At 41.9% G+C, this 57,671-nt stretch carries 57 protein-coding genes, 2 tRNA genes and 2 rRNA genes (2 of these 61 running past the window's edge); 35 read left to right on the top strand and 26 right to left on the bottom strand.

Annotated elements, in window-relative coordinates; all coding sequences use genetic code 11:
* Window positions 1-175 carry the 5' portion of a DMT family transporter gene (locus IT970_RS00500; RefSeq protein WP_036974404.1) on the bottom strand. The gene continues 143 nt to the left of window position 1, outside the view, so the window shows 175 of its 318 coding nt (coding positions 1-175); it begins with the start codon at window positions 173-175; its stop codon lies beyond the left edge, outside the window.
* Window positions 175-1,707 (bottom strand): carbon-nitrogen hydrolase family protein, encoded by a 1,533-nt coding sequence (locus tag IT970_RS00495; protein WP_036974402.1) that lies wholly within the window; start codon window positions 1,705-1,707, stop codon window positions 175-177. Before IT970_RS00495 ends, IT970_RS00500 begins: the two co-directional genes overlap by 1 nt.
* Window positions 1,708-1,967: 260 nt before the next feature.
* Between IT970_RS00495 and IT970_RS00490 the strand changes: the two genes are divergently transcribed.
* Window positions 1,968-3,068, top strand: coding sequence for a GGDEF domain-containing protein (locus tag IT970_RS00490; RefSeq protein WP_231387302.1), 1,101 nt, complete (start codon window positions 1,968-1,970; stop codon window positions 3,066-3,068).
* On the opposite strand, the gene IT970_RS00485 is transcribed toward IT970_RS00490, so the two are convergent.
* Window positions 3,061-5,343, bottom strand: a complete 2,283-nt coding sequence (locus tag IT970_RS00485; RefSeq protein ID WP_196857503.1) for a penicillin acylase family protein — start codon at window positions 5,341-5,343, stop codon at window positions 3,061-3,063. The genes IT970_RS00490 and IT970_RS00485 overlap by 8 nt on opposite strands.
* Window positions 5,344-5,518: 175 nt before the next feature.
* Between IT970_RS00485 and IT970_RS00480 the strand changes: the two genes are divergently transcribed.
* From IT970_RS00480 to nadE, 3 genes are all read left to right on the top strand, one after another.
* Window positions 5,519-8,893, top strand: coding sequence for a response regulator (locus IT970_RS00480; RefSeq protein ID WP_196857502.1), 3,375 nt, complete (start codon window positions 5,519-5,521; stop codon window positions 8,891-8,893).
* 4 nt (window positions 8,894-8,897) lie between these two features.
* The gene (locus IT970_RS00475; RefSeq protein WP_180311280.1) at window positions 8,898-9,524 is read left to right on the top strand and encodes a YceH family protein; all 627 of its coding nucleotides are present in this window, start codon (window positions 8,898-8,900) and stop codon (window positions 9,522-9,524) included.
* A gap of 68 nt (window positions 9,525-9,592) precedes the next feature.
* Complete coding sequence (gene nadE, locus IT970_RS00470) at window positions 9,593-10,429, top strand: ammonia-dependent NAD(+) synthetase (RefSeq protein ID WP_180311279.1); 837 nt, start codon at window positions 9,593-9,595, stop codon at window positions 10,427-10,429.
* Here nadE and IT970_RS00465 read toward each other — a convergent pair.
* Complete coding sequence (locus IT970_RS00465) at window positions 10,426-11,220, bottom strand: sulfite exporter TauE/SafE family protein (protein ID WP_230237323.1); 795 nt, start codon at window positions 11,218-11,220, stop codon at window positions 10,426-10,428. The two genes, nadE and IT970_RS00465, sit on opposite strands and share 4 nt — an antisense overlap.
* Window positions 11,221-11,535: 315 nt before the next feature.
* On the opposite strand from IT970_RS00465, the gene folM reads away from it, so the two are divergent.
* Genes folM through folX form a run of 3 tightly spaced genes read left to right on the top strand, consistent with a single transcriptional unit; the run spans window position 11,536 to window position 13,190 of the window.
* The gene (gene folM / locus IT970_RS00460) at window positions 11,536-12,255 is read left to right on the top strand and encodes a dihydromonapterin reductase (protein WP_036974391.1); all 720 of its coding nucleotides are present in this window, start codon (window positions 11,536-11,538) and stop codon (window positions 12,253-12,255) included.
* An 18-nt stretch (window positions 12,256-12,273) separates the two neighbouring features.
* Window positions 12,274-12,828, top strand: coding sequence for a GTP cyclohydrolase I FolE (gene folE, locus IT970_RS00455; protein ID WP_036974389.1), 555 nt, complete (start codon window positions 12,274-12,276; stop codon window positions 12,826-12,828).
* A 2-nt stretch (window positions 12,829-12,830) separates the two neighbouring features.
* Window positions 12,831-13,190, top strand: coding sequence for a dihydroneopterin triphosphate 2'-epimerase (folX, locus tag IT970_RS00450; RefSeq protein ID WP_036974387.1), 360 nt, complete (start codon window positions 12,831-12,833; stop codon window positions 13,188-13,190).
* Here the strand turns inward: folX and IT970_RS00445 are convergent.
* Both IT970_RS00445 and IT970_RS00440 read right to left on the bottom strand, forming a co-directional pair.
* Window positions 13,187-13,621, bottom strand: a complete 435-nt coding sequence (locus IT970_RS00445) for a YqaA family protein (RefSeq protein ID WP_036974386.1) — start codon at window positions 13,619-13,621, stop codon at window positions 13,187-13,189. The two genes, folX and IT970_RS00445, sit on opposite strands and share 4 nt — an antisense overlap.
* 62 nt (window positions 13,622-13,683) lie before the next feature.
* The gene (locus IT970_RS00440; RefSeq protein WP_036974384.1) at window positions 13,684-14,055 is read right to left on the bottom strand and encodes a DUF4870 domain-containing protein; all 372 of its coding nucleotides are present in this window, start codon (window positions 14,053-14,055) and stop codon (window positions 13,684-13,686) included.
* Window positions 14,056-14,137: 82 nt separating this feature from the next.
* Between IT970_RS00440 and IT970_RS00435 the strand changes: the two genes are divergently transcribed.
* From IT970_RS00435 to IT970_RS00415, 5 genes are all read left to right on the top strand, one after another.
* Window positions 14,138-14,653: a TlpA family protein disulfide reductase gene (locus IT970_RS00435; RefSeq protein WP_075594415.1), complete on the top strand. Its 516-nt coding sequence runs from the start codon at window positions 14,138-14,140 to the stop codon at window positions 14,651-14,653.
* 81 nt (window positions 14,654-14,734) lie between these two features.
* A complete protein-coding gene (locus IT970_RS00430) occupies window positions 14,735-15,436 on the top strand; it encodes a spondin domain-containing protein (RefSeq protein WP_075594395.1) in 702 nt (233 codons plus the stop codon).
* A gap of 9 nt (window positions 15,437-15,445) precedes the next feature.
* On the top strand, window positions 15,446-16,153 hold the full coding sequence (locus tag IT970_RS00425) for a spondin domain-containing protein (RefSeq protein WP_075594396.1): 708 nt from the start codon (window positions 15,446-15,448) through the stop codon (window positions 16,151-16,153).
* Window positions 16,154-16,212: 59 nt separating this feature from the next.
* Window positions 16,213-16,941 (top strand): response regulator transcription factor, encoded by a 729-nt coding sequence (locus tag IT970_RS00420; protein WP_074989615.1) that lies wholly within the window; start codon window positions 16,213-16,215, stop codon window positions 16,939-16,941.
* Complete coding sequence (locus tag IT970_RS00415) at window positions 16,941-18,401, top strand: sensor histidine kinase (RefSeq protein WP_180311278.1); 1,461 nt, start codon at window positions 16,941-16,943, stop codon at window positions 18,399-18,401. Before IT970_RS00420 ends, IT970_RS00415 begins: the two co-directional genes overlap by 1 nt.
* 32 nt (window positions 18,402-18,433) lie before the next feature.
* Here IT970_RS00415 and IT970_RS00410 read toward each other — a convergent pair whose 3' ends face one another.
* Window positions 18,434-20,608, bottom strand: coding sequence for a S9 family peptidase (locus IT970_RS00410; RefSeq protein ID WP_118843877.1), 2,175 nt, complete (start codon window positions 20,606-20,608; stop codon window positions 18,434-18,436).
* A 129-nt stretch (window positions 20,609-20,737) separates the two neighbouring features.
* Entirely contained in the window at window positions 20,738-24,718 is a 3,981-nt protein-coding gene (locus IT970_RS00405) for a S8 family serine peptidase (protein WP_075594399.1), read from the bottom strand.
* A gap of 238 nt (window positions 24,719-24,956) precedes the next feature.
* Here IT970_RS00405 and IT970_RS00400 point away from each other — a divergent pair, with 238 nt between their 5' ends.
* Both IT970_RS00400 and IT970_RS00395 read left to right on the top strand, forming a co-directional pair.
* Window positions 24,957-25,427, top strand: a complete 471-nt coding sequence (locus IT970_RS00400) for a DUF2721 domain-containing protein (protein ID WP_036974373.1) — start codon at window positions 24,957-24,959, stop codon at window positions 25,425-25,427.
* A 103-nt stretch (window positions 25,428-25,530) separates the two neighbouring features.
* Window positions 25,531-25,983: a c-type cytochrome gene (locus IT970_RS00395; RefSeq protein ID WP_036974371.1), complete on the top strand. Its 453-nt coding sequence runs from the start codon at window positions 25,531-25,533 to the stop codon at window positions 25,981-25,983.
* Between the two features lie 61 nt (window positions 25,984-26,044).
* On the opposite strand, the gene IT970_RS00390 is transcribed toward IT970_RS00395, so the two are convergent.
* Window positions 26,045-26,695, bottom strand: coding sequence for a cytochrome b/b6 domain-containing protein (locus IT970_RS00390; RefSeq protein ID WP_036974369.1), 651 nt, complete (start codon window positions 26,693-26,695; stop codon window positions 26,045-26,047).
* A 153-nt stretch (window positions 26,696-26,848) separates the two neighbouring features.
* Between IT970_RS00390 and IT970_RS00385 the strand changes: the two genes are divergently transcribed.
* Window positions 26,849-27,556 carry an AzlC family ABC transporter permease gene (locus IT970_RS00385; protein ID WP_036974367.1) on the top strand — a complete coding sequence of 236 codons (708 nt, stop codon included), beginning with the start codon at window positions 26,849-26,851 and terminating at the stop codon, window positions 27,554-27,556.
* Window positions 27,553-27,852: an AzlD domain-containing protein gene (locus tag IT970_RS00380; protein WP_036974365.1), complete on the top strand. Its 300-nt coding sequence runs from the start codon at window positions 27,553-27,555 to the stop codon at window positions 27,850-27,852. Before IT970_RS00385 ends, IT970_RS00380 begins: the two co-directional genes overlap by 4 nt.
* Before the next feature lie 6 nt (window positions 27,853-27,858).
* On the opposite strand, the gene IT970_RS00375 is transcribed toward IT970_RS00380, so the two are convergent.
* Complete coding sequence (locus tag IT970_RS00375; protein ID WP_036974363.1) at window positions 27,859-29,013, bottom strand: iron-containing alcohol dehydrogenase; 1,155 nt, start codon at window positions 29,011-29,013, stop codon at window positions 27,859-27,861.
* Between the two features lie 157 nt (window positions 29,014-29,170).
* On the opposite strand from IT970_RS00375, the gene IT970_RS00370 reads away from it, so the two are divergent.
* The gene (locus IT970_RS00370) at window positions 29,171-30,037 is read left to right on the top strand and encodes a LysR family transcriptional regulator (RefSeq protein WP_196857501.1); all 867 of its coding nucleotides are present in this window, start codon (window positions 29,171-29,173) and stop codon (window positions 30,035-30,037) included.
* 67 nt (window positions 30,038-30,104) lie between these two features.
* Complete coding sequence (locus tag IT970_RS00365; protein WP_196857500.1) at window positions 30,105-30,587, top strand: glutathione peroxidase; 483 nt, start codon at window positions 30,105-30,107, stop codon at window positions 30,585-30,587.
* Window positions 30,588-30,641: 54 nt separating this feature from the next.
* Here the strand turns inward: IT970_RS00365 and IT970_RS00360 are convergent, their stop codons facing one another.
* Complete coding sequence (locus IT970_RS00360; RefSeq protein WP_036974357.1) at window positions 30,642-30,830, bottom strand: PA3496 family putative envelope integrity protein; 189 nt, start codon at window positions 30,828-30,830, stop codon at window positions 30,642-30,644.
* 391 nt (window positions 30,831-31,221) lie between these two features.
* Between IT970_RS00360 and IT970_RS00355 the strand changes: the two genes are divergently transcribed.
* A complete protein-coding gene (locus IT970_RS00355; RefSeq protein ID WP_036974355.1) occupies window positions 31,222-32,022 on the top strand; it encodes a YggN family protein in 801 nt (266 codons plus the stop codon).
* 63 nt (window positions 32,023-32,085) lie between these two features.
* On the opposite strand, the gene IT970_RS00350 is transcribed toward IT970_RS00355, so the two are convergent.
* Window positions 32,086-33,519, bottom strand: a complete 1,434-nt coding sequence (locus tag IT970_RS00350) for an aminotransferase-like domain-containing protein (protein ID WP_036974457.1) — start codon at window positions 33,517-33,519, stop codon at window positions 32,086-32,088.
* Window positions 33,520-33,629: 110 nt separating this feature from the next.
* On the opposite strand from IT970_RS00350, the gene IT970_RS00345 reads away from it, so the two are divergent.
* Window positions 33,630-34,559 (top strand): DMT family transporter, encoded by a 930-nt coding sequence (locus IT970_RS00345; RefSeq protein ID WP_036974353.1) that lies wholly within the window; start codon window positions 33,630-33,632, stop codon window positions 34,557-34,559.
* A gap of 55 nt (window positions 34,560-34,614) precedes the next feature.
* Here IT970_RS00345 and IT970_RS00340 read toward each other — a convergent pair whose 3' ends face one another.
* Complete coding sequence (locus IT970_RS00340) at window positions 34,615-35,463, bottom strand: diacylglycerol/lipid kinase family protein (RefSeq protein ID WP_036974456.1); 849 nt, start codon at window positions 35,461-35,463, stop codon at window positions 34,615-34,617.
* Window positions 35,464-35,785: 322 nt separating this feature from the next.
* Between IT970_RS00340 and IT970_RS00335 the strand changes: the two genes are divergently transcribed.
* The 6 genes from IT970_RS00335 (at window position 35,786) to IT970_RS00310 (ending at window position 39,340) form a co-directional block, all read left to right on the top strand.
* A complete protein-coding gene (locus IT970_RS00335) occupies window positions 35,786-35,926 on the top strand; it encodes a hypothetical protein (RefSeq protein ID WP_162898013.1) in 141 nt (46 codons plus the stop codon).
* Between the two features lie 224 nt (window positions 35,927-36,150).
* Window positions 36,151-36,241: transfer RNA gene (locus IT970_RS00330), tRNA-Ser, on the top strand.
* 53 nt (window positions 36,242-36,294) lie between these two features.
* Window positions 36,295-36,387: transfer RNA gene (locus IT970_RS00325), tRNA-Ser, on the top strand.
* A gap of 293 nt (window positions 36,388-36,680) precedes the next feature.
* On the top strand, window positions 36,681-38,036 hold the full coding sequence (locus tag IT970_RS00320; protein WP_036974351.1) for a BNR-4 repeat-containing protein: 1,356 nt from the start codon (window positions 36,681-36,683) through the stop codon (window positions 38,034-38,036).
* Window positions 38,033-38,512: a DUF4124 domain-containing protein gene (locus tag IT970_RS00315; RefSeq protein ID WP_196857499.1), complete on the top strand. Its 480-nt coding sequence runs from the start codon at window positions 38,033-38,035 to the stop codon at window positions 38,510-38,512. Before IT970_RS00320 ends, IT970_RS00315 begins: the two co-directional genes overlap by 4 nt.
* 63 nt (window positions 38,513-38,575) lie before the next feature.
* Window positions 38,576-39,340 (top strand): MBL fold metallo-hydrolase, encoded by a 765-nt coding sequence (locus IT970_RS00310; RefSeq protein ID WP_196857498.1) that lies wholly within the window; start codon window positions 38,576-38,578, stop codon window positions 39,338-39,340.
* Here IT970_RS00310 and IT970_RS00305 read toward each other — a convergent pair.
* Both IT970_RS00305 and IT970_RS00300 read right to left on the bottom strand, forming a co-directional pair.
* On the bottom strand, window positions 39,312-40,430 hold the full coding sequence (locus IT970_RS00305; RefSeq protein ID WP_065978867.1) for an aminotransferase class V-fold PLP-dependent enzyme: 1,119 nt from the start codon (window positions 40,428-40,430) through the stop codon (window positions 39,312-39,314). The two genes, IT970_RS00310 and IT970_RS00305, sit on opposite strands and share 29 nt — an antisense overlap.
* Window positions 40,430-41,599, bottom strand: a complete 1,170-nt coding sequence (locus tag IT970_RS00300) for a PrnB family protein (RefSeq protein ID WP_036974345.1) — start codon at window positions 41,597-41,599, stop codon at window positions 40,430-40,432. Before IT970_RS00300 ends, IT970_RS00305 begins: the two co-directional genes overlap by 1 nt.
* Window positions 41,600-41,712: 113 nt before the next feature.
* On the opposite strand from IT970_RS00300, the gene IT970_RS00295 reads away from it, so the two are divergent.
* The 3 genes from IT970_RS00295 (at window position 41,713) to IT970_RS00285 (ending at window position 44,744) form a co-directional block, all read left to right on the top strand.
* The gene (locus IT970_RS00295; RefSeq protein WP_036974343.1) at window positions 41,713-42,174 is read left to right on the top strand and encodes an Lrp/AsnC family transcriptional regulator; all 462 of its coding nucleotides are present in this window, start codon (window positions 41,713-41,715) and stop codon (window positions 42,172-42,174) included.
* A 63-nt stretch (window positions 42,175-42,237) separates the two neighbouring features.
* Window positions 42,238-43,608 carry an alpha/beta hydrolase gene (locus tag IT970_RS00290; RefSeq protein WP_180311272.1) on the top strand — a complete coding sequence of 457 codons (1,371 nt, stop codon included), beginning with the start codon at window positions 42,238-42,240 and terminating at the stop codon, window positions 43,606-43,608.
* On the top strand, window positions 43,605-44,744 hold the full coding sequence (locus IT970_RS00285; RefSeq protein ID WP_036974339.1) for a GNAT family N-acetyltransferase: 1,140 nt from the start codon (window positions 43,605-43,607) through the stop codon (window positions 44,742-44,744). The genes IT970_RS00290 and IT970_RS00285 overlap by 4 nt, the downstream gene beginning before the upstream one ends.
* Here IT970_RS00285 and IT970_RS00280 read toward each other — a convergent pair.
* Window positions 44,721-45,311: a DUF938 domain-containing protein gene (locus IT970_RS00280; RefSeq protein ID WP_065978864.1), complete on the bottom strand. Its 591-nt coding sequence runs from the start codon at window positions 45,309-45,311 to the stop codon at window positions 44,721-44,723. The genes IT970_RS00285 and IT970_RS00280 overlap by 24 nt on opposite strands.
* A 183-nt stretch (window positions 45,312-45,494) precedes the next feature.
* Between IT970_RS00280 and IT970_RS00275 the strand changes: the two genes are divergently transcribed.
* From IT970_RS00275 to IT970_RS00255, 5 genes are all read left to right on the top strand, one after another.
* A complete protein-coding gene (locus IT970_RS00275) occupies window positions 45,495-45,689 on the top strand; it encodes a hypothetical protein (protein ID WP_036974335.1) in 195 nt (64 codons plus the stop codon).
* A 145-nt stretch (window positions 45,690-45,834) separates the two neighbouring features.
* Window positions 45,835-46,161 carry a hypothetical protein gene (locus tag IT970_RS00270; RefSeq protein ID WP_196857497.1) on the top strand — a complete coding sequence of 109 codons (327 nt, stop codon included), beginning with the start codon at window positions 45,835-45,837 and terminating at the stop codon, window positions 46,159-46,161.
* 8 nt (window positions 46,162-46,169) lie between these two features.
* Window positions 46,170-47,546, top strand: a complete 1,377-nt coding sequence (locus IT970_RS00265) for a class II fumarate hydratase (RefSeq protein ID WP_036974332.1) — start codon at window positions 46,170-46,172, stop codon at window positions 47,544-47,546.
* 128 nt (window positions 47,547-47,674) lie between these two features.
* Window positions 47,675-48,142: a hypothetical protein gene (locus tag IT970_RS00260; protein WP_036974330.1), complete on the top strand. Its 468-nt coding sequence runs from the start codon at window positions 47,675-47,677 to the stop codon at window positions 48,140-48,142.
* A gap of 13 nt (window positions 48,143-48,155) precedes the next feature.
* Window positions 48,156-48,557: a hypothetical protein gene (locus tag IT970_RS00255; RefSeq protein ID WP_036974328.1), complete on the top strand. Its 402-nt coding sequence runs from the start codon at window positions 48,156-48,158 to the stop codon at window positions 48,555-48,557.
* On the opposite strand, the gene IT970_RS00250 is transcribed toward IT970_RS00255, so the two are convergent.
* The 8 genes from IT970_RS00250 to IT970_RS00215 all read right to left on the bottom strand — a co-directional run bounded on the left by IT970_RS00250 (window position 48,550) and on the right by IT970_RS00215 (window position 54,634).
* A complete protein-coding gene (locus IT970_RS00250) occupies window positions 48,550-48,735 on the bottom strand; it encodes a hypothetical protein (protein ID WP_036974327.1) in 186 nt (61 codons plus the stop codon). The two genes, IT970_RS00255 and IT970_RS00250, sit on opposite strands and share 8 nt — an antisense overlap.
* A 72-nt stretch (window positions 48,736-48,807) precedes the next feature.
* A complete protein-coding gene (locus tag IT970_RS00245; RefSeq protein WP_036974326.1) occupies window positions 48,808-49,125 on the bottom strand; it encodes a hypothetical protein in 318 nt (105 codons plus the stop codon).
* The gene (locus IT970_RS00240; RefSeq protein ID WP_036974324.1) at window positions 49,122-49,760 is read right to left on the bottom strand and encodes a hypothetical protein; all 639 of its coding nucleotides are present in this window, start codon (window positions 49,758-49,760) and stop codon (window positions 49,122-49,124) included. The genes IT970_RS00245 and IT970_RS00240 overlap by 4 nt, the downstream gene beginning before the upstream one ends.
* Before the next feature lie 72 nt (window positions 49,761-49,832).
* Entirely contained in the window at window positions 49,833-50,525 is a 693-nt protein-coding gene (locus IT970_RS00235) for a PspA/IM30 family protein (protein ID WP_036974322.1), read from the bottom strand.
* A 24-nt stretch (window positions 50,526-50,549) separates the two neighbouring features.
* On the bottom strand, window positions 50,550-50,963 hold the full coding sequence (locus IT970_RS00230) for a YjfI family protein (protein WP_036974320.1): 414 nt from the start codon (window positions 50,961-50,963) through the stop codon (window positions 50,550-50,552).
* Between the two features lie 79 nt (window positions 50,964-51,042).
* Window positions 51,043-52,764, bottom strand: a complete 1,722-nt coding sequence (locus IT970_RS00225; protein ID WP_196857496.1) for a polyamine aminopropyltransferase — start codon at window positions 52,762-52,764, stop codon at window positions 51,043-51,045.
* Window positions 52,765-52,768: 4 nt separating this feature from the next.
* Window positions 52,769-53,668, bottom strand: coding sequence for a DUF350 domain-containing protein (locus tag IT970_RS00220; protein WP_036974315.1), 900 nt, complete (start codon window positions 53,666-53,668; stop codon window positions 52,769-52,771).
* 30 nt (window positions 53,669-53,698) lie between these two features.
* Window positions 53,699-54,634 (bottom strand): hypothetical protein, encoded by a 936-nt coding sequence (locus IT970_RS00215; RefSeq protein ID WP_065978859.1) that lies wholly within the window; start codon window positions 54,632-54,634, stop codon window positions 53,699-53,701.
* Between the two features lie 573 nt (window positions 54,635-55,207).
* Between IT970_RS00215 and IT970_RS00210 the strand changes: the two genes are divergently transcribed.
* Window positions 55,208-56,228, top strand: a protein-coding gene (locus IT970_RS00210) for an IS630 family transposase (protein ID WP_374027195.1) whose coding sequence is annotated in 2 segments (ribosomal slippage) — window positions 55,208-55,660 and window positions 55,662-56,228 — 1,020 coding nt in all. Because the reading frame shifts where the segments join, the coding sequence is not laid out codon by codon here.
* Between the two features lie 178 nt (window positions 56,229-56,406).
* Here the strand turns inward: IT970_RS00210 and rrf are convergent.
* Window positions 56,407-56,521: ribosomal RNA gene (rrf, locus tag IT970_RS00205) — 5S ribosomal RNA — on the bottom strand.
* A gap of 120 nt (window positions 56,522-56,641) precedes the next feature.
* Window positions 56,642-57,671 (bottom strand): 23S ribosomal RNA (locus IT970_RS00200); it runs 1,857 nt beyond the window's last position.

Genomic DNA, 57,671 nt, shown 5'->3' with positions numbered 1-57,671 from the left:
ATGTCCCCATGGGTATTTGTTTTTGTGCAAGCCATAACATGAACCCGCTGGCGACCATAAACGCCACGGCAATCGAAATACCTAACCAGCGGCTTTCTTGATCTTGCGACATTTTAAGCCCAACAGGCCAGCCTATTTCTAATAACCCCGCCACAATTAAGTATAGCCATGCCATTAGTCGTCTCTCTTTTTCAGTATCACATCGTACAAGTCTTCACGACGGTCTTTTAAGTTACGCACGGTTCCTTCGCTGTGAAGAATCTTCAACTTATCCATGTCTAAATCACTGAATAACAGCATTTCGGTATTTGGGGTTGCTTCGTTTAATGTCGCATCGTGTGGAAATGAAAAATCTGACGGCGTTAATACTGCCGATTGTGAATACTGTACATCAAGGCTTTCAACTTCAGGTAAATTACCAACAGAGCCAGCAATAACCACGTAGCACTCATTTTCAATAGCACGCGCTTGTGCACAATGGCGCACACGTAAATAACTGTTTTTAGTGTCTGTCCAAAAAGGCACAAATAAAATATCTAGGCCTTGTTTTGCTAAAATACGCGACAACTCTGGAAATTCAACGTCATAACAAATTTGGATCCCCACACGCCCCGCGTCGGTTTCGAATACCGCAATTTTATCGCCGCCTTGAATAACCCAGTCGTTTTGTTCATGAGGCGTAATATGTATTTTACGCTGCTCATCAATTTTACCGCTTCGATGACACAAGTAGCTGACATTATAAATCTTATCGCCCTCTGCCAGTGGCATTGAACCGGTAATAATATTGGCATTGTATTCAACAGCCATACGTGACATCGCATCGCGAAAAGTTTCGGTGTACTCAGCTAAGTAACGGATCGCTTCTGTTTGATTGCTTTGCTCAGTTAAGCCCATTATTGGCGCATTAAAGAACTCTGGAAATAAAATAAAGTCGCTTTTATAGTCAGACACTGTATCCACAAAATATTCAACTTGTTTTAGCAGTTCTTCTACCGAGTCAACACAGCGCATTTGCCATTGTACAGCCCCTACACGCACTATAGATTTAGTTGATTCAAGCACAGTATCAGTGGGTTCAAACATAATGTTATTCCACTCTAACAACGTAGCGTAGCCCACTGACTCTTGGTCTTCAGGTAGGTATTTTTTTAGCAGTCGTTTTACCTGAAAATCATTCGAAAGCTGGAAACTGAGAATCGGATCATATAATTCTTTGTGATCAACTTTCTCAATGTATTCCATTGGCGACATATCACTGCTGTGATTGTAATAACGTGGAATACGCCCGCCCGCTAAAATAGCGCGTAAGTTATACTGACGACAAAGCTCTTTACGTGCGTCATATAAACGACGACCGAGTCGCATACCTCGGTGGGTCGATGAAATAACCACATCTAATCCGTATAACGCATCGCCTTCTGGATCACTAAAGACACGGTCATGACCATCAACAATATCTTCATAAGTATGGGGGTTAGAAAAACGCGCATAATCAACTTGCACACTCAGTGCTATCCCTACTAAAACGCCATCATCCACAATCCCGATTTGACCTTCAGGAAATTGATCAATCAGTCTGAAAATCGTATGGCTTGGCCACGCGCCCCCCAGCCCAGGATAGGCTTGATCCATTAAAGTTTTTATTTGTGGATACTGCTCTTTCGTTAAATTACAGATCGCTAAATGCGTTTTTTCTGCCGGCATACATACTCCTTTTAGGCACGAGAGGACAAACCAAGCTGCAATGTGCATACTATTCTCTCAACTAATTGATTCTAGTCTGCATCTTTTGCTTGTTATGCTAAACCCTAAGCTTAGCAAATATCAGGTGAACACGTGTTTAATCCTGCGCCCAAATTGTGAACTTTTTTACTGTTATCTATGTGAATAACCTAGAATAGCTGATCACTGCTGAAATTATCATCTATACTTACATTCTCCCTGTCTGTATCTATGAGGTTGGTTTGATAAAACATCTACTTAAACAACCTACGCAGTCTGGATTAGAAGAAATTGAACATGTAAAGTTTCTCATCATTTCTAGAATTGCTTATTTTGCGTTAGCAGTTCATGCCTTATTAATACCAGCCTTTGCCCACATTGGAGCCAATACGCTTGCCATAGTAAACGTATTAAGTGTTTTTGCTTGGGGCGGTGGCATCTTTCTTATAAACCAAGGATTAACCTCATTAGCGCTGAGAGTATTTTGCCTCGAAGTGCTCATTCATGCAGTGGTGGTATGTGCAACACTGGGACTCAGCGCAGGGTTTCAATTTTATTTATGGACAATTTCTTGTATTTTAATGATCGACTATCAATTGCCGTTAAAACGCGCTGCTATTTATAGCTTTTTAATGATCATCACCTTTGCTTTGTTATATGTCTTTTTTGCCGAAGTAACCTATACCTTCTCCTACCCTGAACTCATTCCTCATATCAATGTGATCAACATCATTATCGCTGGATTACCCATGGTATATGGCATTGGCTTAATTAGAGAAATAACGATATCACAGCGAATAGAGCTGACAGAAATGGCCTCTCGTGACCCACTTACAAAATTGTATAACCGTCGTTTTGCAAAAAAACTCATCCTAGCAGCCCATAAAAAAAGCATTGAGAACGCTGATAACCTCTGCTTAGTTATGGCTGATATTGATCACTTTAAAAATATAAATGACAGCTACGGCCATGATAAAGGCGACACCATATTGTTGAATATTTCTGCCGCTATTCGTGCTTTTTTAACTGAAAATGATATTGCGGTGCGCTGGGGAGGAGAGGAATTTTTGTTACTACTAGGGCACACCAATCAACAACAAGCCTTTGCCAAAGTCGAAGCATTACGCCAGCAAATTGCAGCCATTAAACCGCATCAAGACTTTCCTGAATTAACCGTCACGATGAGTTTTGGCCTTATTGAATGGCAACCGTTAGCGTCGCTTGAGTGCATGCTGCAACAAGCAGATGCCGCATTGTATAAAAGCAAGCACTCAGGACGAAATAAAACCACCATCGCGACCGGACAAAGTAGCGTATTTAATAACGTTGACGCCGTTAGTTAACCGCGTTAATCGTAATACTGTGTACGATATTTTGCGGCAACAGTGGCGTCAACTCGCTAGACACATAATCATTAAACCCTGCACGGTAAAACTCCGATAAAGGATGACCTGACTGACCTCCAGGAATCGCCATAATCGCATTTTCTAGATAACCTGGCTGTACGATAAAGCGCTGTGATGCGCCAAAACTTCGACCTTGTACTGCGGGCATAAAAGTATCGCCAAACCCCTTAGCCGTTGGCATATTCAACAGCTTTTTAAGCACTGGGATCTGCTTAGCGAATGGGTGTTCAATCACCAATTGATTCACTTTTCCCCACTCCCAACTATGTAAATTAATGCCATACTGCTTCGTTAATTTAGCGACGGTGTGATCGAATGCTGCCAACATTTGCTGCTGCCAATCGCTGTACTTTGGATTTAACCAGTGTGCCGGTTTTTCCTCAATCAGTTGCCAAAGCGCAGGCTCTAAATCACGCTTTACATATTTCAAGCTACCGCCGTCTAACTTAAGTGTGTTTTCAAGAGGACTAAATAGGCTATTAATAACTTCGTCTCGATAACGCTTCACTAAGGTATAGCCTATTGAGTCGCTACAAGCACAGGCTTGCCAGTTGTTAAGCGCTGTTAAGTAAACAGCATACTTATCACCGGCAGCAGTTAATTGATTAACAAGTAAATTATGCCAATCTTTTAAAAAGCGCGCTTCGTTATCGTGTTGTAAGTCATAAAAGTCTTGTTCGTTAAACTGTTGTTTTTCAAATAAGCGATCGCGAATTTGCGCTGAACGAGCCCCCATCGCATACGCTCCATTACCAAAACGCGCATGGTCTGCTGCAGAAACAACACGTGAATTACCCGTCCAAAGGCGACCACTCTCAGGGTTTTTAACAAAGGGGCGATCGGTTTCATTATCATGCCATTTGGGAGAGTAATCTTGCTCCGATACCGCAAGCTGATGAGGCACTTTACGTGCCGGAATAGCCCCCATATTTTTCCATGCCGCACTGCCCTTATCATCAACCACCATGAGGTTTTGCACCGGAATACCAACATACTCTGCAAGCGCTAAAGCGTCATCGACATTGCGCGCTTGCTCAAGCTTTAAAAGCGCCATGTTTACAGCATAATCATGATGGGCAACCCAGCTTAAGGCGTATGGCTTACCGTTAATCTCTGTCACAGGGCCATATTCACTCATCGTTAATGCATAATGCTCAGTGCTGCCATCATTTAAGAGTATGGGTTCGTCGATTTGCCATGTTTTTTCTTTTCCATCCAGTGCAATCCAGTCAGCAGTGTCGAGGTACCCATTGGTAAACCCCCAAGCGATTTTATTATTAGTGCCCACAACAATAGCGGGCGCTCCCGGTAATGATACCCCTGTAATTTGCTGCATTTCTCCCTTTAATGGGTAATTCAATTGCGCGCGATACCAAATGATTGGCACAGCAAACGACAAATGCATATCATCCGATAACATGGCCGACCCTGTGGCGGTTAAATCGCCTGTTACTGCCCAGTTATTACTGCCTACTTCTTGGTTTTCATCAATGTGAGTCATCGCCCACAGCGGCTCATTTAATGCGGGAATCTTGCCTGAATATGGGACTAATTTACTATTATCTAGCGCGGCTTGATAGGGACTCGGTTGAGTTATAAATTCAACCATTGCATTACCGTACCGTTGTTCAATTTCAATCAGTGTTTTATCACGCTCAAAGGTTGCCGTTTGCAAATCTAAGTACATACTAAAAATAATCAGTAAACTGTCTTCACTTTGCCAAGGCTTGGCCTCTGCGCCCGTTAAAATATACTCAAAACTGTCGAAACCAACTTGTGCATGCCCTTCATTGACTCCCGCTGTATAGGCTTTTAATAAAGCCTGATCTTTATCCGGTAACTGTGCGAGCATAATTTGGCTGCGTTGTCGCAATTGATGAAAGCGCATTTTTTTATCAAGGCCTAGAGCTGCTTTTCCAAATAGCTCACTCAGTTCCCCTGCTGCGTTTCGACGCAATAAATCCATTTGAAAAAAGCGATCTTGCCCATGCGCAAAGCCAAGTGCATAAGCGGCATCTAAACGGTTTTGAGCATGAATTACGGCTTGCCCCAGCTTATCGCGCTCAATTTTTACTGAGTGGGTAATTGCCGAGCTGGTTCCCCGACCATCTAAAGCAGGTAAACTTAAATTCAACACACCATAAGTGATCCCCGTAGCGAGTAGCCCCACTATAAGTAAGCTTATTAGTAACCATTTGATTATCTTAAACATGCCCAAATTCCTTGCGCGAAAGTAACAAATACATGGGTATAGTAACCCGTGCTTTGTGAAAAAATAGTGTTACGATACAAATAATTAAATTTAACGTGGACAGCTCAATTGTCCATTGTTAATTACGACAGAAATTGTCTATAGTAGGAAGATAGTATAATACGCAATAAGACTTATGCCGCTAGCGACTGAAAACGACAATAAAAAGCTAAGAAAACTCAGGCTCGCTTTCTGGTTTTCGCTCGCGCTAATTGTATTGATTGGTTTTGTATTAGATCACATAAATTACAACCGCGGAAAAGACGCCTTTCGCTCTCAAGAACTGGCGAAATTAAGCGCCTACCGTGCTGAACTTGAATCAATCCTCATTTCAAATATCCAGCTTGTTCGTGGCCTTGCTGTCGCGGTTGCTGCCGAGCCCAACCTTGATCAAACACGCTTTGCACAAATTGCAGCCCCTCTATTTGAGACCTCTTCAGAGCTTAGAAATATTGGTGGCGCGCCCGATATGGTTATTCGTATGGGCTACCCGCTAGAAGGTAACGAAAAGTCGATTGGCCTTAACTTTTTAGAGAATGCAGCACAGCGCGATGATGCCATTAAAGCACGTGACGAGAATACCATTGTCATGGCGGGCCCATTAGAATTGGTGCAAGGTGGCCACGCATTAGTCGCCCGAATGCCTGTTTTTATGCCACCTGACCATAAATTTTGGGGCTTACTCTCGGTGGTGCTTGATATTAATAAGATCTATACCAACTCTGGCTTGGTCTCATTAGGTAATCATTACGACATAGCACTACAAGGGCGAAACGGCAAAGGCCAACACGGTGAATTCTTTTATGGTCAAAAGCATATTTTAGAAAACACGCCACTCAGTTTCAGTATTACATTTCCGGGTGGTGAATGGCGCATGTATGCGGCGCCAAAAGCAGGTTGGAGCCCTCCTAGTTCAACAATATGGCCACTTAGGATAGCCATAATTTTGGTTTGTGCGTTATTTGCTAGCGCATCGCTATTTTTCTTAAAAATGCTAGAACGACAATACAAAAGCGAACGAATGCTTGAAACCATGAGCAGTCTTGCCAAAATCGGCGCGTGGTCTTTTAATCTTGAAACCAAAAGCATGTATTGGTCAGATATGACCAAGCAAATATTTAACTATCCGATAAATAAACAACCTGAATGGCCTACCAATTTTAACGGCTTTAAAGCGGGCTTTAGCCGCGACAAAATTCGCCACCTTTACGAGCAGGCGCTTAAACATGGCAAGAGTTTTGAAACACAAATTCAAATTATTAATGCAAAAGGTGATGCGGTTTGGGTTTTAGTCCACTGTGAGGCTGAGCATAAGAATGGTCGATGCATCAAGCTATTTGGCTCAATTCAAGATATAGATGCGCGCAAACTAATTGAACTTGAAAACCAGAAAATAGCACTACACAACGAAATTTTAGCATCTTTAACCGTGAATGATGCAGTCCTGACTGGCAACTTAAACCTGTCTAAGCATGTAATTGTGCAAGCAATTTGCCATGCGCTCAATGTCGACCGTGCAAGCATTTGGTTGTTTAGCGACGATAGGCAGTCACTCAACACTTTTGCTATTCATGATCAGAGCAACCCACAATTTAGTGACCCCATCTGTTTGCAGCAGATTGAGGTGCAAAACTATTTTGATGCCATTAACAATAATGCCGTTATTAACGCCAGCGATGCTCAACAACATCCCTTTACTAAAGACTTATACACGGATTACCTTGATAAGTTTGATATTCGCTCTCTGCTTACGGTGATTATTCCTACAGGCAGTAAAACTATGGGGGTGGTATGTGCTGAAAAGTGCCATAGTCGCCAGCAATGGAGTAAAAACGAAGAAAGCTTTTTAATTGCCGTGGCTGCTCTGATTGGTAGCCTACATGCCAGCCAACGTCGTATAGAAACCGAGCAACAACTGGTGCAAGCGAAAGAAGCCGCAGAGCAGGCTGTTAAAGCTAAAAGTGAGTTTTTAGCCAGTATGAGTCATGAGATACGCACGCCCATGAATGGCGTAATTGGGATGCTTAATATCATCAAGCAAACCAAGTTAGATAGCCAACAAAATCATCATATTCAATTAGCACAATCATCTGCTGAGTCGTTATTGCATATTATCAACGATATTTTAGATTTCTCGAAAATTGAAGCAGGCAAATTAGATATTGAAAATATTAGCTTTAATGTATCAAAACTACTGGGTGACACCGTTGAGTCATTTGCGATTAAAGCAGAGCAAAATAACACCAAGCTTGTGCTTGATGCCACCCAAATTACCCATGAATTTATTGTTAGCGATCCTAATCGTATTCGACAAATTATTAATAACCTACTCGGAAATGCGATTAAATTTACAAAAGATGGCGAAATAATCGTCATTGCGACGGTCAAACAGATTGACGATGCGATGTATTTAGATTGCTCTGTCGTTGATTCTGGGGTTGGTATTAAACCTGAAAAACAAGCCACATTATTTGATTCATTTACCCAAGCCGATGCTTCAACCACGCGCCGATACGGTGGCACGGGCTTGGGTCTTGCTATTGTAAAGCAGCTGTGTAAGTTGATGCAGGGTGATGTCAATGTGGTTAGTTCTTATGGCGAAGGCAGCACCTTTAACTTTTCCATTAAGGTAAAATTAGATTATAAAAAACAGTCCCTCGAGCCTAGCCATATCATTGATAAAAAACAGATATTAATTGCCGACAGCTGTACTCTAAGCAGTAATATTGCCAAAAAGCAGCTGCAATTATGGGGCGCAGAAGTCGAAGAAATAAACGACATGGCCAGTTTATTAAATCGCGCCAAACAACAAAATGGTCAACGTTGCGACGCCATTTTTGTTGATTATCAACTGTATATGCAAGCAAGTGCAGCCGAAAAACAGGCCTTTAAAACACATTTTAATGCAACCCGCTGTAAACGCATTTTAATGGCCCCGATGAGTCTGACAGAAAAACAAACAAGACAAACACTGAAAGTTGAGAGTATTATCTTTAAGCCATTAACGCCCTCTGATTTGTTTAACTCTCTTGCTAACGATAAATATATCGAGCAGCAACAAATCAATAAAGAAACCTTAGTAAAAAAAGTAGCAACGTACACTGTAAATTCGGCATCGCAAATATTGTTAGTTGAAGATAATAAAGTAAATCAGATGGTTGCAGGCGCGCTGCTAAAACAAGCCGGTATTAGCTTTGACATTGCCGAAAATGGCCTTGAGGCAATTGCAAAAATAGCAAACCGAGAACATATGCCCTACGAATTAATTTTAATGGATTGTCAAATGCCTGAAATGGACGGTTACCAAGCGACACGGGCAATTCGTAACGGCGATGCAGGCACAGCACATCGCGAAGTTAGTATTGTTGCGCTTACAGCTAATGCGATGCAAGGCGATAAAGAGCGCTGTTTAAACGCCGGTATGAATGATTATTTAACCAAGCCGCTAAACTTTGATTCACTTAATAAAAAACTATCCGTGTGGTTAGACACCCACCAAGAAAGAGAGTAAAACAATGCAATTATCTCCTAATCAACAACGCGTTATTGGCTGTTTACTCGAAAAACAAAGTACAACACCCGAACATTATCCACTGTCTTTAAATTCATTAACCAATGCCTGTAATCAAAAATCAAATCGGGAACCTGTGCTCTCTCTTACTGAAGCCGATGTGCAAGACACGCTTGATGAGTTAATTGCATTACGCCTTGTCACTGTTGATGAGGGGCTGTCGGGTCGCGTGAATAAGTACGCGCACCGTTTTTGTAATACTGAATTCGGCAGCTTGCAATTTACCGAGCAGCAACGCGCCATTATTTGCTTGTTATTACTACGCGGCGCACAGACGCCGGGCGAATTAAGAACGCGCAGTAATCGCCTTGCTGAGTTTGCAAGCGTCAATGAGGTCGAAAGCGCTTTAAACTATCTAATTGAGCAAGAGTATGTTACTCGCTTAGCGCGTGAGCCCGGTAAACGCGAAAGCCGTTATCAACATCTATTTGTTGATCCACAAAGTGTACATGAAATAACGCATTCAGCAGAGCCTGAACACGATCGTGTCGATGAAGTTGAGCAATTACGGGCTGAGATCGACGAACTTAAGCGACATATAGACACTATAAAAGCACATTTAGGGCTTTAATAAAAAGCACCCGTAACATAATACCCCTAGATTCAACGCCAAAAATAACATAAAATAGGAGCTCTACCATGCGTGCCGATATTCTGGCAGAAATGAAAGTCCAACCCACGATTGACGTAAAAGCGGAGATCACTCGACGCGTCAACTTTCTTAAAAGCCGACTGCTTGCTGCGCACTCGCGCTCGCTAGTATTAGGTATTAGTGGCGGTGTGGACTCTTCAACCTGTGGCCGTTTATGTCAATTAGCCGTGAATGAATTGAACCAAGAGCATAACACCAACGAGTATCAATTTATTGCTGTGCGCTTACCGTACGGTATTCAAGCCGATGAAGACGAAGCGCAAATGGCCGTTGACTTTATTCAACCCAGCAAGCGCATGACCGTTAATATTAAAGCCGCTGTGGATGGCATGCATGAGCAAGCTATGGCGGCTGTCATCGGCGCTGGGGGTGAATTGCCTGAACAAGCAAAAATCGATTTCATTAAAGGTAACGTTAAAGCTCGCCAACGTATGGTCGCGCAATACGAAATTGCTGGTTTTTGCCAAGGCCTCGTTGTAGGCACAGATCACAGTGCTGAAAATATCACAGGGTTTTACACTAAATTTGGTGATGGTGCATGCGACCTTGCGCCATTGTTTGGTCTGTCGAAACGTCAAGTTAGAGCGCTTGCCGAGCACTTAGGTGCCCCAGCACTGCTCGTACACAAAGTACCAACAGCCGACCTAGAATGTGACCGCCCAGGTTTAACCGACGAAGAGGCGCTCGGCTTAACGTATGAGCAAATTGATGACTTTTTAGAAGGGAAAGATGTGAGCAGTGAAGTAGAGCAAAAACTAACGGCGATTTACCTGCGTACACAGCACAAACGCCAAGCTATCCCCACTGTTTACGACGCGCTTTAAACTGCATTTAACAGCTCATAAACCGTAAATGACACTTCAAGGGCAATTAACAGCAATAAAAAGCCTATTAATTGCCCGCTTTTGACCCGCGCACACACATACGCCCCCAATGGCGCACCAAGCACAACCACAGGGATCGCGGCTAATAAATACGCTTCAACCTGCGCAGTAACTACGTTAAGAAAGAAATAGTTTACACAACTGGCCACCACCGAAGTCAACGCCATTATAATCACCGTGGTTGCTGTCGCACGTTGAATATTCGCATTGTATGCAATGACGAGCAGTGCAAATATGGCAATATCAGCCCCTGAACCAACTAACCCCGATGCAATGCCACCAATAACAGCCACCAGCGCCACTCGCGCTTTATTCACGGTAATATCAGTTTGACTGCAAATATGCTGGGCTCGTCGGTAAATACGCCACGCTAATGTGAGCGCAAAACACAACAGTAGTGAACTAAATACCCCTTTCACGACTAAGCGAGGCACGTAATCTGCAATAAACAGTAAGCTAAAAATAGCGCCCACAATTGCCAAAGGCGCAGCAATCAACACCACGTGCTTGTAATAGGCAATACGACCAAAAATAATTGTTAAAGCCGCGGCTGTCATACCAAAACTTTGAATCGCTAGAGAGAAAACTTTAGCTGTTGCAGGCTCTATTGCTAATACTTTGGTCATCACAGGAAACGCCACCGCCCCGCCCCCTAATGCCGTACCTCCGGCAACAAAGGATCCGAGAGCCATCGTGGCGGCAATACTCAATTGCGCCATAAAGTGACCCATTAGCCCGGTGGCTCCTTGAGAAAATAATAAGGAACAGTACACACTGATAATGAACAGCCATGGCATAAACCGTAACCAATGCCATGACCTTAAAAAAGCAAACATAAGCAGCTAGAAGAATCTCGAGTGCGATTATTATGCCTGACTCTTGAATTTCAGCAAATGATCTATATAGAGATTAGATACGTAAAAGTTTTGCTTACATGATTGCAGTAAAGATGAAATAGTTCTGTAATTTGGTTTATAGTTGTTACAGTAACGTACTCTTAATGCATACCTTATCGCATTAAAAAGTCTAAGGATTTATATTAATTTATGTCATCGCCCATTTTAATTACTGGTGCAGGTCAACGTATAGGACTTGCTTTAGCAGAGCACTTTTTAGCACAAGGGCAAGCAATCATTGTCACTTATCGCACACGTCATGAAGCGATTGATACACTTGCTGGAAAAGGGGCAACCTGCATTCATGCAGATTTTAATAACGACGAAGCAATTGCGCACTTTATTGAACAATTAAAAAGTCACACAAACCAGCTTAAAGCAATTATTCACAACGCTTCAAGCTGGGACTGCGAAGCAAATAATCACGATTATGCTGCCCTGTTCGACAACATGATGCGCATTCACGCGAAAGCCCCCTATTTAATAAATCTCGCTTCGGCAGACTTATTACTTAATTATCAAAAAAACACAGGACACCCTGCCGATATTATTCATCTTACTGATTACGTAGTTGAAAAAGGCAGCCCTAAACACCTTGCTTATTCTGCGAGTAAAGCCGCGCTTGATAACTTAACAAAATCATTTGCTGCAAAATTTGCCCCAGCAATCAAGGTCAATGCTATCGCCCCTTCACTCATCATTTTTAATGAACACGATAGCGACGAATACAAAGCCAAAACATTGAAAAAATCGTTGATGGGTATTGAGCCCGGCTGCGCCGAAATTATTAACAGTGTAGAGCTACTACTTAACAGTCATTACATCACAGGCCGTTCGATGCCCGTTGATGGTGGCAGACATTTAAAATAACGAATTATTGAGAAACCTATGCACGATGATTTAAAAAAGAGTTACCAAGGCATTATTAGCGCTGTAGGCGAAGACCCTCAACGCGAAGGCTTACTAGATACACCTAAGCGTGCCGCAAAGGCGATGGAATATTTAACAAAAGGCTATCGTCAAACGTTAGATGAAATTACCAACAACGCGGTGTTTACCTCAGATGCTGATGACATGGTATTAATTCAAGATATTGAACTTTACTCAATGTGTGAGCATCACTTGCTACCCTTTGTTGGTCGTTGCCACATTGCTTATATTCCAAATGGTAAAGTACTTGGTTTATCAAAGTTTGCACGTATTGTTGATATGTTTGCACGTCGCTTTCAAATCCAAGAGCAACTTACTCATCAAATAGCGAAAGCAGTTGAAGAAGTCACTGGAGCAAAAGGCGTGGGGGTGATTGTTGAAGCGAAACACATGTGCATGATGATGCGTGGCGTTGAAAAACAAAACTCAAGCATGCGCACCTCAGTGATGCTTGGCAACTTTAGGGCTGATCCAAAAACCCGTAACGAGTTTTTACAACTAGTTAGAGGGTAATTATGGCCAATGCAATTATTAATGTAACGAATTTAAGACTGAGAACCTTTATTGGTTTTAACCCAGACGAGCGGGAAAAAAAGCAGGATGTGGTGATCAACTTAGAAATTCACTACCCGGCTGACCAAGCATGTGAAACAGATGCCGTTGATAAAGCGCTCAACTATAAAACCATCACTAAAGAGGTGATCAGTCTTGTGGAGCAAGGGCATTTTTTACTCTTAGAAAAACTCGTTGCAGAGATACTGGCAATTTGCCATGAGCACCAGAGCGTTCATTACGCTAAAGTGCGCGTTGATAAACCTCATGCTCTTCGCTTTGCTGACTCTGTGTCACTCACACTTGACTGGCAAAAAGACTAAAGCAACCCTTCTAGCCCAACCGCAAAGGCAAGCACGGCTAAATAACGTGCGCCTTTGCCAAGGGCAACTAATATCAAAAACACAGAAAATTTAACTCTAAATATTCCCCCAACCACTGTCAGAGGGTCGCCCACAACAGGCAGCCATGCAAACAACAAACTGTATATGCCGTACTTGTTAAATTGCGTTTCTGCTTTTTTAATTGATTTTTCTGACACCGGAAACCATTTACGGTTTTTAAAACGTAAAACTTGTGTTCCTAACCAATAGTTTACACAGCTCCCTAACACATTGCCTAAGGTGGCACTAAGCCACAGTAACCATAAAACGTAGTTGCCTTTGGCTACCATCGCTGTCATGACTAATTCTGAGGAACTCGGTAATAAGGTGGCTGAAATAAAAGCAGTAAAAAAAAGTGATAAATAGGCCATTACACACCAAAAAAGACAAGCTCAGCACGGTTACTGAGCTTTAACAGTATATTGCAATCCCATTATTTTATAAATTCAATACTCAACGGGTAGTTAACGTCTTTACCATCATTGGCCTTAATTGCACTGACCACCACCATGATAAAAGCAAACACCGCAATCACAGGCAGTAAAATCACGCCAATCACTACAAAGATAAGTAAAAAACTCACGATGTAGGCGATCATCATGGTTAATTGAAAATTAAGTGATTTACGGCCATGCTCGGCGACTAATGGCATTTCATCCTTTTTAGCAAGCCACACTATAAGCGGACCAATCACGGAACCAAAGGGGATCAACAGCCCTGCAAACGAGCTTAAGTGGCATAACATCGCCCAAGTGCGTTGCTCTTTATTACATTCCACTAATTCAACTTTTTGATTATCTTCCATTTTATCTCCTTGTTGTATTGTTTTCGTTTTTCATTTGCCTATATTATGAGGGCAGATTAAAAATTAAACGCTCACGATGCAAATGAAAAAAACACGCATAACACTGATACTCTGTAGTTTTCTAGCAACCGCTTGTTCTTCAAACGGAGCAAAGCAAGCTACGACCCCAGCGTTACCTCAAAACGATTACGTCACGTTTATTAAACCAGGCGGATCATTTAAACATAGCCAATTTACTGATATTGAAAACTATATCGTACAACTTAAGAATAAGAAAAAACTAATTATTTTATTTGCCACCTGGTGCGCTGATTCTCAGCGTACTATTGAGCAATTACAAGCAAGTCCATGGGTCAATAATTCTGAACTGCAAATTATTGCGATTGGCCGTGAAGAAAATTCCACGTCGTTGGCACAGTTTAAACGTGACTACCATCTTAACTATCCGCTTATCAGTGATGAAAATCGCACAATTTATAATGCCTATGCAAACAAAGGGATTCCTCGCCTATTGCTACTCGATGAAGATAACCGACTGATTCAAGAAGAAAATGGCGAAGATGTATACGCCCTTGAACGGCTACTTAATTTGCTGTGATAAAAAAGTGATAACTTCGTGAGGCTTTCTTGATATTGCGCTTTGATACTGTTTTTAAATCATCAAAAACAGGAAAGAACAATGAAAGCTTTACCTTTATCAATGTTAGCAGCCAGCGCTTTGACTAGTTTTTTAGGCCAAGCGGCTGAACTGGACATTAAACTGACCAACCTCACCCAAGGGTTACATTTTACCCCAGTGCTCATTGCAGCCCACAACAGTGAACATAAGTTATTTAACGTAGCAATGCCTGCCTCAACGGCATTACAAACAATGGCTGAAGGCGGAAATTTAGAGCCTTTAATTAATGAAGCGACTGCTGCAAGTAGTGACATGGTTGCGAATCCTGCAGAAGGCTTATTAGCGCCTACCAGTTCCACTATGGCCACATTAACCACCAGCGATGGCAACAATTATTTATCGCTAACTGCAATGTTACTCCCCACCAATGATGGTTTTGTCGGCTTAGATAGCTGGATGATTCCATCGCAAGCAGGAACTTACACCGTGTATTTAAATGCTTATGATGCGGGTACAGAAGCCAATGATGAACGTGTTGTTGAGGGTGCGGGTGCGTTAGGTGTTTTAGGTATTCCTGCGGCACCTGGTGGGAATGCTGGTAGTGGAGCAAGTGGTGTAACAAGTAACGAAAACAATACCATGGTACACATTCATCCAGGTAACTTAGGTGATGACGACCTCGAAGCGGGTATCAGTGATCTTAATAATACAGTACACAGATGGCTTAACCCTGTTGCGATGTTAACTGTAACCGTGAAGTAGGAGGCCGTTATGCGCTTTTCAAAAAGCTTAATTATACTCGCGCTGGGTGTAAGCCTCGCAGCATGCAGTGATTCAGATAACAATGATGTGGAAGTAAAACCTCCCGTGGTTGTCACTCCGACAAGCTACGAATTTACTGTGACAATAACCAATTTAACCGCCGCACAACCTTTTTCTCCTGTTGCCCTTATCGCTCACACAGAGGGTATGCTATGGCAAATAGGAAACTCTGCTTCAGAGGCATTAGAAAGAATGGCCGAGGGCGGTGATAACAGCCAACTATTAACCGTTGATTTTGCAACACACGCTCAGAGTGCTGAAAGCCCACTACCTCCGGGAGAGCAACTTACTCTTACACTCACCACGGAGCAGCTTGAATCATTAAAGATTAGCTTAGCGACAATGTTGGTGAATACAAATGACGCTTTTACCGGTCTTAATGCTATAGACGTGTCTTCGTTAGCTGTTAATGAATCACTTTCTCGCCATAGTCATGCTTATGATGCTGGTACAGAGACCAACTCAGAAGCACATGGTACGATCCCAGGTCCTGCTGACTCAGGAGAAGGTTTTAACGAAAGCCGAGATGATATCAACAGTGTAGCAATGCACCCTGGTGTTGTTAGCCAAGATGATGGTTTACGAAGTTCAGTGCTAACGAACCAACATAAATTTGATAACCCTGTTGCTCAGATAATCATAACGCGGACGCAATAATAATAGCACCCACTTACGCTGAGGGCATAGGGAGGTGCCTTAGCGATTTGGATATGACTATGCGCACAGAAAAAGTATTAATTGTTGAAGATGACCGAACTATACGACACTTGATCGCCACCCAGTTACAAAGCTTAAACCTACACATTGATGAAGCATGCAGTGCTGAATCAGCGATTAAAAAGCTTGCTAGCAATCACTATGGGCTTGTATTACTAGATATAAACTTGCCGCAGATGGATGGATTAAGTTTATGTCGAAAAGTTAAGGAACATTACCCAACTATCGCAGTCATTTTACTAACCGCTCTTAGCAGCGATATGGATAGAGTTATAGGGTTAGAAATGGGAGCAGATGATTATATTTGCAAACCTTTTTTCGCCAGAGAGTTACAGGCACGTATAAAAACCCAACTACGCCATCGCGCACAGCTTCTTATGGCACAATCAAGTAACGAGCAAACTGAGAAACAACCCATAATACAACTAGGCAAACTGCACATAGAATTTGCCAGCCACCAAGCATTTTTAGCTAACCAAGCAATTAACTTAACCGCCACCGAGTTTGATTTACTGGTGTATTTTGCCAAGCACCCGAACCACGTATTTAGCCGACAACAATTACTCGACCAAGTGTGGGGTTATCAACACAGTGGTTATGAGCATACAGTGAATTCACATATCAACCGTCTGCGGAGTAAATTTGAGCAATACCATCAAACACCATTTATAGAAACCGTCTGGGGTGTTGGCTATAAACTAAACCCTCGTCAGTTGAGTGCCAATTAATGCACTCGATGACCTTATATCAAAAGCTCGCATGGTCGTTCATATTTATTTTTAGCCTGTTGTGTACACTGGTATTCAACTGGAGTAAACAGCTGGAGCAAAGCGCCCAAGATCATGCACAACAAAACCTGCATTTACAGTTAGCTGAGCACCTAGTGAATGACAATCCATTAATTAAACAAGGTGTCTATGACTATAAAGCTTTGGAGAACTTATTTCATACCTTGATGATCCTCGGCCCGGCTTTTGAATTCTACTTTGTTGATTCAACCGGTAAGTTACTGACCTATTCGGCTAAACCTGGGCAAGTAATTAAACAAAAAATAAATCTCGTCCCTATCAAAGAACTAATTAATAAAACGAGTACAACACCGATTTACGGTGATGATCCTCGCAGTAATACCCAAAAAATATTCTCTGCCGCGCCGGTTTATAACCAACAACAATTGCAAGGTTATTTGTACGTGATTATTGGTGGTCAAACCTTTGATACTTTACTTAATAATATTAAAAGTAATGACATTCTTAAGATTGGTGCAATAGGGTTTGTAGTTGCAGTCATTACGTTACTTATTATCATGCTTATTCTCTTTCGATTTTTTACCTTACCCCTCACGCAGCTAAATAACGAGATTTGCCAAATTAGAGCGGCAAATTACAGCTTAACAAAAATGACACAAAGCCCACGCTATTCGGGTAACAATGAAATAGGTAACTTAAGCAAAGGAGTTCATGGCATGTTGTCTCGCATTGATGATCAATTAAAATCGTTACAACAGGCAGATAAACAGCGCCGCGAGTTACTCACTCACCTTTCGCATGATTTAAGAACACCGCTTGCTTCATTGCACGGATTTATTGAAGTAATAAAAAAACCCAAAAGTCATTTGAATGAACACGAAAAACAGCACTACTTAAGCCTTGCTATGGATAACTGCCAGCAGTTAAAACTGTTAATAGAACAAATTTTCGAACTAGCGCACTTAGAAAGTGGCCAAGTAAAAATAAACACAGAAACCTTTAATCTAGGAGAGCTTATTTATGATTGCCTGGCCAAGCTAGCATTAACTGCACAAAAAGCCGGCATAACTCTCCAGGTTATCCCTGAAATCTGCGATTTCACCGTGACCACGGATATTGCCAAACTAGAACGTATATTAACCAACCTGATCGAAAATGCTATTCGCCATACTCCGGAAAAGGGCACTGTCTCAATTAGCGTGTCACAGCAAAGTGAGCAACTTTACGTCACAGTATCAGACACGGGTATCGGCATACACGAAGACGAGTTACACGCGATCTTTGAGCCACATTATCAAGCACGAAACAGTATAAAACGAGGAACATCAGGGCTAGGGTTAGCAATATGCAAGCACTTACTAACCCTAATGGACAGTAATATCGAAGTGAAGAGTACCTTAGGGAAAGGCAGCCAGTTTCGCTTTAACTTATCAAAATAGGCATCAATAAAAGCGCATTGATGCCTTTTTGCTTATTGTTGATAACCCGCTAAATCAAGCATAAAGGCATAGTACAAGGCGGTGTCTTGTAAGCTTTTAAAGCGTCCCGACGCCCCTCCATGCCCGGCTTCCATATCTGTTTTAAACAGTACTAAATTGTTATCTGTTTTGTATTCGCGCAGTTTAGCAACCCACTTTGCAGGTTCGAAATATTGCACCTGCGAATCATGTAACCCTGTAGTGACCAACATATGAGGATAGGCTTGTTTTTTTACTTGATCATACGGTGAATATGACAGCATATAATCGTAAAATACTTTTTCATTCGGATTACCCCACTCGTCATATTCGTTGGTTGTTAGTGGTAAACTTGTGTCTAACATCGTGGTGACTACATCAACAAATGGCACTGCAGCAATCACCCCGCTATAAAGCTCTGGCGCTTGATTAACGACCGCCCCCATTAATAACCCTCCGGCACTGCCTCCCATGGCAAATATGCGTTCTTTGTCACCATACTTTTGTGCAACTAAAGATTTAGTTACATCAATAAAGTCATTAAACGTATTTTTCTTATGAAGTAATTTGCCATCTTCATACCAAGGGCGACCAAGCATTTGAGAGCCACGAATATGTGCAATCGCAAACACAAAACCGCGGTCGAGTAAGCTCAAACGCGAGCTCGAAAAACGCGGATCCATCGTCGCACCATACGAACCATATCCGTATTGTAAAAGAGGGTTACTGCCATCTTTTTTAAACTTATCTTTACGATAAACAAGGCTGACCGGTACATCAACACCATCACGGGTTGTTACATAGATACGCTCAGATGCATAGTTACTTGGCGTAAAGTCACCCAAAACGTTGCGCTGCTTAAGCACTGTTTTTTCGCCGCTTATAAGGTCGATATCGTAATGGGTATCTGGGGTTGTCATACTTGAGTAGTAAACACGTAAACGAGGATTATCCAGCTCAAAATTTCCATAGCTATCAACCATATAAGTTGGATCATTAAAAACAATCACTTGTTCATTTTGGTTTCGTAAGTCACGAATAGTTAAACGGGTTTGCCCCATTTCACGTTCCTTGTATACCAAATGATTCTTAAATAACTCGATATCTTCAAGTTTAACGTTATCCCTACCCGCAATCACCGTTTGCCAATGGCCTTTATCATGCGCTTGTGATTGATGTACCTTCATTAATTGAAAATTAACGGCATGTAGATTGGTGACTATGTAGTACCAATCCCCGTGCTTTTTAATACTATATTCAAGTTCTGGTTCACGCTCAATGAACCGCTTCGGCAAAGTACCTGTGTCATTTGCATCAATAACAGAGACACCAGAAGCACTAGTACTTTCATGATAAATATAGATTTTTTGATGGTCTTTACTCTTACCTATGCTGGTGTAATAGCGAGTATCTTTTTCTTCATAAACCAGTTCATCATCAGCTTGTGGGGTGCCTAATGTATGGCGATAAACCTGATAACCTAATAACGTTTGTGGATCTTTTTTAATGTAGTAAAAAGTGCGGTTGTCATTTGCCCAAACAACATCTCCCTCACTCCCTTCTATCGTATCTGCCAGTCGCTCACCACTGACCAAGTCTTTCACTCTAATGGTATAAATACGCCGACTTAAAGTATCTTCACCGTATGCCAATAAATGCCCATTAGGGCTTACCTCTAAGCCTGTTACAGCAAAGTAGTCATGCTCTTTAGCAAGCTCATTAACATCCAATATGACTTGTTGGTTGTTACCATCACTGGATTTGCTTCGCACATAAATTGGATACTCATCATCACCTCGCGTCTGCGATGAGTAATAATAGTCTCCCTTTTTGGTAGCCACAGAGTTATCGTCTTTCTCTATACGACTTTTAAGCTCATTAAAAAGTGTATCTTGCAGCGCTTTTGTATGCGCCATCGTGCGATCTACGTAAGTATTTTCAGCAGTGAGGTGGGCAATTACCGCCTCATTTTTACGCGCATCATCACGCATCCAGTAATAGTTATCGACACGCGTATCACCATGAATACTCATTTCATGGCGAATTTTTTTTGCAATAGGTGCCGCTATAACTGCATTTTCTGTAATACGTGATTGCTCAATATTATGTGCGGTATCAGGGACTTTATTACACGCCGTTAAAACGGCAAATGAGAGTGCTGCAAAGCAGAGAGAGTAACCAACGTTCATGAGATTCCTGTTGTATTTTTTATTATTCATCCTCCAATATAAGTAAAAACAGAGCAAGATATAAGCATGCTTTGTGAAGCAATGTAAAAAGGGAGCCGAAGCTCCCTTTATTAATTACAAATCAAGTCATTACTTTTGCTTGCGACGGCGCATAAATGCAAACGGTGCAGCTAGTAAAGTTAACCATGCTAATGAACCTGAATCATCTTTATCATCATCGTCATTACTACGAATGTCATTCACTTCAACTTCAACGTTTACTGCGTCTGACATATTGCCGGCAGAATCAACAGCAATTACAGAGAATGTAAATTCACTTTGGAATTCATAATCAAGCTCGCTCGCAACACTAATAACACCATTAGTATTAACAGTAACTAAGTTGCTACCCGATACGATAAATTCAACAACTGGCGTTTCATCTGAATCAGGATCAGAGAACTCTAACGTGCCAATCACAGTACCTAAAGCAACATTCTCATCAACAGAGAAGCGTTGTCCTGAAGCTATAACAGGCTTAGATTCTGCTGGGTCTTCTGTAACTTCAATAGTAACTAGAACAGCCTCAGACATATTTTCAGCACTGTCTATCGCAGTAACCATTAATTCGATAACTGGTGTTGTATCAAAATCAATTTCACCTACAACAGTCAGGCTGCCCATTTCATCAATAGCAATACCATCATGACCTTCTACTGAGTAAGAAACAATTGGCGTAGTTTCAGCGTCTGGATCAGATGCCAAAACAGTACCAATCACTGTTCCTGACACTGCATTTTCTTGAACAGTAAACATTTGACCCGCTTCCACAACTGGCATCATTTCAGCGGCTTCATCTGCTAAGTTATTAACCATTACTGTAACCATAGCCGGTTCAGAAATATTGCCAGCAGAGTCAGTTACCACAACTTCTATCTCTATAGACACAAGTCCTGCGTCGAAATCAAGCATTGCTTCATCCATTACAACAACATCACCTTCAGAAGTTACTGAAACAGCTGTTGAATTGGAACTGAGTACAATAAACTCAGAGATAGGGTTTGCAAGATCTGCACTGTATGTTGCTTCAAGTGTGCCAATAACAGTACCTGTCGATGTATTTTCATCAACGCTAAACATTGCATCAGAAAGAACTGGGGCTGAATTTGCGTCATCACGAGGTGTTGCTACAAATGCTTTAGAACCTGAATCAGACAGGATCATGAAGTCTGCACCTGCGTTTAATAGCGTTGCTGATGCACCAGGCTCAACTGAGCTTACTGCTTCACCAGCTTCATTCACAAGTACAGCATATACATCATTAGAAGCATCAGTAAACGTATATGTTCCCATTGCAACATCGCCTGCACCTGTAGCGATTGGTGTCCATGTTTCTTCCTCTGTACGGAAGCGAACATTTGCTGAGACTTTACCAATATCTTCAGCAGTTAAACCAAAATCACCCAAGCAGCTTTGCATTGTTAAGTGATTATTACCAATGATTTGATAGATATTATTCAGCGCGCCAGAGCTGCTTCCATAACCATGTGTAAAGGTAATTGCAGTACCAGGCTCAACATCATAGAACCACTCAAGTTTACCATTTTGAACTGTTACATCGTATGTACCATCTTGGTCTATATCGAAGTCAGCCATAAAGCCACCCACATAAGAGTGAGTGATACCTTCATTCATCACTACCGTAGTTAAAGTAACAAAACCGCTTGCACAGACTTCTGTTGGCACAGCAAACGTCTCAATTGACGCGCCCACTAAATCAAAGCGTTGGTCTTCATCTATTTCATCAGTCATTACTGTTGGTGCAAATACTGGTTCAAGTGCCACTGCACCAGTATTAGTTAACGTATGAGCAAGGCCATCTTCTGTCATCACAGGAGTAAAGCTCATTGCAGCGTTTGCTTTTGGCAATACGTGATACACAAGGTGGAATGCTCTTTCACTACCATCAGAGAAGACTAACGCACCATCAAGCTCTAAGTTTGTTAAATCAGCAGTGACTGCTTGCGAGCCAATGTTATCATCCGTCAGTGTCCATTCTGGTAATGTAGTAGGGTCAATCGTTGCTGTCACATCAAATGATAGCGTTTGACCTGCAGGAACAGTGATTGTCTCTGGGTAATCTAATGAGAATGAACCACGGTCAATATCGTTTTGATAACGCTGTTCTAAAGAAAGCGAATACACTTTGACTTCATTCGAGAAGTTCTTAACTTGTACCGTTTTTGTTAATTTAACTGTTTCTGATGCATTCACTAAACCAAACGAAAGAGCCGCTTGTTTGGTATCTGCTGCCCAAGCAGCAACAGGTAAGTTTGCAGCTTTATTAACATCAACTAAACCCGCACCGATGTAACTAATTGGCGCAAGTTCAGCATCTGGGTTAAGTGCTAATGGCTCCATTGTTACGTTTAAGTTAGCGGTATTCATTAACGTTGCTTTAATTTCAAGTGCATTGCGCTCTGGTAATGCTTCTTTCAGTAAACTCACTGCACCAGCCGTGATAGGACCAGAGAACGAAGTACCTGTAGCGCCTGTTAAACCATCACCAAGACCTGGGTGAGCCGTCATAATGTTCACGCCCGGCGCGGTAATTTCTGGTTTTAATAAACCGCCCATTGATGGACCACGTGATGTAAAGTCTGCAATTGCACCAGACAATACTAAACGCTCAACAGTTAAGTTAAATGTTCCACCCGCTTTAAGCGCAGCACCTGCTGTAAATGTTACACCTACAGAAGGAATTGTGACTGCTGCATCGGCACCGCCCATAGGTGCTGGCGTGCCATCATCTGTATTATTTGCAATGACAACGAACTCTGCACCTTTTGCTTGAGCTGCTAATACTTTAACTGTGAATGCACACGCACCACGGTCAATAATCACACCTTTGCCAGTAAAATCAACGTCATCAGCAAATGCTTCACACGCTGTTTGATTTGCTTCTGGGTAAACTAATTCAATGTTGTCATTTGTGTAACTAAATGCAGTTTGTGGACCGAAGCTAGCTGGTTGAACAATAGTTTCTTCATCGTTAACTGTACCGCTAGCAACTGACTGCTCTTCTGTAGGGTGAGTCATTGCTCCAACAGACAACGCATTCTCTGTTGTACTCGGACCACCAACAATAAATGGGTATGCACCATCATTACCCGCTGAAATAACCACGTTAGTGCCTAGCTTTACAGCCTCATTAATGAAAAGTCCAACCGCGTCGTTAGCAATGTCACCATAGTCACCACCTAAAGACATATTAATGACATCTACACGATCAGAAATATCACCATCACCATCAGGGTCCATCGCATTCTCTAACGCAAGTAATTGCGCCAACCCTGGACAGTTAGCAGCACACACTGAATAAACAAATAAATCAACATTTGGTGCAATGCCATTCACAGAGTGAGATACGTGCGTACCATGGTTTGTCGTTACATCTATTGGATCCGCATCATTATTAATGTAATCGAAACCACCAAGCACTTTTCCTTGCGGCCAATCAACAGTTGTAGGGTCTGCAATGGCTGCTTCATAGGCAGCTTCAGTGCCTTCACCACCAAATGCAGTGTGCGTATAATCAATACCTGTATCTAGTACAGCAACACGTACACCTTGACCCGTCGCTAAGCCATTCGCTACAAGTGGAGTCGCTTCAATATAGTCAGCACTATCAGCTACATGTAATTTGTAATCATAGACGGGATAAATACCTTCAACTTGCGAGTTTGAAAGTAATTTTGCGATATCTTGTTTGTTACCATTCAGTACAACCGAGCTTACAAGTGTTGATGTCTTAGCTACAACTTGAACGGGTAAGTCCATACTCTGAATAGCTTGCTCTACACTGGCTTGTGCTAATTTGGCTTGTGCTTGAACTGAGGCAACATCTGCCCCTAAACTTTTTGCATTAATAGTTGCTGGCACATTTAATTTAACTAACCAACTAGTCACTTCACTGCGAGTATTTTGTTCTTTTTTACTTACCGCACTCGGTTTAATTAATTCTTTACCTGCTAGATTATATTTTGAAAAATCATTCGCTTGCGCGCTGGCACATAGTGCACTAGTCACAGCTAAAGCAACGGCTGTTCTTTTTATTAGATTATTAGACATGGGTTCCCCTGGGATATGTTATGTTATCGTCTAAATAGTGATTGAAACTACGTTTCAGTACCAATATAAAACGTAAACACAAACCAGAACAACATCTCGATTACATTATGGTTACATTACAACCTACAAAAGGTGCCAATGTTAATCTACCCCATTGTTTTAATTGAGCTTTGACATCATAAATTTGATGTAAACGTTTGTAAACGAAAGTAGTATTTTTAGAGTAGAGTAAGGCACAATGAACTCAGAAGTCATTAACATACTAACGATGGCAAAGGTTATACAAACCGCTGTCGCTCCAGTCTTTTTAATCACCGGTATTGCGGCAACCTTAGGTGTTTTATCAAATCGTTTAGCGCGTATTACAGACCGCGCTAGGCAGTTAGAGCGAAAGCTAAAAGTCAGTACCGACGAAGAGTTCAATAAGTCACTGACCACAGAATTAAGAGCCCTGCTAAAACGTTCTCGCTGTATTCATATTGCATTTAGTGCAAGTGTATTAAGTGCTTTGCTCGTGTGCGCCGTGGTTATGTGTTTATTTTTATCACACATTCACTCTATCAACTTAAGTGTGACCATTGCCAGTTGCTTTGTGGCTGCGATGGCACTGCTCATTTGTGGCTTTTTATCGTTACTTGGCGAAGTTTTCTTAGCAACACGTAGCATGCGACGCGGGATGATCTTCGCTGACATTGATATTAATGATTAAATTAAACTTAAGTTAAGATTAACCGCATTACACTTGAATAAAACACCTAGCTAAGATACAACTCAAACAGTTTATCTTTATGACATCTAAAGGGGCAAAAGGAATGAAATTAAAACACTTAGTATTAGGTACCATGTTATCGACACTGGCACTAGGCGCAACAGCAAGCACCGTATTCGAAGAACCTAGCGACGCGATTGAATACCGCCAAGCTGCGTTTTCTATGATCCGTGTACAAATTGGTGATATGGGCGACATGTTAAAAGGAAAAGTCCCTTTTGATGCTGAGCGCTTCCAAATGCGAGCAAATAATGCTGCCGCTTTATCAAAAATGCCATGGGAAGCATTTGTTGCAGGTTCAGACAAAGGCGAAACATCAGCGCTTCCCGCGGTGTGGAGCGATAACGACACTTTTATGAAAAAAGCAGTCGCTTTCCAGCAATATGCGGATGAACTTGCGGTTGCAGCAAAAAGTGGTGATCAGAAAGTAATTGGTAAAGCATTCGGTGCGTGGGCTAAAGGATGTAAAGACTGTCATAAGTCATTTAAAGACTAGTCAACGACATTAAAAAAGGCGCTTCCTGCGCCTTTTTTAACACTTAACTCACTCAACTCACTTAATTAAACAAATAACTTAATGGCTCAGCACCCCATGTGGTAAAAAGTACCACTAAACACAGCGCAAAAATAACGAATGCAAGCAAGGGTGATTTTGTCACAGGCTCAGTCACAGAAACTTGCTCACTACTGCCCGTCAGCATTGGTTTAACGAGGTTCTTGCCTTTAATGCGATATATCACAATCGCAATTACATGCAGCACAATAGCATACAGTAAAATATCAAAGTTCAGGTGATGTAACCAACCTGCAAACTCAACCGTGTCCGTAGATACATATTTAACAAGCGGTCCATCGGTAAGTATGTCATCGCTGGTCATCAATCCTGAGCCTAGTTGCGCCAAAATTAATATAAAAAACGCGATGACCATATAGCTGCCGGCAGCCCCGTGACCAGCTTTATGCTCATTATTTTTAAATGACTTAATTGCCGCAATCGGTGAATGTATCAATGAGGACAGCTTGGCCGTTTTACTGCCAATAACCCCCCATATAAGACGCGTGATTATGAGCGCTAGCGTGAAATACCCAGTTGCAAAATGTAGCTCCAGCATGCCTTCTTCAGCACTAAAATAAAGCGTTGCAATTGCAACAACTAATAACCAATGAAAGCTTCTTATAAAGCCATCCCATACTTTCACTTTAGACATGATAACGCTCCCTATGAAATATACTCAAAGCACTTAAAAAGACCAGAACCGGTAAGGCATTGGGGTATACATTATTGCAAACTTCGGTTATTTTGACACGCCTCTATTACAGGTGTTTTGATCTGAGCCATAACAACAAGTAAGAGCGATAAAATGCAAAAACCTATTCTCAAAGCGTTATTAAAAGGCTTTTTCGACATGCTCCCGCTATGTTTAGCCGTCATCCCATGGGGCATTCTGTGTGGTTCTTTAGCAATCCAAAATGGTTTTAGTGCGTTTGAAACACAAGCAATGTCACTACTCGTATTTGCCGGTTCTGCGCAGTTAGTCGCGATTGAATTAATGGCTGGCAATACACCCTTACTCACTATTTTATTTACCACGCTTATTATAAGTTCAAGACACTTTTTGTATGGCCTAGCCATCCGCCATAAAGTCATTGATCAACCATTTGGTTGGCGTTTACCTGTCAGCTTTGTTTTAACCGATGAGTTATTTGCTTTTTCGCATCACCCTAAAGCCTACCAAACAAAGCTGCGCCTTATTTATGCTTTAAGTGCTGGCTTTAGTTTTTATATCGCATGGAATATATGGACATTGCTTGGTATTGTTGCTGGCAGCTTATTGCCCGATTTAACAAACCTAGGCCTTGATTTTGCTATTGCCGCCACTTTTATTGCATTAGTGGTGCCAGGGGTGAAAAACCTCGCAACACTTGCCACCGTCGTCACCGCAGGAGTCGTTGCAACCCTCCTTAAAAGCCACGGTTTTCAGTTATGGTTAGTAACAGCAGCACTGATTGCTATGTCGGTTGGGTACGCAATTAGCCGCTGGCAAGCAAAAGAGGAGCATAGTGCATGATGACCACGATTGTATTAATGGCGTGTATTACTTTTTTTACGCGTTACTTGTTTCTACACCGCGCTTTGCCTTTTAAGGTAGGCCCTAAAATGCAGCAGTTTTTGAGTTTTAGTGCTCCTGCCGTGCTCACTGCTATTTGGGTGCCCATTGTATTTATTAATGATGAAGGGATTAATTTAGATTGGCAAAATCCCTACCTAAGTGCTGCGGTACTTGCCGTTATTGTGGCTTACAAAACACACAACATTTACTACACAACACTGGCAGGGATGGGATTATTTATAATCTTGAGCTAACGCAACTTATACGCTGGCGAGCAAAATAGCGCGGCTTTTCTCAAGTGTCACTTGCTCACGCTCACCCAGAGCAGTCATGCCATGGCGCTCTAACTGCGCAACAAGCTTATCTGCCACACTGTCGTCTAAGTTATAATCGCTCAAACGTGTTGGCATTTTAACACTGTGGAAGAAAGCTTCCGTTGCAGCTATCGCGTGTTCAATTGCCGCCTCTTCATTGGTAATATCCAGTCCCAGCACACGTTCTGCATATTGTAGTAACTTACCGCGCTTAGTGTCTTTTTGCTCAGCCATCATGCGTGGTAATACAATCGCTAGGGTTTGCGCATGATCAAGGCCGTACACTGCTGTCATTTCATGCCCTATCATATGTGTTGCCCAATCTTGAGGTACGCCCGCACCAATCAACCCATTTAATGCCATTGTTGCTGACCACATAATATTAGCGCGCACCTGATAATTTTCTGGCTCTGAGAATGCTTTAGGCCCTTCTTCAATGAGGGTCATTAAAATTCCTTCGGCAAAGCGGTCTTGCAACTTTGCACCTACATCATACGTAAGGTATTGCTCCATAGTATGTACAAATGCGTCAACAATCCCGTTAGTCACTTGGCGCTCTGGTAATGAAAACGTTACTGCGGGGTCAAGTACCGCAAAACGAGGGCGCACATACTCACTGGCAAATGGAAGTTTATCGTGAGTTTCAAGGTTTGAGACAACACTAAAGGTATTCGACTCAGACCCCGTTGCAGGCAAGGTCAGTACCACACCGAGTGCAACCGCCGATTTTACTTCTGCGCCGTTTGCTAAAATATCCCAAGGCTCACCCGTGAATTCAGCCGCAGCGGCAATAAACTTACTGCCATCAACCACAGAACCCCCACCTACAGCCAGAATGAAATCAATCTGCTTTTCTTTAACAAGCTCTACGGCTTTCATACAGGTTTGGTAACTTGGGTTTGGCTCAATACCTGCAAACTCAAACCACGTATGCTCACTTAATGCTGCTTTAACCTGATCATAAACGCCATTTTTCTTAATGCTGCCACCACCATAAGTGACGAGTACTTTGGCATTTTTAGGGATTTCTGACTGAATCTCTTTAATCTGTTGCTCACCAAAATGAATCTTGGTTGGGTTTTCAAAACTAAAATTTAACATGTGGCTTCCTCATCGTTGATGTGAGTTTTTATCAGAGAATAAACCATTTTAGTTATTTTTATATAGGGATAAAGCGGTAAAATAGATAATCACTTTTGCAGTAATGCAACAATAATTAACGTAAACTCACACTAGCTAGAAATCTTAGGATATGAATATGTGGCAAGGTTTAGACGAATTTTTATATGTTGTTGAGCAAGGGAGCTTTACCCATGCAGCCAAGGCGATGGAGGTCTCTACTTCACATATTAGTAGGCAAATTCAACAACTTGAAAACCGCTTAGGGTCAGTCCTTTTTCAGCGTACCACGCGAAAAATAAGCCTGACAGAGGCCGGAAAAGAATATGCGATCAAACTTAAAGCAATCCGGCAAGAGCTTATCGATGCGAATAACCAGTTACAGGGTGAGCAACGCCAACCTAAAGGGCTTATTCGTATCACAGGTGCCGGTGAATTTGTTGCCAATCAAGTTGCACCGAAAGTTGCCGAATTTGTCAAACGCTACCCAGAGGTCGAAGTCGAAATCGACTTCAATAGCCGTAATGTCAATTTAGTTGAAGAGGGCTTTGACTTAGCCGTTCGTTTTGGCCGCATGGAAGACTCCAATCTTATCGCCAGACCTCTTTGCAAGCGAATAATGACGCTTGTCGCAAGCCCTGAATACCTAGCCAACCATCCACGCTTAACGCACCCTTATGAGTTGACTGAACACAATTGCCTAATCGCGATGAGAAAACGTTGGCGTTTTAACATTGATGAACACATCAAAGAAGTCCGTATAAATGGCAATTGGCGCAGCAATCACCCTCAAGCCATTCTAAGTGCAGCTATTGCTGGCATCGGAATCGCGCATTTGGCACACGACATTGTTGAGCCCTATATTGCAAAAGGGCAAATTGTAACAGTGCTGGATGACTTTCAAGTCAGCGACAACGCCTCTTGGTTGGTGTATCCGCGCAAAGATCTCTTGCCTTACCGCGTACGTTTACTAATTGAGCACCTTACCAATGAATTCGCTGAATAAAATTCACACTTTCAGAAATAAGGCAAGCGGGTTAGAATCAATCAAATAATAATAAAAAGTCACTATTATGAACGAATTTTATCAACTCTCAGCAACCAACTTACAAGGCCAAACGGTTCACTTTTCTGATTTCGAAAATAAAGTCGTTTTAGTCGTCAATACAGCGAGCAAGTGTGGTTTTACACCACAATACGAAGGCCTGCAAAAATTGCACGAAAAATACCATGTTCAAGGCCTCATTATTATCGGCTTTCCGTGTAATCAGTTTGGTAAACAAGAGCCCGGTGACACAAAAGAAATTAAGGAAGGCTGCCTCATCAACTATGGCGTGAGTTTCTTAATGATGAGTAAGGTGGATGTCAATGGTGAACATGCTCACCCTGTCTTTAGGCACCTAAAATCAGAATTACCGGGCTTTATCACCCGTAAAATAAAGTGGAACTTTACAAAGTTTCTGATTGGTAGGGATGGTAAAGCGATTAAACGATTCGCGCCCCTCACTAAACCAGAACACATCGAGTCTGCAATTATTACGGCACTGAGCAAATAAACCTCGAACCAAAAAGCAATAAAGAGGCAATAGCCTCTTTATCTAAATTTATGCTTAGTCGTTCATGTACTCATCAAAGTCGTCTTCGCCTAAGTTTCTGCGCAAGCGTTTTTGCTCAAGATAGTCTTCCAACTTCTTCTTAACGCGTTGCTTTTTCTTGTCGTGTTGATTACGCCCGACCATTTCGTACTCGTCTTCAACAAAATCGTCATCTAGCGCATCATAACTAAATGTCTTACCCACAACCCACTCCATAAAGTGTTTGAGACCAATTCAGGAGATTAAAATTTGCTCTGTGAATTGGCAAAGATTAAAAAGCTCAGTGGTTATTTAGTATGTAAAAAACCACCAAAATAAAGCCACACCGCCATGCTAAAGTGGCGATATGTCAATATTGTGAATAAATAGCGCTAAATTTGATTTCTGAAAAGTGAGAGTTTTTTATCGTTTCGATAAAACACATTTATCCATGTATGTTTTTTAGTTAATTTGACTAAAAAATGGTTAAAAAACCAAACAGCTTTCATTTTAAAAAACCTCAAAAACAACATAACTCAATGAAAATAAACACAATAAAAACCTTGGCATTAAGTTTGATTATTTATTTTCGTCATTTCAAACAGGAAAGAAAAAAATGAAAAAGTTATTGTTAGTAAGTTCTTTATTTATCGCAACCAGCGCTATGGCTCATAACGATAATGATACGCATATTTCATTCAGTGGTGAGCAATGTGATGTTGAGTTCAAGAACGATGTTCGCATCACGCCAAACGAATTAGAAGTGTTCACTGCTGATAACAGCACAATGAAAATCATTGATCAAAATAACTTATACATTGATGGCGAAAACATCTCGCTGAATGCATCTCAACAACAAGCTATTGCAAATTACTCAGATAGCTTACGTAGCCAACTACCCGAAGTGGCAAACATTGCTCTAGAGGGTGTGAAAATTGCCGGTGTTGCAATTGAAGAAGTGGCAAACGCATTCAACATTAGTGGCTTTGATGACATCTCTGAATTAATGGATGAGATTAGTGTAGAAGTGCAAAATACCTTTTACCAACAAGGTGCATTCACCATGGGTCAGCAAAGTTTTGAAAAGTTTGGTCAAAATTTTGATGAACAATTCGACCAACAAATTGAGTCTGCAGTTGAATCGGCAATGATGCAATCAATGGGCAGTATTTTAGTTGCACTAGGCTCTGAGCTTCTTGGCTCGGGTGGTGACATGGACACGTTTGAACAGCGCATGGAAAACATGGGTGAACAAATCGAAGCGCGTGTAGAAACACAAGCAGCGCAACTTGAAAAACGTGCCGACGCATTGTGTGGCAGCTTTGCCGATATTGCTCACAAAGAGCAACAGCTCGTTGCTTTAGTGCCACAACTCAAAGAATACCAACTGTTCACGTTCAAACAGAACACCCTGTAATGCATTAACATCCCTGAACCAATCTACTTGGTCTTATGGCGCAGAGCTTGCTCTGCGCTTTTTTTATTTTTTTGCAAGTACGGTTAGTTGTGACAACGTTTTGACTGCGTCTTCCAAACGCTCTGACCAAGGCAAACCATAGCTTAATCGAAAACAGCTGCGGTATTTTTTCCCCGCCGAAAAAATAAGCCCAGGAGTAATACTAATCCCCGCATCTAATGCTAAATGGAATAGTTTAACGGCATCATATTGACTCCCTAAGTCCACCCAAATAACACACCCTCCCTGCGGGTTACTAATACGTGCACAACTTGGCATATATTGCTGCAGGCACCAAATCATTCGCTCTTTGTTAGCACTTAGTCGCTGGCGTAATAAACGAATATTTCTGTCGTATTCACCACTGGCAATAAATTCATACAAGGTCCATTGATTGATCAATGGCGCTGAGCAGCTCAAGGCTCGTTTAAAACGTCTGGCTTGTTCAGCAAACTGGCCCGCAATAATCCAACCAATCCGATAACTCGGTGCAGCCGTTTTTGAAAATGAGGCGCAGGTGATCACCAATCCTTTTTTAGAGTAAGCCTGCGCTGGTGTAGCACGTTTTGCGGTGTAATGTAGATCACCGTATACATCATCCTCTATCAGCACAACATCACGAGCCTCAAGTAAAGCGACCAGCTGTTCACGCTTACTATCAGGCATAAAACTCCCCACAGGGTTATTCAATGAGGTAGAGAACACGCATGCTTTTATATCATGCTCATCTAGCGCCTGTTGTAAGTCATCTAACCAAATGCCTTCATCTGGGCATAGTGGGATTTCCAGCGCTTTCAATCCTAAACTTTCAATTAACTCAATGATGCCAAAGTAACAAGGTGATTCAATCGCAATCACATCACCAGGTTTTGCCACGCATTTTAGTGCAATGGCAAGCGCTTCTTGTGCCCCATTGGTGATCACCAATTCATCGCTCGCCACACCAATTCCGAAATCTAAATAACGATGAATCAATTGCTTTTTTAACGGAGCAAAGCCATCCATCGGCCCATAATTAATTACCGTAGCTCCGGCCAATGTCATCACTCGGCGCATCGTTCGTGCTAATGCTTTATCGGTGGGTGCCGCAGCAATTGGATTAGCAATACCAAACGGGACAACATTGGCTTTGTGGATTGCGCTATAAACTTGCTCTATCAGCGCTTGCTTGTTGACAGTCATTGGCTCGCGGCTTAATTTCACGCGCTTGGGTCTTGATTGATTTAACTGCGATGATTTTAAAAAGTATCCCGACTTCTCTCTCGCTTCAATCAACCCTTGCCCCTCAAGAAGCTGATAGGCCTGCTTAACGGTAGGAATACTGACATTAAGCTTTTCAGCCATTTTTCGCAATGAAGGGAGTTTTTCTCCGGGTAATAACGATCCCTGTGACGATAAATCTCTTACTAACTGAGTCACTTGCTGATACAAGAACTGACTGTTACTGCGACTGATCACTTGTGACATAGCTCACCAAACTGTATAGGTTGCATTTGTAGTTTTCTGTATATGTTAAGTATACAGAATCAAATTAAAATAAACACACTTACCCTATTTAGGCAATAAAGATGAAAAGCGCCGCTCTTTACCTTGCAACTGTATTGATCTGGGGATCAACGTGGCTGGCTATTGAGTTTCAACTAGGTGATGTCGCCGTTGAAATTTCTTTGTTCTATCGTTTTGCAATTGCCGCCATTTTAATGTGGGCATTTGTGTTATTTAAAAACCTGCCGATGCGTTATTCATGGCGTGATCATGGTTTTTTTACCCTACTGGCATTATTTAACTTTGGTTTGAACTACCTAACACTGTATTGGGCACAAAATTACCTTAGTTCTGCCATGGCCTCCATTGCATTCTCAATGCTATTAGTGATGAATATTATTAATACCCGACTGTTTTTTTCGAAACCAATCGCCAAGCGAATTTACGTTGGCGCATTGTTAGGCGTTTTGGGTATCGCCAGCTTGTTTTGGCCACAAATTCAGCAGTTCGACTTGAGTAATGGTACGTTGGTCGGGTTACTGCTTGCGCTGTCAGGGACCTTTGTGGCTTCATTAGGTAATATGATCAGCGTCCGCAATTCTCAGCGTGATATTGGCGTTATGCAGGGGAATGCATGGGGCATGCTTTACAGTGCTATTGGCTTAGCCGTGTATGTATTAATAAGCGACGTGCAACTGACATTCACTGCACCTGCAAGTTACTGGGTATCGCTACTTTACTTAGCCATATTTGGCACTGTCATCGCATTTGCTTGTTATTTTGCGCTATTGAAAAATATTGGTCCCGAGCGCGCCAGTTACGTCATTGTATTATTTCCTCTGGTGGCAGTCGTACTGAGTACATTGTTTGAAGGGTTTGAGTGGCAAACCAACACATTTATAGGGTTTAGTTTAGTGCTATTTGGCAATGCCATTGTATTAACGCCCACACAACGAATTAAAGCGTTTTTTGCTACAAGAAATAGCCTGCAAAATCGCTCTGTCCCCAGTTAGAAGTGATTATGTCACCTCTAACACCAAGCGCCTGCTAAAAATAGCAGGCGCTTTTTTATGGTAAATGAAAACGTAATGCTTGGTGATACATGACAACTTTTGCAGGTGTCACACCGACCAACTCGCCATCAGCCTCTATTAGCAAACCGGCAGTGTGTATTTCGGCACGAGACAAACGGCAGTATTGAAGCTCGTTTAAGTTATGATGTTTTACAAAAATGAGATGTAAAAAACTGCGTAAATTCTTCACTAAGTTACCTGCTGGCATGCGATAACACTCAAGCTCTCCATCATTCAATATGGCATGAGGCGCAATTTTTAAGCCTCCACCAAAATAATGATGGTTAGCAAATAAAGTCACTAAATTAGTGAACTCTTCATGCTTGTCGGCAAATACCCCTGATAAAGACTTTGCTTGAAAAGAAAATAACTGTTTAATGCCCTGCCATAGATAACCAAACGCAGTAAACCGCCCCACTTGATTTAATTGACTAACAACATCCGCATCAAAACCGACCCCAGCCACATTAATAAAATACCGCTGATTAATTTTCCCAACATCAATTAACTGAGTATGGCCTGAAAAGACAGCGTCTCGCCATTGTTGCGGCTTAAAAGCAAAGCCTCGCGCAAAGTCATTACCGGTCCCTGCTGGCAATAAGGCAATTGAACAATCACAACCAAACAGTGCATTAATGGCTAAATGCAGTGAACCATCGCCACCAATAACAACAGCCTGATTAACGTGCTTTGCAAGATTCGCAATTGCTTTATGGTCACTTTCAAAGTGTCCCGTGGTAAAGAAAAGTTGCGGCTCAATGTGCCGTAATGTGCATTCGTTTAATAACCATTCAACACTTTGCTTAGTATTTTTTTTGTCACTTGGCTTTATTATTATTAACATCAACTGCCACTTCATCTTCTTAGCAAAAAACCTCTTTTTATTCAAATTAAATTAATCTGAATAAATACTCAATTTAAAACTTTAAAAACGCATAAAACAAAGTTTCAAAAGCTAAAAACCCCTACAAACAAGGACATTAGAGCGCATTTCTTTAGCATAACTATTCAAAAAACAATGAGACACGTAACTTAACTCACCGTTAACAAGGCGCATTCAGATAAGAAAAAGTTATCCGACAGACTCAAATTTTATCGTTTTATTTTTGTTCACTTTGCCTGCAAAATACCCATGTTTTCAACCAAACACAATCTGGAGCAAAGTAATGAACCCAATTAACACTTTAAATCAAAATGCTGCAACTCATGTTGCCGTAAAACCAACTAACCGCAAAGCAAAAATGTTGGCAAAACTTAATCGCTACGGCAAAAAGCTAGCGCTTGGCGGTGCAGTACAATATAAGTAATCCCCAACCATGGTTACTTTTTAGGTGCAGCAAACACCCAACCACTAACGAAGCATCTTCTTTAGCTCCTCGTTTGCTGCTCCCCTCTTTTTAAAAGCACTAAAACAGCAAAAATTTAAAGCTTTTTACAAAAAACACCGTCTTTACGCTCAAAAAACAAGCAAACGAACTTTTTCCTATTTACACAACCGATTCAGCTAAGTATTATTCTCGCAACACTTTGTGGAGAGATGGCAGAGTGGTCGAATGCACCGGTCTTGAAAACCGGCAGGGGTTTGTAGCCCCTCTAGGGTTCAAATCCCTATCTCTCCACCACTTATTTTTATTTGTTGATAATTATCAGCAAGTTACAATCTGAATTATGCGTTGGAGAGGTGGCCGAGTGGCCGAAGGCGCTCCCCTGCTAAGGGAGTATAGGGTTTGTAGCTCTATCGAGGGTTCGAATCCCTCCTTCTCCACCATTTTATTATTAAAAACCGCTTTTTAGCGGTTTTTTTATGCTTGCAATATCTAAACAAAAATGACCTTGTCGAAATTGACCTTATAAGCCTCAAGAACTTTCCTTATAAAGCATGGTGATGAAAACGCACTTAACATGCCCTATTAATTTATACTGAATCAGTGAAACTCACATATAGCGAAAGTTTTAACTGAGAGTGACTCAATTAATCCTCGCTAAAATATGCGGCGTTGTTTGATTTTTGATGTAACGTTAACTATAAGTTTACTCTTGAAATCAAGGAGTAGATCAGAAATGAGAATTCGCCTTAGTTTAACTTTTCTATTAATTTTAGCAGGATGTAAAGGAGAGGGGGATTCTGAAATAATTACCCCAACAATAAGCAGCCTTTCAAGTGAAGGTCAGTCTGTAACCTCTTTTAACCTCGATTCATCCAACAGGGCGGGATGGTGGTCTCCGATCACTAGTTATAATGAAAACCTTTACATAGCTTACAATGCATCTGGGGAGCAAAGCAAAAAGTGTTCAGATAATAGTACGCACTACCTCGCCCTTGCGTCTAAAGACAAAAGTGGCAACTGGAACTATATCCTTGCAAACTCAACAGAAGGTTATTGGTATTCTTGTGATGACATTGGCCACAAGCAACCAACAATAGCAATGGATGGTGATGGAACAATACATGTTTGGGCCGGAATGCATAATGAGGGTAATGGATGTTGCTATTTTTTAGGAGATTCGGGTTTGAACTCGTTAGAGCAGAGTTTTATGTTTCAAAACAAAGGCTCTTTTACTTATCCTATTGCAAAAAGCACTCCTGAAGGAGATATTTATCTTATAATTAGAAACCTGCCTAAAATAAAACAACAATCTGAATATGAAAAGTACTCAGGTTCCGGAGACCTTTACCATTGGAATAACACGTCCAAAACATGGCGTTTAATCGCTAAGTTTGCAGCAAATACAAAAGAAGAAAATGGATTAAACGCACCAGTCTACCCGAATGATCTGTTTGTTGATACCAACGGCAATGTGCATATTTTATGGGAATGGTCTTCTTTTTCACCAAGCGCTAGGCGATATCAAGGTAGTTATGCAGTTTACAATCCAAATGAAAATTCTTTTATAACCTCAGCTGGTAACTTGCTAACACCTCCAGTTAGCCTATCTACATTAGAAATATACCCAGAAATCAGTTATGAAAACTCAAACCCAAAACAAGATAAAGGAACGTATATACAAACCTCAAAGCTTGTATTTGATAATACTTATTGTTCACCTTGTATTATATATCGTAAGTTTAGCAGTAAGGATGAAAAAATACTTATGACTCGTTGGTCTGAAGGACAATGGAGTGATGCAGAGACCATTTACTCTGATATTAGTGGCTCATTTGCTACACTTGACGCAGTAATCGATGAATCAAAAATAAGTGTTTTTTATGCAAAAAAAGGAGAAGGCGTCATTGTCAGTGAAAGAGACTTTTCAGATAACACATGGGGCAGAAATCTGTTTTTAGCTAGTAATGCACTTGATATTAGGTTGGCAGCCCATCAAACAGCTGATAATACCTATTTATATATAAGTGAAATACAGTCAAACAGCAAAGCAACCCTTTCTATTTTGCCGCTCGCTAGAGAACTCGAATGAGTAAATTGACAAAAAAGATTTTAGCCACAGTAATTTTAGCTAGTTTTAGCAGCCAAGCAACTGTCTATAAATGCATGATAAAGGGTGTTGCCACTTTCTCAGAGCAACCCTGTGGAAGAGACGCCACTATCATAAAAATCAACCTACCCCCTAAACAACTCACCGATAATACAAAAAAACAGCCTGAGCTAAGCGTTGATGACTACCTACAAGTCCAAGAAATCGATCGCAAAATTCAACAACTAGAATTAGAACGTAAAAACCTAAAGCAACAACAGCGCGAACGAATAGAAAAACTTAAGTTAATGACTCAAGATGCGGCGAACAGATTAGGTGCAGATTCGATTGACGATGCAATAAGTAAACAAAGTAAGCGCATAAATTCATACTATGAAAACCAACTTACGCAATTTGCACAACAGATAAAACAATTAGAAGAGCGTAAAAAGCAACTCAATGGCACACAAACCCCCTAATTTTCCTAAACTGGTCAGGCATGATATAACAATTGAGACGGGTTAATTAAGGGAGCGAGGGTAATGCACATACACACAATCGAAGGCTATATTCAAAATATTTACTTAGTTGAATATCCCGACAAACTAATGCTACTCGATGGGTGTTGCCGCGCTGATGTCGACACCGTATTTAACTATATTACCGAACAACTCAACCGCCCTCTGACAGATTTAAAACTGATTGTTGTGACTCATATGCACCCCGATCATGCCGGTGGCGCCCATGCCCTAAGAAAACTAAGCGGTGCAAAAATTGCGACATCTAATGCACCGGGGCAATGGTATAAAGGCCTTGATGGTATTTTAATGCACTTGGCCGATATCGCTCTTGCATGGTGGGTTGCAGGTCGGCTAAACAAAGAAAGACGCAATCTTTGGTATAGCCGATATCTAGATGCCGACTATTACTTAGCAACCGACTCTACCCTGCCGGATTTTGATGACTGGCAAGCACTGCATACGCCAGGTCATACCGACCGCGATATTAGCCTGTACCATATTCCCACAGAGCGAATTTACATTGCCGACTTACTCGTAAAAGTGAAAGGGCAGCTTATGCCACCCTTTCCTGTGTTTTATCCTAAACTGTATTTAAACTCTTTATTAATGCTAAAAGCCCTTAAACCTCAACGCATTATGTTTGCGCACAGTAATGAAATGCATATTGATGACATCGATTTCGAACACATTTTAGCGCTGGTACCTAAAAAGCCGATGACACACTGGCGTTCTGTAAAGGCAAAAGTGCGACAAGCACTTAATCTAAAACGCTTTTCACAGTCTTAATAAAGTCATTTATATCATTGCCGTCATTATAAACATGGGCTGAGACCCTTAGCCCTAAATGACGTTCATCAACAGCGATATTAGCCTCATGCAACGCCGCTTTAACCGCCTGTTGTTGACGACCAAAATGCATGATTGCCGTGCCGGAGCATTTATCTGCTGCACTTGGCGAACGCATATATTCACTCAGCTCAGCATGCAACGTAGCAAGCATTGCTAAGTTATGGGCGCGTACTTTATCAATGCCTAAATCGGCAAAGTAGCGAATACTATGCGCAGCTAAAATACACGGTGCGACTGATGGCGTTCCTCCCCAAAAACGCAGTGCCGTATGATGATAAGTAAAATGCTTGATATCAAACTCAAATGGATTTTGATGAGAGAACCAACCAACATCTTTTGGCTGACACAATGCAAGTTGATGACGATTGACCCACAAATAAGCAGCACCTGGGCCACCGCACAACCACTTAACACTCGAGCCAAGCATAAAATCGGGGTCAAGTGCTGTTAAATCCACCTCTAAAATACCTGCCGACTGAGCGATATCTATCAGGCTTAGCGTATTGGATTGCTTTGCAATTTGAATGATTTCAGCAATCGGAGCTTGCTGGCCAGTATTTGAATACACATGACTCACAAACACTAAATCGAACGCTTGCTTAGTCAAATATGATTGCCAAACCTGAGCATCGGTTAAATCCTCATCAGCGCCAATAAACACAATTTCAGCGCATGCAGGGAGCGCTTTTTGCATCGCAAATCCCATGCTAGGAAAATCACTTTCTGCCATTAATACTGTGCAGTTTGTCTGTTGCAAACGCGGATGCGACATCACTAACTTTGTTAAGCCACTCGATAAATTCACTTGTGGGCAAAATAGCTCTGCATCCGAATTAAACAGCCGCGCTAAGCTTGATGTAAATGCCTCAACGCCGTGTAACCATTGCTGCCAAGGCTCTTTATTTTCATTTTGCCAAGCGGCAAAAAAATGCTCATGAAAATACGGCTCTGCCGATTTTAAAGCGCGGCCCACAGAATGATTTAATAAATAGCTTCCTGGGGCGAGTATAAAGTCATGTTTACGCATTACTTAATCCACTGTTTTAGCTTAGTTAAATCATCGTAGCGAGTGCGGATATCGTCGCGTTTTGCTGCGGCTCGGCGATCACGTAATTGCTCAAGAGAGTTAAGCAACACATGTAACGGTGGCCCACTCGCCGTGACTTTATCCATATGTTGTTGCTGCATTTTTTGTGATGGCTGTGCAATGTACTTACTCACTAGTTGATTATGATGACCGATTGCTGTGTCACCATGCAATTTACAAACTTGAATAAATAACTTTAAGTTTGTTTGCAGCCATTCACTATCTCGTTCAGTTTCTGCGGCTAAAAAGTCATCCATGATACTCGTCATCCGCATGCTTTCACGCAATATTTGCTGATCTTCTGGCATCATGTATAAAAATTTATCCACCAGCATTTGCGAATAGCTTGGCTCGTTAGCAAAACAAAGTCCAAGCAACATATCAATCACATTAATGCCTGCAAAATCACCGGCATTTGCACCACGATAAACCTCTTTCCCTACGCGATAGGGTTTGTAATAAGGGCGCACACAGTAAAAGAAACGATCAGTATCGAGTTTGTTATACAGCGCATTATTTGACTCGATGACATCCAGTAATGCATGTTTGGCTACAGCCAATAAATCAGCGGCAATTGGGTGCGAAATTCCTAATGGTTGAATTTTTAGTAACGCATCTGCCGCACGTTTGTAAGCCAAAATTCCTTTGGTGTTGTAATCAACAAAGACTTTTTCATCTTCAAGATTTGTAAAGCGCTTATAAAGACCATCAACCGCTTTATTGTGGGTGGTTAAATGAGCAGTCGCAAAGCGTGGTGTAACACCAATAGATGCGCCAATGTGCATAGCAAGTGCCGATGCATCAACCAAGGGAGAAGTGGTTTCGCGTGAGGGTTCAGTAATTTCATGGCGACGACATGCAGCCATAAATAAGCCAACATTGCCTAATAAATCAAAGGCATTATCAAAACCTTCGTCGGTATTGCCTTCTGCTAATAAGGCACGAATATGCTCATTCCCTTCCTGCTCTAACTGGTGTTTAAGGTGTTCGCCAACGCCTTCTACATTCGCTTTATCGTCTTGTTGCCAATATAGTTTTTCTAGTTCGCTATTGATCTCAACAAATCGGGTACGCAGCCAGCTATCAAATGCCTTGGTGTTCTCAGTCACAGGCTTACTCCAAAATAAATATATTGCGATAATGTTAACAGAGTTCACTGAGTGCTAATCGCTAAAATATAAGCTAGAATTTGCGATAATTAGTGAAAATCACTCAAATAGAAATGAAACTAGACAAAAAAGACCAACAATTACTCAACGCACTACAAGATAATGCACGTACATCTGTGTCTGAGCTTGCTCAATCAGTCAGCCTCTCTGATACTCCTTGCCTGCGCCGAATTAAGAAGCTTGAATCAAGTAATGTGATTAGTGGTTATCATGCTGCAATTAACCCCAAAGCGGTTGACTTAAATGTCTCTGTTTATGCGTTTGTACGCTTAAATCAAAACTCGGTTGCTGCTGCAGAACAGTTTGAACAGCAAGTGGAAAAGCTTGAACACGTACTGGAATGCTCGGTTATTTCAGGCAGCTATGATTATTTATTAAAAATAATTGCCGCTGATTTAGAAAGCTACGAAAGTTTTGTAAAACATAAATTAGGCAGTATCAATTGTATTGCCAATATCGAATCGACGGTGGTATTAAAGCAAGCATTCACTAAACGCCATTTACCTTTAGCGTGACGCTGCGTACTTGCAATACGACAATAACGCGATAAGCTGAATACTTAAAAGGACTCTTATACAATGAAATTCATCAACTTAGTTGCCTTTATTCTCATTCTTTTTGGACTCGGCAGCCCCCCATTACAGGCACAGCAAGAAACGTGTTTAACCCAACTGGAAGATGAAAATCTCATGATGAAAAGTAAGCGCGAAGGGCTTTTCAGAGAACCTCTTCCTCGCTCACACAGCACCTTTAGTTATAACACCGAGCAAGCGTATAGTGACTACCTTACAGCTGCTTACCTTGAAATTAGCAGCGAAAATCCCCGCGCAACGCTGCCTTGCCCAGTCTATACCGACACCTATAAGCAACTCGTTGCGCAAGGATCACGCCCTGCAAATGCAACAGTAGCAGATTTAATCAGCCCTTTTGAGTTAACACAAAAACAGAGCCGTAAGGCAGTGCTATTAATCCATGGCTTAACCGACTCACCTTTTACCTACCATGATCTAGCTCAAGTGTATTATCAACAAGGTTACACGGTACGTACCCTGTTATTACCAGGGCACGGTACAGCACCAGGAGCACTCAAAGAGATTAATGCCGACGACTGGTACAAGGCGAGCACTTACGCTATTGAGCGCACGTTAAAAGATTTTGATCAGGTCATTTTAGGGGGGTATTCAACAGGTGCAGCAATGATCATTGATTATTTAACCCAAGGTCCCGTTGATAAACACATTATCGGCGCGATGCTGTTTTCACCCGCGACTGAGCCCCATAATAAAAATGGCTGGCTAGCCAAGTGGGTTGACGCGATACCCTTTATAAACTGGATAGATAAAGATGCCGATCTCGATTTTGCAAAATATGAGTCCTTTCCATTTAATGCCGCATCAGCCAGTTATGAAGCCATGAAGCGCATCAGCTTAGATAAACTAAAACACCGTTCACTACCTGATGTTGCTTTTTTTAGCACCTTTAGCGATGTTGATACCACGATTGATAATCAAGTAACGTTTAAATTATTAGCTAAGCTACACAATCCCAAAACTCATAAAAACAGCCAACTTAATCGCCTTGTTTATTACGGTGATGATAAAAATATACCCAATAGTTTTCCAGCCGATTACCTGATAATTAGCGATGACTGCGACACCGAAGACTGTAAAAATATTCAAGGCATGTCACATATTGGTATCGTTAATAAACCAAGCAATCCACACTATGGCCGCACTGCCCGCTATCGAAATTGTGGCAGTTATTTAGATGACGATACCCTATACAAAGCCTGTAAATATCAGCCTGAAATTGTTATTGGTGAGCGCACAGCAGAGAATTTAGCGAAGTATAAGCCATTTGCAAGACTCACCTTCAATCCATATTTCGATAAGCTCAGCTTACATATCACAGACTTTATTAAAGACGTTGAAAGGGCCTCTGAACAATGAGCCAATTTAGTCACCGTTGGTTTAATCAAATAACGGATATTGATACGACAATTTGGCAGCGTTTTTTTCATGATACCCCCTTTACCGATCATGCTTTTTTAGCTGCGCTTGAGCACACTGGCTGCGTGAGTAAAAACACAGGTTGGCAACCAATGCACCTGGCAATTTACCAGCAAAAACATATCGTTGCTCTACTACCCGGGTATATAAAGTATCACTCTTACGGTGAATATGTGTTTGACTGGGCATGGGCAGAGGCGTATCAACAACATGGTTTAGATTACTACCCCAAATGGTTATCTGCCGTGCCTTTTACACCCATTGAAGGTCAAAGACTGAGCATTAACCACCCCAATCCAGACAGTGTTTATAATTATTTAACGCAAGTATTAACAAATACTGCGCACGATAGGCAATGGTCGGGCTGGCATATCAACTTTTGCCACCAGCAACAGGCTGAATCACTAAAAAGCGATGCTGTTATGCTACGTCAAGGCGTCCAGTTTCAATGGTTTAATCAAGCATACTCTCACTTTGATGACTTTTTAGACTCACTGACAGCACGCAAGCGAAAGTCGATAAAAAAAGAGCGTGTCAAAATCACTCAACAACACATAACCATCGAGTGGCGAGAAGGTAACACTATAAGCGCTCAGGACATGCAGCTCTTTAGCCACTTTTATAGCCAAACTTATATTAAACGCTCAGGTCACACAGGTTATTTAAATAATGCGTTTTTTCAACGACTACGAGATACAATGCCCACACAGTTAGTATTGATGCTTGCTAAACAGGCTGATGAAGTTATCGCTGCGACTTTAAGCTTTAAAGATAAACAGTGTCTGTATGGTCGCTACTGGGGCGCCAATGATGAAATCGACAGCCTGCATTTTGAGCTGTGTTATTACCAAGGGATTGAATACTGCATTGCCAATAAGCTAAAACAGTTTCACTCTGGAGCACAAGGTGAGCATAAGATAAGCCGAGGGTTTCAGCCCGTTTACACTTACTCAGTACACCATATTCAACAGCCTGATTTTGCTGCGGCTATCAACGATTTTATCGCCAGAGAGCGCCAACACATGGCACTCTATAAAGCACAGTGCGATACCCTACTGCCGTTTAAACAGCAGTAATTGGTTGTTAGCTGGCATTTGTACATCTTCAACAAACGTTAAGCCTGCCTGCTCTGCAAGTTGGCAAATAGCTTCAAAATCACGTATTGCACTGTTTGCATCTTGTTGCTTTAAAAAGGTATCAAATTCAGCGTTACTGGCACTTGTATAATTGCCTTGGTATTTAAATGGCCCATAAATACATAACTTTCCTTGGTGGGCTAAATGCTTTTCAACCCCTTGAAAGAAACGCTCAACCAGCGGCCAGCTAATAATATGCAGTGTATTAGCGGTATAGATTGCGTTCACGCTATCAACAGGCCAAGCATGCTGTAAATCTAGTGACAAAGGGGCATGCAAGTTAGCTAACGATGCTTCCTGATGCCACTGTAAAATACCTAAGTGATTCACCTCACGATCGCTACACAGCCACTGCAAATGCGTTAAATGCTTGGCAAAGTGCACACTATGTTGTCCTGTACCTGAGCCAATTTCGAGTACATTTTCTACATCGGCAAAAAAGTCTTTTAATACGTGAAGAATGGGTGATTTGTTATTTTCACAGGCTTGAGAGAATGGTTTTTCCATACCAGTTTTTGCACCATGTTTGGTAATTAATGCACAACAGTAAAGCAAAAATCCACAATAATGTCGCGCTCTATTGCATTAAAAATAATTTAAATTCATTTAATTCAAAGGATTATATTTTATAAACATGATTGGTATAGCTTATGCAAATTCAGTAATGAGTAAACCAATAGGAGCAATATAATGTATATCTCACCTTACACTGCTGTCGATGCAGCCATTGCCGCGAGCGAGCGTGCAGAAAGCGAAAAAGCCGCCTTAACAAGTTGTGATGACAGAGCAACCGTGATTGATCTTCTTTCTCAATGCAATAAAGAAAATGTACAGGCGCCGAAAAAACATGAAACAGACCAGATTTTTATTCTTGGTTATAATTAGACCTCTGCAGTTAATCTATTCAGTCTTAACACCGTTATATAAGACTTGCACTAAAACCGATTAGCTGTAATGATAATTGTTATCATTACAGCTAATCGGTTTTCTTATGTACTCTCACAATGCTATGCTCAATTATCAGCGGCAAATGAAATGTGTTTGTCAAAGACCGGGGCTTCATGCTCCAGCGTTGGTTGCGGGCTATATTGAAGCGGGATTAAACATCGCACGCTATTACGAAAAACATCAAAGCTTTATTTTACAAGAATTGTATTTAAGGCGTACGTTTCATGAACTACTTGAGAAAATGTGCGATTCTTTAGTTCACAATGCTATTCGTAAGCAATGTTTAGCTCAACTCTACAAACCGCAGCTCGCGTTAAAGCATTACTACAAAACTCATAACTGTATTGAAAAATATTTTTGCTTAGAGCGAGAAGCCTGCGTTCTAAGTCAAGAGTTTAACCCTATTTAGGAGTGTTTATGAGCAAATTTAGAACCGAATCAGATAGTATGGGTGAGCTACACGTTCCCGTAAATGCCTTGTATCAAGCTCAAACTCAACGTGCTATCAACAACTTTAAAATTAGCGGCTTGACCATGCCGAAGCAATTTATTACTGCCCTTGCCTACATTAAGCAAGCAGCGGCGCAGAGTAATGCAGCGCTAGGACATTTGAGCCAAGTAAAAGCGAATGCGATTGAACAAGCCTGCCAAGCCATCATTGATGGTAAGCACTTTTCGCAGTTTCCTGTCGATGTATTCCAAACCGGCTCCGGCACCAGCTCGAACATGAATGCTAACGAGGTTATTGCCACACTGGCAACGACCCTTGCTAATGAGCCAGTACACCCGAATGATGACGTCAACATGGGGCAAAGTTCTAATGATGTGATCCCCACGGCAATTGCCGTCAGCAGCGCAATTAATATTATTTACGAGTTATTTCCTAAACTAGACAAGCTGAGCCAACGCTTACAGAGTAAACAAGCTGAAGTGGGTCATATTATTAAAACGGGGCGTACTCACCTAATGGATGCAATGCCCGTCAGTTTTGCGCAAACACTCTCAGCATGGCAATGCCAAATAGATAACGCAATGACAGGCATACGCCAATCACTTGAGCGTGTTTGCGAGCTGGCTCAAGGAGGCACCGCGGTTGGTACTGGTATCAATGCAGACCCTGCATTTGCTGCTACTTTTTGCCAACACCTAAGCGAAAACGTAGGTATCCGTTTCAGTCCAAGTAAAAACTTTTTTTACAACATTGGCTCACAAGATGCCATTGTTTCATTATCTGGACAGCTCAAGGTCTTAGCTGTGGCGCAAATGAAAATAGCCAATGACTTACGCTGGATGAACTCAGGTCCGCTTGCTGGTCTAGGTGAAATTGAATTAGAAGCTTTACAGCCCGGTTCATCGATCATGCCTGGTAAAGTGAATCCTGTGATCCCAGAAGCTGCCGCCATGGTCAGTGCGCAAGTCATTGGTAACGATGCCACTATTACAGTAGCAGGTCAGGCAGGTAATTTTGAGCTTAACGTGATGTTACCCGTGATTGCATTAAACATACTGCAAAGCATTGAGCTGTTGGCAAATAGTACTGAGGCACTTGCCGATAAAGCCATTGCCAGTTTCAGTGTTAATCAAGACAATGTTGATAAAGCATTAGCTAAAAACCCTATTTTAGTCACCGCACTTAATCCGGTGATCGGCTATACGAAAGCCGCTAAAATTGCCAAACTGGCCTATCAAGAAGGTCGCCCTATTATTGATGTTGCCGCTGAGCATACTGACATTTCACGCGAAGAATTGAATACATTGCTCGACCCTGCAAAGCTTACAAAAGGTGGCTTATAGCAATTAAACCTGTACACAATGTAGCTCTGTAATGACAGAGCTACTTACTGAAAGACAACGTTTTTATTGCCCCTCTGAGTGCAAAGTGTATGATGGTGAGTACTTATTCAACGATTTATAGGTCCATTATGCGCTTTTCACTTTTAGCTGTATTATTTCCCGCGCTACTTACCGCGTGCTCTGATGCAGCAACAACCAAACAAACCGAATTACAAGCAACAACCAGTAAACTTGAAAATGCACCTCAAGCAGTTGAAATCAGCAAGTCGGCACCCGAAAAAACAACAATTACTGCTGCCCATCAACAGCTCAAACAACTCATTCAAGACCCAAGCTGTGATAACAGCAGCCAGTGTAAAGTACTTCCTGTTGGTAGCCGTGCATGCGGTGGCCCAAGCAGCTATGTTGTGTATTCAACTAAAACAGCCAATAGTAGTGAAGTTGAGAAAATAGCCCAAAAAATCACGAGCCTTGAAAGCCAATACAATGCAGCCAATGACGTTATGAGTATTTGTCAGCATCTAACGGCACCAGGCACACAGTGTTCTGCAAATACTTGTGTTAAAATCGATGGCTCAGCGGCAAGTGTATACTAAGGAATAAGCAATAATGGTTCGTTCATCGACTTTCAATAAACTTTTCATCACCACAACGATGTTGGCAGCGCTTGCATTAACAGGCTGTGAGAGCACCTCTGTTGGCGGCTCTACAGGTGTTGATTTAAGTGATTTAAATGAACAACTGGACGAGATCGTAAGTAACAATAGTTGCAGTGCAAGCTTCCAGTGTAAGGTGTTAGAAGTAGGTGAGCGCGCATGTGGTGGCCCAAGCCGCTATGTGGTTTATTCAACGCTAAACACCCCACAAGAGCAGGCCGAGCAGCTGGCTGAGCAGATCACTTCATTAGAAAAAGATTCAGAACAACCGTTAAGTGTTAACGACTGCTCGCCAGTTTTGCCTGTACAATCTTTGTGTATTTCAGAGCAATGCCAAGCAATCGAAATTAAGTAAATAATGTCATAAGGCCGGATACAATCACCACACTGATGATACACACTCCGGCCTTATAGATGTAGTGCACATGCATCGTGTTGTGCACCCAGTAAGCATAAATGTAACGCACAAAGTAACTTGCGGCGGTGCCAAATAATGCAAAAATAACTAAATACGCAATTAAAATAATATCCACAACACGCCACTTCTTTAAAACATCTCCCCCTCAGTGTAAGGGCTTAATGTCACAAAGGCAAAACTACACCCCTTATTTACGTTGGCTGTGGGCAATCAATAGCTCCGCAACTCGCTGCTTTACCGCACGTTTATCATCTGCATCAACACCAAAACGCGCAGCTAAAAGAGCAATTTCTTCATCATTTAAATTAAACGATAAGCGTTGTCTGGTTTTTTTAGACTTAACGTCGAGCTCAAGAATTTTCCGAATCATATCTGATGGGGTCAGTTCTTGATCAATTGCTTGCTTTTTAATTGATTTTTGTACTTCACTGCTTAGATCAAACGCCATTTGCGTGGCACGAACCGCTTGCTCCTGACGCTGCCATTTTGCTTTTGCATCACTCACTTGGCATCCCCAGGAAATAAATCAACAATATCACTAATCGGGCGTGTTAACGTGAGTGATACCTCGGTTTCACCACCTTCCCAAATTTCTATGTTCAAGCCATAACTCTCGTCATCCGAGCTTAAACAAATCATTTCGCATGGTTCACCGCCTTCATCTTCGTAGCGAGGTAATGGTTTATTGCGATAATCTTTATTATGGAAATAACATACATAAGGCGCTTCAGTTTGCTTGTAGCTCTTAGCTAAAAAGTGGCTAAAACGTTCAGGGGTGTTTTGCACGCTAATTGTGGTTAACTCATCTTCATCGAAGATACGTGCAAACTCATCAAGCGTAAATATTTCGTCTACATCATCGCGTTGAATTTTAATCGCGAAGTTTGCCCATTGCTCACCATCATCAGATTCAATTTGCAAGAACACCACTTGGCCCGATTCACTCTCAAGAACGAGCTCATACTCAGCACTGCGTTGGTACTGATACGTTTGTACATCAATAACACGTAATGTCTGCCCCTTTAACCAGTTTGGATAAGCAAACGAATCAATCACGCTCAGCATATCACCTACTTGTAATTGGCTAGGTTCAGTTAATTGGCGCTCTGGGGCTTTTTTAGATTTGAAAAAGTTAAACATTGGCTGACTCCTTGTTGAAGCAAAAAAGGTAACCCTGTGCATGGGTTACCTTTTGTCTTTCCGCTAATAAAATTAGCTGTTTTGCTTAGCTTTAATGCGCGCCAAAATGTCTGCACTTTTAGGGTTAGTATCACCAATACCCGCTTCAGCCATTTTCGCTTTTAAATCATCGCCATTCGTATCCGCTTCTAACTGCTTAGCTGCACCAAGTTGATCTTGACGGTCTTGTTGGCGCTGTTTAATGCGCTCTAATGACTCACGCGCAGATGTCATTGATGAGCTGTTTGTATTCAGTGTGCTGTTTACTGCCATCGTTGCTTGTTGCACGCTTTCAGTTGTCTTAACCATCGTTAATTGACGTTGGTTCTCTTTAATCGACTTTTCAGCTTCTTTTACTTGCTGTTTTAGTGTCACAATATGATTACTAAAACCGGCTAACACGCCTTCATGCTCTGCTTTTTCTGTTTCAAAGTCACCGATTTTCTCAGCAATCTCAAGCGCTAATGCTTCATTGCCTTTTTCAAGCGCTTGGCCTGCATAGGCTTCATGTTCAGCAATAGAGGCATCTAACGCACTAATTTTGCGCTTTGTTTGCATCTCTTTTGCCATCACTTCTGTTAGGCTTTTTTTAGCACGTTGTAACGCGTTTTGTGCATCAGCAATTTCTTGTTCGAAGATACGGATACCGTTTGCATCAACAATCGCTTGCCCTGCTTCACGAGCGCCACCACGTACAGCTGTAAATAGTTTCTTTAAAATACTCATAATCTTAACTCCAGAAATTGCTAATTAATCGTTTAAATAAATCGTCACGGCTTCAAGTGCATCAATCGCATTATCAGCGAGTGTTACCAGCTCATGGGTAATATCATCAAACGATGAATTAACCGACAGTGCACCAAAAATAGCGTACTTATCATCAATCTTTGCAAATGCGCTTAATGGAATAGGCACGTTCAAACGTAATAAGGTTTCGTTTAACTCATCACGCATATCTGCTTTTACTTCGTCCTCTGCAAACAAGTAGCTAATACACAGTAGCTGCTCCTCGGTTTGCGTAACAAAGATAGGTAACTCATCATTCCCATCGACGATAACTTGCAATACATCTTGTTCGCCTGGGTTGGCAATCAAGAAAGACTCAAAGCTCACACCTTCTGTTTCAAAAGAAGCCAGTTTGATTGATAGTTCATTTAATTCCATGTCTCACCTTTTTACGTTTTGACATATTATGTCTGAGTTAAGATTTGCATAGCCGACATATTATGTCAACTATAAAATATCAATTTTTGTACAATTCGGTTTCAACTTGCCACGCTTGACGATAATAATCATACAGAGTTCCAGAACCTAATCTATTGACTTCAATTGTATTTACTTGTTCAAAATAATGATTCGGAAAAACAAAAGATGCCAATAAATACTCTTTACTAACCCAGCGAGAAGGTACTGGTAATTTGTCTGTTTCGCGAATTCGGCTACTCGCAGGCTTGCCTGTGGTGGTAGCAATAGTCCATCCCCATTGGCCAAATGAAGGGATATTTTGCTGGTATTGCTCTACGTAATTAAAACCGGCAGCCCTGACTGTTTTGGCAATGCTTAAGAACGCCTTTTTGGCGTGATAAGGAGACGTTGACTGCACTGCCATTGCACCATCTGGGGCTAATAACTGACGAACATGATTATAGAAATAATCACTGTACAATATGTTTAAGTCAGGATGATTGGGGTCTGGTAAGTCAATTAAAATGGTGTCAAAACGCTCTCCTTTCGCAAGCATAGCTTCAACTTCCAAAAAGGCATCTGCAATACGGATTTGTGCTCGAGGATCGCTCATCGAGTGATTATTCAGCTCAATTAAGCGTTTTCTGATAGTCTCTGGCGCATCATAGTCGCCCACATCATTACCAAATAAGTTTAACAGCTGACCATCTAAGTCAACCAAGGTGACATGCTTTACTGGCCACTTTAAAACATCGCGAAGTGCCAACCCATCACCGCCGCCTATAATTAACACACGGTCATGGCGATTTGAAGCTAGCATCGCAGGATACACCAGCATCGAATGATAAATTTGCTCATCAACGCTTGAAAATTGCAAACGACCATTGAGGTATAAATCTGTGATCGCAGTTGGTTGATTGCGACTCAAACGCTCGGTTAACACCAAGTGCTGATACTTAGTTGCTTGCGAGTAGATGACTTTATCTTTATATAAAACGTTACTAAGATTTTTCATCCAGCTCGTACCAAGCACTAACACAAAAGCGAAAAATACTAATAGCAACACGTGACACATTAATAACACCTTCGCAAAACGCACGTGTTGATGGTAACGCCATAAAAAGATCAGCCCGGCAATAATATTAAACAATGCCGTCCAAGCAGCAGCCTGCATGATTGGCATTGCCAGCATAATACTCACCCAAATTGCAGCACCGACCCCAGCGCCAATATAATCAGCACCGTAAATTGTACCCGCGTTATTCTCTAAAAAACGGCCATAAACTTGCTGACGAATACGTGCTATTAACGGGATTTCCATACCGATTAAAAGCCCAAGCAACAGACCAAACACATAAGGTAAAAAACGAGACCACTCTTGTAGCTTTTCAAATACATAGCCATCCAGTACGGTATCTGCTGGTAAGTTAAAGATGCTAGAGAAGAGATGAGGTAATGAATAACTAACAGCTATCACACTGGCAATTGCTAAAATACACCCCATACCGACTAAAGCAATGATACTTTCAAGCCATGCAAATGCAGTAAATGCGTCTTTAAACCAACGTGCTAAAAATGCCCCGATCCCCATTGCCACGATCATTGTGCCTATCATGGCATAAATGGCGCTCTCAACAGAGCCAAGAACACGCCCAGCATAATGCGATAGTAGATATTCATAAATTAGGCCGCACCCAGCGAGTACGGCCATCACAGTAATTAATAAAAAATCATGCCCAAGTAGAGAGGCTCTACTTGGCGAAGCCGCTGTATGAGACACTTAATTAAGCACCTAACAACGTGGCCATGGTAGAGCCTATAGCAAATGATACCGCAGCAGAAATTGCCGCTACACCGACATTCTTCTGGCGATTAACTTCATCAGAAATATCACACCCTGCTAAAATGATTTTAATCGTTAGTAAGTGCAATAAAATAAAGGCTACGATACTTAGCGCGGCACTCAATGCCCAATACCCTAAGCTTGCTCCAATATTATCCGCAGCGTACGGGGCTATGCCTGATGCTGCTGTAAGCGCTAATGCACTGCCCACTAAGAAGCCTGCATAACGAATTCCCACTGCTAAATTACCGTCAATCACCGCTTGCTGTAAGCAATCACCACTGCGATTTGTACGTTTGAACAGCTGAACTCGGTATTGGCTCACCAACAACATGGCGATACTGCCAATCACAAATGCGGCTATTACTATCGGAAGACCATGCCACCCCTCAGTAGCAACCCAAAATAAAGCTGAACGAATAACAATGGCAACACTAACAACATGTCCAAAATCAATAAGTGCAGCTGTTGCATTACCTTTGACGATTTCGTCATGCAAACTCACTTTACGCAGCGCCACTTTATCTTGGAAGAAATGACCAAGCTTAATGAGCGCAATCGCCATTACACCATAGCCCACCATTTGTAGTGCTTCTTGTTGTAAACTGACTGCAAATGCACCACTGCTCACACCGCTAAGTACAATGGCTAACGCAACAAGCCCTGCTGCAAAACTAATACCAAACGCAAAATTGTCACGTTCCGTAATCTCATCATTGGCATGTAGATTAGATACCCAGCCTTTAATAAACTTTAAGCTTACAAATAAGGCGATAATGATTGCAAAGTCGATTGCTAAAGCTTGCAATGACCACGTTGTTATTCCATTAAATTCATACATGTGTTGTAACTCCGATGGTTATTCTTTTCACTACTTACCGCGGCTAATGCCACGTGATGTTCTGCTCGAGCTGTTGCGTAATGACCCGGAGCTTTTACTGTAACTACTACTACTAGAAGCGTAGCTACTACGTGTGCGTGGCGGCGTATAGCTGCTACGGCTTAACCCTGATGCACCGCTTCGCTTGGTTGCATACGGGCTAGTGAATTGTTTACCTTGACGTTGATAAGACTGGCGTGTTCGTGTCTCAACAGTTTGTTGTGCCTTAATTTGTTTAGGGCTCGAATAACGATAACGGCCATAGTCATTGTAATAGCTGTATTTTCTGTTGCGGCTCCAACGACCATATTCAACACGATCAAACACATCACCGAGCATGCGATACATGCCATACCAAACCCAAAAGCTAGTGCCGCTACTATTGGTTTGCCATTGGCCGTAATTAGGGTTGCCAACAAGCTGATTTCCTACGCTTTCACCTTCTGCAGCCTCACTAATTGCCCCAACACGCGCAAGCGCACCGTTTGACATATCGGCGAGCATATTTATTGGGTCAGTTAAAGCGTCTTGGAATAAAGACGGTTTTGCGGCGTCACGAATTAAATCAAGTTGATGAAGGGTGTCTTCATAAGGCGGAATTAAGCTCGTTGCTTTGACATCCGCTAAACGCTGTTTAAGCCCACTGTAAATAGCACCTTCTCGGGTTGCATCAAGGCTAATAACACGCGCAATTTCAGAAAGTTGTGGTTGCTGCTCCGTGAGGACCTTTGCATACTGTTTAAGTAAAGTCGCATTACGAAGAGAGCCATTATCAAGCGCAGTACCCAACTGATTTAACTCTACTTCAGCTTTTTCTATGGATTGTTGTATTGTTTGTTTCAGCTGCTCTTCCTTCGACTCACAGCCCATAAGCAAGCTTACCAAACAAAACAGGCTAATAAGTTTCCAAGCTTTTATTTGAGACATTCATGTCACCTGATTGTGGTTAAAAACCCGATTAGTTTTACATAGCTCAGGTACTAAACCAAGATGAAAATTGCAACAAAGGGTAAATAGGGTGCTAATTCGTCAGGCAGCTTGCCAAGTGAAGACTCATTATTAATAGATGAGAATGAATGCTTGATAAAGTGGGCCTATTTTAAAGATTTGAGCCCTCGACTCCATTCACTTTTGATTTGTACATCGTGATTAAACATCTGATTATAAAGCATGGAAACGGCTTTAGCAGTGAATATCAGTGATTAGGTGTGAAGGGCATATCAGACAATTTCGGCACTAAAGTGCCTCCAACTAAGCTAATTAGGTTAGCGTAAAGTGAAGTAGCCAATTTTAGAGCCTCCAATCTTGTCATCATGATTAAACATCGTTATTAAGAAGTGTAGGAACGGCTTTAGCCGTGAATGTCAGTGGTTATGTGTGAAAGGCATAATCATTTTTCGGCACTAAAGTGCCTCTACGTCCTAATTATACCATTCCGCTTAAATATCTGATCTAATATAGGCTATATAAAATCACCGGTTAATAACATTGAACCAAAACATAGCTGAACAGCTTTTAGCGCTTTCGCGAAAAGAACCAAACGCACGAAAACGCATACGATTACTCGCAGTATCATTATTTTATGAGGGGAATAGCAGAACCGATATTGCAAAACGTCTTAACATAGCACGAAGTAGTGTTAATAAATGGGTTTCAAGTTACCTAGAGCAGGGGCTGTATGGCTTAGACAATAAGCCTATACAAGGGCGTCCATCTAGATTACAACAGTCACAACTTGAGCAACTGTCTGAATTTATAAAACGCACGAACACAGAACTTCAAGGTGGCCGGCTTACCGGTGAAGACATTGTGCATTACATTAGCACTGAATTTGGTGTTCATTATCACTTAAATCATACTTATAAAATACTCAAGCAGCTTGGCTTTAGTTGGATCACAAGCCGTTCGAAACACCCTAAACACTCATTAAAAAGCCAAGAAGCTTTTAAAAAACTTCCAACTGGAAACGATCCTTCACACACCCGGACACCTTCCACTTGACCGTATCGACGTATGGTTTCAGGACGAAGCACGATTTGGCCAGCAAAATCCGACTACGCGCATTTGGGCTGAAACAGGCACTCGGCCACGGATAGTAAAACAACAGCAGTTTGACTATGGATATTTATTTGGTGCGGTATGTCCTGCCACAGGCCAAACAGAAGCGCTAGTAAGCCCATTCGTCAATAAAGAAGCAATGACGCAGCACCTGAGTCAGATATCACAAGCTACACCAGTTGGCAGGCATGCTGTCGTGATAATAGATGGCGCAGGCTGGCACACATACGATACAGCCGCAGAATTTAACAACCTCACGCTAATAAAGCTCCCTCCTTATTCACCAGAGTTAAACCCAATAGAGCAAGTATGGAGCTGGATACGACAACACTGTTTATCCAATAGAGTGTTTTCGGGCTATGACGAAATTGTTGATGAAGTTTCAAAAGCATGGAATCACTTTATTTCAATACCGGAGCGAGTGATGAAGATGTGTAATCGGGAATGGATAAAGTTGATTTAACCTTTATGCGGAATGGTATTATGTATGAAGGCCATATCAGACACTTTCGGCACTCAAGTACCTCCTACGTCTCTTCATCTTGCGCTGATGCGTCTTTTATCTCTGTATAGTACTGGACGATTTAGCCCTGAACGCAAAAAACCCGCTGCATTGCTGCAACGGGTTTCTCTAATTAGGAGCCTGGCGATGTCCTACTTTCACATGGCAAATGCCACACTATCATCGGCGCTGTTTCGTTTCACTACTGAGTTCGGCATGGAGTCAGGTGGGTCCAAAACGCTATTGTCACCAAGCAAATTTGGTTGTTAATCGCATCTGCAATTAACTAAAATCTGGAAATCTGATAATCGTAAATCTACTTTAGTATACTAACTTCTGTCTGTTACGCTGTCATAAAACGCGTTTGGCGTTGTATGGTTAAGCCTCACGGGTAATTAGTACAGGTTAGCTTAATGGCTCACACCACTTCCACATCCTGCCTATCAACGTTGTAGTCTTCAACGGCCCTTCAGAGACTTTAAAAGTCTAGTGAGAACTCATCTCGAGGCCTGCTTCGCGCTTAGATGCTTTCAGCGCTTATCAGTTCCGAACGTAGCTACCGGGCAATGCCATTGGCATGACAACCCGAACACCAGCGGTTCGTTCACTCCGGTCCTCTCGTACTAGGAGCAACCCCTCTCAATTCTCAAACGCCCACGGCAGATAGGGACCGAACTGTCTCACGACGTTCTAAACCCAGCTCGCGTACCACTTTAAATGGCGAACAGCCATACCCTTGGGACCGACTTCAGCCCCAGGATGTGATGAGCCGACATCGAGGTGCCAAACACCGCCGTCGATATGAACTCTTGGGCGGTATCAGCCTGTTATCCCCGGAGTACCTTTTATCCGTTGAGCGATGGCCCTTCCATTCAGAACCACCGGATCACTATGACCTACTTTCGTACCTGCTCGACGTGTCTGTCTCGCAGTTAAGCTGGCTTCTACCATTACACTAACCGTACGATGTCCGACCGTACTTAGCCAACCTTCGTGCTCCTCCGTTACTCTTTGGGAGGAGACCGCCCCAGTCAAACTACCCACCAGGCACTGTCCGTAACCCCGATTAGGGGCCAACGTTAGAACATCAAAACTACAAGGGTGGTATTTCAAGGACGGCTCCACAAAGACTAGCGTCTCTGCTTCAAAGCCTCCCACCTATCCTACACATGTAGGTTCAATGTTCAGTGCCAAGCTGTAGTAAAGGTTCACGGGGTCTTTCCGTCTAGCCGCGGGTACACAGCATCTTCACTGCGATTTCAATTTCACTGAGTCTCGGGTGGAGACAGCGTGGCCATGGTTACACCATTCGTGCAGGTCGGAACTTACCCGACAAGGAATTTCGCTACCTTAGGACCGTTATAGTTACGGCCGCCGTTTACCGGGGCTTCGATCAAGAGCTTC

The organism is Pseudoalteromonas sp. A41-2 (genome assembly GCF_015767615.1).
In the GTDB taxonomy this organism is placed as follows: Bacteria; Pseudomonadota; Gammaproteobacteria; order Enterobacterales; family Alteromonadaceae; genus Pseudoalteromonas; species Pseudoalteromonas lipolytica.
Note: the sequence above shows the minus strand (reverse complement) of the source record. Positions and strands in the feature narration are given on the sequence as shown.

Bases quoted from the DNA above. Each gene is read 5' to 3' on its own strand.
- IT970_RS00495 (WP_036974402.1), bottom strand. From the start codon at position 1,707: ATGCCGGCAGAAAAAACGCATTTAGCGATCTGTAATTTAACGAAAGAG.
- IT970_RS00485 (WP_196857503.1), bottom strand. From the start codon at position 5,343: ATGTTTAAGATAATCAAATGGTTACTAATAAGCTTACTTATAGTGGGG.
- IT970_RS00480 (WP_196857502.1), top strand. From the start codon at position 5,519: ATGCCGCTAGCGACTGAAAACGACAATAAAAAGCTAAGAAAACTCAGG.
- IT970_RS00475 (WP_180311280.1), top strand. From the start codon at position 8,898: ATGCAATTATCTCCTAATCAACAACGCGTTATTGGCTGTTTACTCGAA.
- nadE (WP_180311279.1), top strand. From the start codon at position 9,593: ATGCGTGCCGATATTCTGGCAGAAATGAAAGTCCAACCCACGATTGAC.
- IT970_RS00465 (WP_230237323.1), bottom strand. From the start codon at position 11,220: ATGGGTCACTTTATGGCGCAATTGAGTATTGCCGCCACGATGGCTCTC.
- folM (WP_036974391.1), top strand. From the start codon at position 11,536: ATGTCATCGCCCATTTTAATTACTGGTGCAGGTCAACGTATAGGACTT.
- folE (WP_036974389.1), top strand. From the start codon at position 12,274: ATGCACGATGATTTAAAAAAGAGTTACCAAGGCATTATTAGCGCTGTA.
- folX (WP_036974387.1), top strand. From the start codon at position 12,831: ATGGCCAATGCAATTATTAATGTAACGAATTTAAGACTGAGAACCTTT.
- IT970_RS00445 (WP_036974386.1), bottom strand. From the start codon at position 13,621: ATGGCCTATTTATCACTTTTTTTTACTGCTTTTATTTCAGCCACCTTA.
- IT970_RS00440 (WP_036974384.1), bottom strand. From the start codon at position 14,055: ATGGAAGATAATCAAAAAGTTGAATTAGTGGAATGTAATAAAGAGCAA.
- IT970_RS00435 (WP_075594415.1), top strand. From the start codon at position 14,138: ATGAAAAAAACACGCATAACACTGATACTCTGTAGTTTTCTAGCAACC.
- IT970_RS00430 (WP_075594395.1), top strand. From the start codon at position 14,735: ATGAAAGCTTTACCTTTATCAATGTTAGCAGCCAGCGCTTTGACTAGT.
- IT970_RS00425 (WP_075594396.1), top strand. From the start codon at position 15,446: ATGCGCTTTTCAAAAAGCTTAATTATACTCGCGCTGGGTGTAAGCCTC.
- IT970_RS00420 (WP_074989615.1), top strand. From the start codon at position 16,213: ATGCGCACAGAAAAAGTATTAATTGTTGAAGATGACCGAACTATACGA.
- IT970_RS00415 (WP_180311278.1), top strand. From the start codon at position 16,941: ATGCACTCGATGACCTTATATCAAAAGCTCGCATGGTCGTTCATATTT.
- IT970_RS00410 (WP_118843877.1), bottom strand. From the start codon at position 20,608: ATGAACGTTGGTTACTCTCTCTGCTTTGCAGCACTCTCATTTGCCGTT.
- IT970_RS00405 (WP_075594399.1), bottom strand. From the start codon at position 24,718: ATGTCTAATAATCTAATAAAAAGAACAGCCGTTGCTTTAGCTGTGACT.
- IT970_RS00400 (WP_036974373.1), top strand. From the start codon at position 24,957: ATGAACTCAGAAGTCATTAACATACTAACGATGGCAAAGGTTATACAA.
- IT970_RS00395 (WP_036974371.1), top strand. From the start codon at position 25,531: ATGAAATTAAAACACTTAGTATTAGGTACCATGTTATCGACACTGGCA.
- IT970_RS00390 (WP_036974369.1), bottom strand. From the start codon at position 26,695: ATGTCTAAAGTGAAAGTATGGGATGGCTTTATAAGAAGCTTTCATTGG.
- IT970_RS00385 (WP_036974367.1), top strand. From the start codon at position 26,849: ATGCAAAAACCTATTCTCAAAGCGTTATTAAAAGGCTTTTTCGACATG.
- IT970_RS00380 (WP_036974365.1), top strand. From the start codon at position 27,553: ATGATGACCACGATTGTATTAATGGCGTGTATTACTTTTTTTACGCGT.
- IT970_RS00375 (WP_036974363.1), bottom strand. From the start codon at position 29,013: ATGTTAAATTTTAGTTTTGAAAACCCAACCAAGATTCATTTTGGTGAG.
- IT970_RS00370 (WP_196857501.1), top strand. From the start codon at position 29,171: ATGTGGCAAGGTTTAGACGAATTTTTATATGTTGTTGAGCAAGGGAGC.
- IT970_RS00365 (WP_196857500.1), top strand. From the start codon at position 30,105: ATGAACGAATTTTATCAACTCTCAGCAACCAACTTACAAGGCCAAACG.
- IT970_RS00355 (WP_036974355.1), top strand. From the start codon at position 31,222: ATGAAAAAGTTATTGTTAGTAAGTTCTTTATTTATCGCAACCAGCGCT.
- IT970_RS00345 (WP_036974353.1), top strand. From the start codon at position 33,630: ATGAAAAGCGCCGCTCTTTACCTTGCAACTGTATTGATCTGGGGATCA.
- IT970_RS00340 (WP_036974456.1), bottom strand. From the start codon at position 35,463: ATGTTAATAATAATAAAGCCAAGTGACAAAAAAAATACTAAGCAAAGT.
- IT970_RS00335 (WP_162898013.1), top strand. From the start codon at position 35,786: ATGAACCCAATTAACACTTTAAATCAAAATGCTGCAACTCATGTTGCC.
- IT970_RS00320 (WP_036974351.1), top strand. From the start codon at position 36,681: ATGAGAATTCGCCTTAGTTTAACTTTTCTATTAATTTTAGCAGGATGT.
- IT970_RS00315 (WP_196857499.1), top strand. From the start codon at position 38,033: ATGAGTAAATTGACAAAAAAGATTTTAGCCACAGTAATTTTAGCTAGT.
- IT970_RS00310 (WP_196857498.1), top strand. From the start codon at position 38,576: ATGCACATACACACAATCGAAGGCTATATTCAAAATATTTACTTAGTT.
- IT970_RS00305 (WP_065978867.1), bottom strand. From the start codon at position 40,430: ATGCGTAAACATGACTTTATACTCGCCCCAGGAAGCTATTTATTAAAT.
- IT970_RS00295 (WP_036974343.1), top strand. From the start codon at position 41,713: ATGAAACTAGACAAAAAAGACCAACAATTACTCAACGCACTACAAGAT.
- IT970_RS00290 (WP_180311272.1), top strand. From the start codon at position 42,238: ATGAAATTCATCAACTTAGTTGCCTTTATTCTCATTCTTTTTGGACTC.
- IT970_RS00285 (WP_036974339.1), top strand. From the start codon at position 43,605: ATGAGCCAATTTAGTCACCGTTGGTTTAATCAAATAACGGATATTGAT.
- IT970_RS00280 (WP_065978864.1), bottom strand. From the start codon at position 45,311: ATGGAAAAACCATTCTCTCAAGCCTGTGAAAATAACAAATCACCCATT.
- IT970_RS00275 (WP_036974335.1), top strand. From the start codon at position 45,495: ATGTATATCTCACCTTACACTGCTGTCGATGCAGCCATTGCCGCGAGC.
- IT970_RS00270 (WP_196857497.1), top strand. From the start codon at position 45,835: ATGAAATGTGTTTGTCAAAGACCGGGGCTTCATGCTCCAGCGTTGGTT.
- IT970_RS00265 (WP_036974332.1), top strand. From the start codon at position 46,170: ATGAGCAAATTTAGAACCGAATCAGATAGTATGGGTGAGCTACACGTT.
- IT970_RS00260 (WP_036974330.1), top strand. From the start codon at position 47,675: ATGCGCTTTTCACTTTTAGCTGTATTATTTCCCGCGCTACTTACCGCG.
- IT970_RS00255 (WP_036974328.1), top strand. From the start codon at position 48,156: ATGGTTCGTTCATCGACTTTCAATAAACTTTTCATCACCACAACGATG.
- IT970_RS00240 (WP_036974324.1), bottom strand. From the start codon at position 49,760: ATGTTTAACTTTTTCAAATCTAAAAAAGCCCCAGAGCGCCAATTAACT.
- IT970_RS00235 (WP_036974322.1), bottom strand. From the start codon at position 50,525: ATGAGTATTTTAAAGAAACTATTTACAGCTGTACGTGGTGGCGCTCGT.
- IT970_RS00230 (WP_036974320.1), bottom strand. From the start codon at position 50,963: ATGGAATTAAATGAACTATCAATCAAACTGGCTTCTTTTGAAACAGAA.
- IT970_RS00220 (WP_036974315.1), bottom strand. From the start codon at position 53,668: ATGTATGAATTTAATGGAATAACAACGTGGTCATTGCAAGCTTTAGCA.
- IT970_RS00215 (WP_065978859.1), bottom strand. From the start codon at position 54,634: ATGTCTCAAATAAAAGCTTGGAAACTTATTAGCCTGTTTTGTTTGGTA.